Raw genomic sequence first — 56468 nt, 5'->3', positions numbered from 1 at the left:
GCGAAGGACGGACAGGCTGCAGTTTTCATTTTGGATCTCAACGGCATTGAATATAGGCATGACGGCGGCAGCCATGCTGTGGTGGAAATCCGTCAGTCACGACCCGTTTCGGATGATGTTCGGGATCACATTTTTCGGGGTTTCGGCCGTGAATTTGATGGCGATCGAATTTTTCGCATTGCTCAGCATCCGCAAGAAATCAATCGCTGGGGGACAAGCAGAAGGGGAATGAAGACTGGAAATGCATAGAAGAAACTCTGTTCGTTTTTACATATGGTTGGCCGCTTCCGTTATTTGGATGGCGGTTATTTTTATCAAATCGGCTGAGACGTATCAGCAGCAGAGCCTGCGGCCGCTTCTGACGGAATGGTTGGCGGGATCGGATGCGCTCAGCAATTTGCCTCATTGGGAGTTTACTTACGATCATGAGGTAGTGGGCTGGCAGGACCCGATCGGCTTGCTTGAATTTTTTATCAGAAAAGCAGGGCATATCACCGAATACGCGATCCTTGCCCTGCTCTGGTCGCTCACTTTGCTCTCTAAACCGATGAAAGCATCCATGGCGCTGCTCGCCTCCTTTATGATTTCAATCATTTATGCCGCATCGGACGAATGGCATCAAACTTTTGTGCCTCAAAGAACCGGTCATCCCATCGATGTGGCGGTTGATGCCATAGGCGTCTTGCTGGCTGTGCTGGCAGTCGGGCTCGGCGTCCTGATTAAACGAAGAAAAACAGGCTAATTATCATCATTATATGCAATTTTTTTGCAGGCTCTTTGATCGATCTCCACATCCATAGCTCCTTCGCTTCTTTTTCCAATTGCCGCTGCTGCCACTGCATCATTTTCTCCGACGAATACATCATGTTGGGTAACATGTCCATCACCTCCTTTCAATTCCTTGTAGCAACAGCATACAACTGGTATAAGGGGAAGAAAAAGAGTATAATTTACTTTATGAATTTCCCCTTTTGTAAGGGCATAAGGATAGGACGGATAAGATGCAGCTAATGACGCATTATTTGGAGCTTCGCGGATGTTTCGGGCATGTGGAGGAAGGGCAGCCGGTACGCGTCACGCTGGAGGAACTGGCCGAGGTGCTGTACTGCTCAACGCGCAATGTCAAGCTGCTGCTGAAAAAAATGTCGGAGCAAAGCTGGATCGCCTGGTCTCCGGGGCGGGGGAGAGGCAACGCTTCGGAGCTTGTTTTTTTGAGATCGATCGAAGAGATGGTCACCAAGCACATTATGGAATTAGCAGGCAAAGGAGATTACAAAGGAGCGATCGAGCTTATCCATCGGATGGAAAAAGGGGATGCGCTGCAGGACTCGTTCATCGATTGGATTTTCAGCTATTTCGGCTACCGGGAAAACGGGCCGGAAGAGCACTCGGCGGATACGCTGCGGTTCCCGATATTTAAGCCGATCGTCTCGCTCGATCCTGCGCATGCTTTTTTTGCTTTTGACTGCAATTTGCTTTATCAGATTTTTGATACGCTCGTCCGGTACGATCAGAAGAAGCCGGATATCGAACCCCATTTGGCGCACTATTGGGAGGTAAGCGAGGATCGATTGACGTGGACGTTTTATTTGCGCAAGGGCGTGATGTTTCATCATGGCAGAGAGATGACGGCGAGTGATGTGCGGTTTTCCCTGTTAAGAATTCAGCAACTCGGGGAGGCGTCAAGCCAAAGCTGGCTGACGGAAAACATCCATGCGATTGAAGTGATGAACCGAAGCACGGTTGTGATCCGTCTCAAACGGCCCAATGCGCTGTTCTTGAAGCAGCTTGCTTTTGTGTCCATGTCCGTCGTTCCGGAGGAAGTCTGTTTTGGCCACGAGGATTTGTTCGCGCGGGTGCCGATCGGAACGGGGCCTTTCCGGCTGGAGCGCAGCGACGAATACACATGGAGGCTTCGCGCATTCGATCGATATTTTGATGTAAGGCCGCATCTGGATCAGATTGAAATCTGGCTTTTGCCGAAGGATCTGTCGGACGCGGGCCCGAACGCTAATCTGATTCAGGTGCTGTGCGGCCACACGAACGGCAGACAGCCTATACATCTGGGGAAAAAAGGCCCGGAATGGCACAGCATCGATCAGATGATTCTTGGCTGCAGCCTGCTGACTTTTAATGTGAACAAGCCGGGACCGCAGCAGCATCTGAATTTTCGCAAGGCTATCGATTTGCTGCTCGATCGGGAACGGATGGCGCGTGAGCTGGAAGGGAACCGGGAAAAACCTGCGGTCAGCTTTATACCGGATGCCAAACCGTTAGCCGGAGTTCAACTGTATGACCTGGAAGAGGCGAAGCGGCTGCTGGAAGAAATGGGTTATGACGGCAGCGCGGTTTATATTTACGTGTATCAACCGCATCAGGAAGATGCGCAGTGGATCAGCGACCAATGCGCAGCGGCAGGTATAAAAATCGAAGTGATGATTCTTGACGAGACGGGAATGACGGAGCTGGAACATATCCGTAAGGCGGATATGATATTGTACCAGAACGTGATGGAGAGCGACTACGATTTGCACGTCATTGAAACGCTCCAGCAGAGCAACAGCTACGTCCGGGCCCATCTCAACGGCGGGCTGGCCCAGTCCGTGGACATTGAAATCGCCGCTCTGCTTGGCGAGGACGACCAGCGGGAGCGCATTCGCAAGCTCGATGAGATGGTCGAGGCGCTTCAACGGGAAAAGTCGTTTTTGTTCGTGCTGCACCGCTCTTTTCAAACGACATATCACGCTTCGCTCAAAGGAGTGGCGCTCAACGACTTGGGATGGATTGATTTTCGCAAACTGTGGTTCGCACCGAATATGCCGATCAATGAGTCCGGGGATGGAAATGCTCACGGACAATAAAGAGCGTGCTGCGGACAGACTCCTATGGCCGTTCTTCCGGGGCGGGCTCATATTTTCGTTCCATGGACTGCCAGCGGGTGCTTGCGACGAAAAATCCGGCCAGAGCAAAAACGATCAGGCGGACGGGAATCCAATTCCAGATGATTTCATGTGTGTACAATAATTCGATGATTTCGATGATGAACGTCAATCCCAGGCCCCACGGGAGCACGCCGTAATAAAGCAAATACTTGGATCTTCCGAGTTCTTTTCTTTTGATCCATAGGTTTGTCTGCGAATCGCTCATATGTAATCTCCTTTTCTTTTCATTATAGCATCACCCGATAAAAATCTCGAATAACTCATCCATTGCGCTTTTCAAACCGTTATGATAAAAAAGGAAGTACTGTAAATCGCGGGGAGATATGACGAATGACTCGTATTATGATCGTAGACGATGCGCCGCTTATGAGAACACTGCTTGCATCTATTTTGACTGAGCATGGTTTTGAAGTCATTCATCTGGCGGTCAACGGCAAGGAAGCTGTGGAAGCGTATCCGAAAGTCAGACCGGATGTGGTGATCATGGATGTTTCCATGCCGGAGATGAATGGTGTGGATGCGTTAAAGCTGATTTTGGGCGCCGATCCCGAGGCCAAAATCATTATGTGCTCGACCTTCGGGCAGCAGTCTTTTATTTTAAAGGCCATTGAGCTCGGCGCCAAAGATTTTATTGCCAAGCCTTTCAGCCCGTATCAGGTGATAGATGCCGTACGGCACGTAATGGGTCGCTGAGAGCTTCTGGGCACAGTCTCGGTTTCATAGCCGGAGGCTGTTTTTATTTGGGAATGACCGGAGCAAGGAAAATATGGTAATATAGTAAGTTGTATACGACTAGCGGTCGGTATTATTCGCACGGGAGGGTTATCGTTTTGAGTAAAATTTTTGCTTTCGGATTTTTGTGGTATTTGACCGGAAATCCTTTTATCGCTCTTCTTATTTTGCTCGCTATTTTGTACGTTCTGGACCGGAGATTCGTCGGGTTGACCCCGAATATTTTCAGACCTTTCCAACTCGGCCGCAAAGCTTCCCGATTAAGACAGGATCTGCATGCCAATCCGCACAACACGTCCGCCAAGCTGGAGCTTGCCCGCATTCTGATCGAACGGAAAAAGTACGGCGAAGCCGTGCCTTATTTGGAGCAGACGATTGCCGTCATGGAAGATTCGGCGGATGTGCACGCCGAGCTCGGCCTTTGCCGCCTGAAGCTGGGCGACTTGGCGGGGGGCGAGCAGCTCGTGCTCAGGGCGCTGGAGCTGAACCCGCGGGTCAAATACGGGGAACCGTATTTGCGGCTCGGCGAAGCGCTGGCCGGCGTTGCGCCGGAAAAAGCGGCCGCTTACATGGAGCGGTTCCGCGAGGTTCAGTCCTCCTCGGTGGAGGCGTACTACCGCCTCGGGCAGCTGTACGACAAGCTGGGCCGCACCGCGGATGCCAAGCGGTCTTTCCGCGAGGCGCTGGACATATACCGCGGCCTGCCGCGGTACAGCCGCAGACAACAGCGGCGCTGGGCTCTGCTGGCGCGTTTTAAATGAGAAAAAAGCAAAGATCCGCGTTCACGGATGCTTTGCTTTTTTTACGGCGCTTCGGCAGAGGTGGGTCAGCGCCCATGCCCCGAACAGCGCCAGCGGAACGGCCGCCGCGCTGTGCAGGTCGAAGAGCAGCAGCTGCGCTTTCGGCGGCGCAGCCCGGTCCCACAGCGTCAGCAGCATCGGATGGGCGAGATAGATGCCGAACGAGGCCGCCCCCAGGCCGGCGAGCAGGCGGGAGCGGGAAGGGGCGCAGCGGGACAGCATGCTTCGCCCCAGGCGCGTGAAATATAACGCCGCTGCCATGCAGTAAAGGAGGAGCGCCAGCTCGTACCAAGTGTTTTCAAAGGAACGTATGCCGTATTGATTCAGCAGCAGCATGCCGACAAACGCCGCCCCGCCTGCGATGAATGCTGCGGCGACGATGCCTTTATGGGCGTCGGCCCATTTCATTACGGCTGCATAATGGATGCCTGTAAATGCGCCGAAGGCGAACAGCGCGGAGTATCCGGCAAATAGAGAAGCATACTGGGGAAGTGGGTATACCCAGTGGTGAATACTATATATGGCGGCTTGAAAGCAAATGCCGAGCGGTATAAGATTTTTTTCGGCCCAACGGTATTTCCTCACAATCGCCAAGATCCAAGGAAACAGCACATAAAACTGCACGATGATGACCATATAATACAGATGATAGCTGGCGTTGCCGGAAATGAGCAGCTTTATGAAGTGAATGAGGTCGAATCCGATGCGCCCGTGATACATAAGCTGATTGAACAAATAATAGAATAGCGACCACAGCACGTAGGGAATCACGATTCTACGCAGTCTTTTTGTCCAAAATTGGAAGGCTGTTCCGCTGCCCGCACGGTCATAGTAGTTGTAGAAGAGCACGGCTCCGCTGATCCAAATAAATACAGGCACCGTGAACAAGGATGCGCGATTGATGATGTAAAATACGGACTGCGAAACTGTGCCTACGGGCAATTGGGTGGCGCTTGACGTTGCGTGAATAACGACTACGGCGAGTATGGCGATGGCGCGAACGATATCCATTTCGGGAATTTTAGGTCTTGGTTGCACGTTTCTGGGAGTCTCCTTTTTAATGCGGCAAAGCGATGATAGAATCGAAAGTAAAGACTTTCTCACTTTATCATGAACCGGGCCGTTTGAAAACAGGAACTGCGGCGGACGCGCAAGCTTGACGCTCCCAAACCATAACGATACACTGAAAGGTAGAATGTAACCCAGTGCTGATCAAGAAGGTGATTCTTTCGTGAGCTATGAGTATGTGATGCAGGCGGTTTTGCTGATCCTGCTGGTAATCGCTACGTTTGTTGCGATGGTGTTTTGGACGAAATGGAGAAAAAGAGGACGGAGATAAGCGGCATGTATTTTATTAATCAAGAGCAGATCGATGAAAGAATTCAATTTCTGAAAGTTTTGGCTGACGCTTGCGGGCAATTGTCCGATCGGCGGATCGAGGGAGAGGACAGCCTCCTACGGCATTTGTCGCAGGAACGAATCCTTCATTTGGCGATTGAAACGGTAACGGATGTGGGCAGCTTGCTCATCGACGCTTTCATATTGAGAGACGCGAGCAGCTACGAGGATATCGTCGATATTGTGCGCGGCGAAGGGGCTTATTCCGATTCGCTGGCCGAAACGCTGCTGGAGCTGGTCCGATTAAGAAAGCCGCTCGTTCAGGACTATACGGCCTGGAAGCGGGAAGGTGAAGGTCTGCATCCTCTTATCGGCAAGCTGCCGGCAGCGTTAGAAGAGTTTGCCACCAGCGTAAAAGCGTTCATCCAAAAGGAATTGGCATAACATACATACATGTTTCTTAATTTACTTATTCTATCGGATGCTGTAAAATGAGACTAAAATCACAGTTCCGGGAGTAGGTGAGCTTATGAATCATGACCTTGAGACATCCACGCGCAAAGTGATCCTTTCCATGCTGAAAACGCAAGGGCCTTTAAGTGTTCATGACATGTCCAAGCAGCTCGGAATTACCGAAATGGCTGTAAGACGGCACGTGAACACGTTGGACCGTGACGGCCTCCTGGAGACGAAGCTCGTCCGGCAGGCAATGGGCAGACCGACAAGCTTGTATTCGCTGGCCCCGCAGGCGGACGAATTATTTCCGAAGAAATATTTGCAGCTTACCCTTGATCTGCTCGGAGAGCTGGTTGAGGACGAAGGGCAGCAGTTGGTTGACCGGTTGTTTGAGCGCAGACAGGAAAAGATGGAGCAGCGGTATCATGCAAGAATGAAAGCGGACAGTCTGGAAGAGCGCGTTGCCGAACTGGCCCTCATTCAGGATGAGAATGGTTATATGGTGGAATGGTCGCAATCGGATCAGGACGAGTTCATTTTCAGCGAACACAACTGCCCGATTACCCAGGTGGCCAACCGGTTCCAGCAGGCCTGCCAATGCGAGCTGAAGCTGTTTCAAAATTTGCTGGATGCCGATGTGGAGAGGACCGAGTGCCTTGCAAAAGGCGGAACCAAGTGCGTATATAGGATCAGCGGGCGCAAATAGCCATCATCCTCCTTTTACGGAGTTGTGATGGCTATTTGTTTTTTTTCAGCCGGTCCGGGCGTGCCGGACGCCGTCTCAGCGTGAAGCAGCCAGAAGGCGCTCCGCTTTATCGGTGATCCAGGCATAATTGCCGGCTTCGATTTCTTTCAAATTAATCAAGGAGCCGCCGATACCGAGCCCATAACAGCCGATGTTCAAAAACTGCTTGATATTGTCTTCCGTTACGCCGCCAACGGCCATCAGCGGAATGCGGTCCAGCGGACCCATCAGTTCTTTGATGAAACCTATGCCAAGGCTTGCGCTTGGAAAAACTTTGACAGCCGTAGCTCCGGCTTTCCACGCCTTGACGATTTCCGTCGGAGTCATCGCTCCGGGGAAGATCGGAATGTCGTTCGCTTTGGCAAAGCGGATGACCTTTTTATCCACATTAGGCGTTACGAGGAAGGCGGCGCCGGCTTGAACCGCTTTTTGCGCATCCTCCAGATCCAGTATCGTTCCGGCTCCGATGTACATCTGCTCACCCAGTTTGCATTGCAGATCCGTAATCATCTGCAGCGCGCCCGGCGTGTTCAAAGTCACTTCCATGACAGTAACCCCGCCCCGGAAGAGCGCTTCCGCCACCGGTAAAATATGCGCTTCGCCGACTCCTCTGACAATCGCTACGATTCGCGTACGTTCGATTTCCGCAAGTCCTTGTTCCTTTTTCATGCAAATCCTCCTTGTAATGCTTCCCTGTTCAAAAGCGTGCTTGCTCCGTAAGCAAGCTCATGTACTGCTCCGCCGGAGCCGATCGCCGCATCGGCGAAGCCAGGGGCTTGATTCTTATTATGACAGGTTCCCGAACTTTTTCCACTGCGGTTGTGTCAAGACGAGCAGCTCTTACTTATACTGTATTAATTCATAGGCATTCGTCTAGAAACAGCCATCGCAAATGCCAAGGTAACAACTCTAAGCCGATGCTTACGAAGCCTGTTATGTCAAGGCATCATTCCCGGGAGGTGAACTCATGACATGGATGGAGATCAGCTGTGTCAGTGCGGCTGCTGCTTTCATCGTGCTTGTCGGTTATGCGGTTGTTGCGCTTATTGCCGCGAGGCTAGCCTTGCAGCAGATCAGCGATGCGGTGTCCGAGACGCGTCAGGCCGTGTTGTACACGGCTGAGCAATCGGACCGGCTGCTGCAGGAGGCGAGGGAGCTCACGGCAGACGTGCGCAGCGGGGCGCAGACGCTGCAGCAAAGCCTCGAGCATGTTCAACAGGCAGGGGCGGCTGTAGGAGAGGTGGTTTCGTCGCTTCGCTCCGCATCCAGGACAATGAGCCAAACGATCCTGAACGCGGAAAGGGCCGTTCAAGCCCATAAGGAGCGGCTGCAGGACGCCTTCGAATGGGCCGCGACGGGGGTTGAGCTTTGGCAGCGATGGCAGGCCAGCAGGCAAGCAAAAGCGGACTTAAACGAGTCCGCCGAAAAGACAAACAAAGGAGTGCATGAACATGTCTGATGTAAAAAAAGGAAAAAACTTCCTCATTGGTGCGGTAGTAGGCGGTGTTCTTGGAGCGGCGACGGCTCTGCTGTTTGCCCCGAAGTCAGGCCGTGAACTGCGAAGCGATATCGCGGAGCAAGCGCAAACGGTATCCGAAAAAACCGTGAAAATAGCCAGAACAGTAAGCTCCCAAACTTCGGAAATTTACAATAAAGCGAAAGATACCGCACTGACGGTAGTGGATAATGTCCGTTCCTGGAAGGGCTCGGGGAAGGAAGAAATGATGGAGGACGATTTCGAAACTTCGGAAGCCGCCGAAGATTTCGTAATTTTGGGAGACAACCGATAACTGCAAGCCTCATAACAAACACAGGGCGCTCTATCGAAGAGCGCCCTGTGTTTGTTACCATTTGGAAGGATCGATTTTTCGGATATCGAGCCCTTCCCAGACGTTTTTGATTTTGGCGTTCGCGGGATTGTCGAATACGAGCCAGGCGGTCGGCAAGTAGCGCTCGCCATACTCGCTGGATGGCTTGTTGACGATCGTATTATTGTGCACGAGCACGGTTGAAGCGCCTCCGTCCAGATTGGCCGCCGTCACGGCGCCGTGTTCTAGAAATATTTGCTGCACGTCGTAGAGCGTGGCCCCTATGCTGCTCTTCTGTCTTCCGTCGATAATGGCGAACAAAATCGAGCCGTCCTTCGTCTGCGCCATGCACGTTCTCGGAGCGACGCCCCAGCCATCGGCTTGACTCTTGATCTGCCCGACGCCGTTAACGATGAAGCGGGGGCTGAACGAAACAGCTTCCTGCACGCCCATCTGGAGCAGTTCCGAAACTTTATATTTGCCTGCAACCATCCGGCCGTCTTTGTCGATTCCAACGACTTGTACCGTGCCGTTCGTCCCTTTGTCATTGTAAAATATTTTTCCTCCGGAAATGACGATGCCCTCAGGCTGAAAGCCGTTGCCTTCCCAGTTCGGGTCGATAAAACCGCCGCCGTTGACGCCCAGGACCGCACCGGTCCGTTTGACCATCGAGGAAACTTTTTCGCCTTTTCCGGCTTTTTCGGGGACGGCGATTCTCAATTTTTTCGGATCTGAAACGGTGACCAGATAGCCTTTGAAATTCGTGCCGGAAATCGGCTCGATAGTGACGAGATCTTTTTTCGTCTCCTTTTGAGCACTGGTTTTGGTCTCAAGCTTGACTAGGCCCTTATCCTTTTCATCGCCCATTTCGTCGAATTTTTTCCAGTAAGCTTCCACCCGTTTTTGCAATTCATCGGAGCCGATTAAATATTTGGCCCAATCCCGATGCTGCGTCGTAATTAGCGTATCGGCCATCAAATAACGAACACTTGTTCCTGATGGAGTCAGAAAAAACCAGCATAGTCCTACAAGGGATAAGGAGGTAAAGCATGCTAGCAGGAACAGAAACATTCGAAGTCCGAAAGACTTTTTCTTGCGCTTTCCTTTGCCGACTCGCCGGGGAGGAAGCTGCAAAGCAGACTGCTGTGCCGCCATTCCTTTCCATTCCTTTCTATTGCTTTTATGTCATCTCTACATAGACGAAAAAAAGGAAACAAAAGTTTCAGATTTTTTCTGAGCTTCTTTCCTTTTTCACTTAAGAGCATATAAAGTTTTGTTTTCTTTAATCAGACTTTCGAACTTCTCGGCCGGCAGCGGCGTGCTGAAAATGTAGCCCTGAATCTCATTGCAGCCGCGCTCGCGCAGAAATTGCAGCTGTTCGGCGGTTTCGACGCCTTCGGCCAAAGATTTTATTTTGAGCTGCTGGGACATAGCGATCAGAGCCGTGACTATCGCAGCGTTGTCTTCATCGGTCGTAACATCGCGGATAAACGATTGATCGATTTTCAAGGTATGGACCCGGAAACGTTTGAGGTAGCTGAGAGAGGAATACCCGGTGCCAAAGTCGTCGATCGATATTTGAACGCCAAGCTTTCTCAGCTTGTCCATAGTTTCCATAATGAAAGATACGTTTTTCATTGCAACGCTCTCGGTAATTTCCAAACATAACAAATTCGCAGTGAGCCCTGTAGACGACAGCGTATCTTCGATAAACTGCACAAATCCGGCCTGCATGAATTGATTGACGGAAATGTTGACGGAGACGCAAAGCGGAGGCAGCCCCAGCGAATTCCAATGCTTGTTCTGGGCGCAGGCTTGCTTTAACACCCAATTGCCCAGCGGAATGATGAGTCCGGTTTCTTCTGCGAGCGGAATGAATTCGCCCGGCGAGACCATGCCCCATTCCGGGTGCTTCCAGCGGATCAAAGATTCCATGCCGATGATTTTGCCTGTCGTTAATTCGACAAGCGGCTGATAATAGATCATGAACTCTTCCCGTTCGATGGCTTTGCGCAGCTCAATTTCCAGGTTTAAGCGGTGCAGGGAGCGCATGTTCATATCGGGATGATAAATTTCGTAACAATTTCCGCCTTTTTCCTTGGCTTTATACATCGCTACATCGGCGTTTTTGATCAGGGATTCAACGCTGACGCCGTCTTGCGGATACACGCTGATTCCGATGCTGGCGGTAATATAAAGCTCCTGCTTATCGAAATAAAAAGCTTCCTTCATGCACTCGGGAATCCCTTCCGCAAGAGCGGTAATTTCGTCCAGATGGGTAATGCCGGTCATGAGAATGATGAATTCGTCCCCGCCGAATCGGGCTACCATATGCGATTGCCCGACATAATCAAGAAGCTTCCCTGCGACATGACGCAGCAGTTCGTCGCCGGCGTGGTGCCCCAAAGTATCGTTAATAATTTTGAACCGGTCGAGGTCGAAAAACAGCACGCCAAGCATGGAGCCGGAGCTTTCCGCCTGCGTCAAGGATTGTTTCAGATGCTCCTGAAACTTAAGCCGGTTCGGCAAATTGGTGAGCGAGTCGTGGTAAGCCATGTGAATGATTTTTTCTTCAGCTTGGCGTTTCGCATTCATTGCCCGGATCGTTGCGTAAGAACGGGAAAACTGGTTGTCCTCGTTAATGACAAAATCCAGAGGCTGCATGTCCTCCCGTTGACCGTAAATGGCGGATGCCTGTTCTTCAGGCTCAGCGGATGTTTGCAGAATGGACATAACGGTTTCGATATGTTCTTTATGAATGCGTGCCGCGGAGGCGATCTTCGTTTTCTTGGCGGTGGAGTCGTCGAAGTAAACGATGCCTTTGCGGGAATCGTACTCTTTGACCTGCTTCATGTTCACAATATTCGTGCTGTCGAGAAGCCGGAAGCCGTCTTCATAGAGCCACTCTTCAATGCTGTCGAGAGAAAAATCCAGATAATACTGATGATTTTTAGTATGAATGACATAATCGCGATTGCTGATCTTATCGATCTTGACTACTTTATGAGAATCGATAAGCAAAATATCGGATCCTTTTTTGCCATCACGGGTTACAGGTATTTTCTGGGACATTCGATCAGCTCCATGAGTAAAAAAGATACACCTATCCTTTTATTTTATTATACAAATGTTTACACGACAAGCGAACAATGTCGAATTATATCGAATATAATCACATGGGCTATTTAAAAGACGGTTTGAACAAATCTGCCGATGAATTGCGTTCAAAATTGTATTCAAGGCTCGTTCCCGAATTGCGGGCGACACAGCGCAAAAGCAGTTCATGATAATTTTTTTGGCGGATGGCTGCAATGACGACGTGCTTGCCGATGCCGAGCGGATCGAAGAAAAGCTTTCCTTCTTTTTCTACGTACTTTTGCACGTGGTGCAGGTTTACGAACAAGTCCGTATCCATTTTTTTGAAACCTTGTTCTTCCAGCTTGTCGAGAAAATCGCTAAAGTCGAGCAGTGAATTCACGCTCCGGTTGATTCTGTTTTGCTGGGTGTGGAACGTAATTTCTTTAGCGCTGACTTCGATAAAAAGAACTTCCTTGACAGATATGTCGACACCTGCGACAGGCCGATCCTCTTTCTCCAAATACCCTGCTTTTTCCATGAGTTCGGTATACGAAAAATTGTAAGCGTCGGAAAGCTTTTTCAAAGTGACTGGCGATGGTTTGATTTTTTCATTTGTCGAGCGATTGCGTTCCAGTTCAAGATCACGAATGTACGCATGCGAGAGACCGCTTTTGTGGGCCGCTTCACGGAGTGACATTTTGCCGCGCAAGGTTTCCAAAAATTTGCCGAATCCTTCTAATTGCTTCATTGTTCATCCCTCCATTTGTTTCATATTGTAAACGAATTTTATGCAAATGAAAATGCATCCCGCACACTTTGGCGATATTTACCTGAAGCCTGAAAATAGGCTTAAAACGGGCTTAAAATGGCCTGAAAACAAGCTGAAAAATTTCTTAAATCACACGGTCCGGCGGTTGGCCGAATCGCTTTTGCACAGATGCATATTCTACCTGCCGCTATGGAAAATTAACAGCAACATCCTTGGAAAGAGGCTGATGGTATGGCAAGAGATCTGCCCATTGGAAATGGGAACGTGCTCATCAATTTCGATGCTGCTTATAATATTCGCGACGTATACTTCCCTTTAGTAGGTCAGGAGAATCAATCCAGCGATCATCTTTCGCATTTTGGCGTCTGGTGTCAGGAAGGCTTCTTCTGGATCGACAATCCCGAAGTTTCCAGAAAAACCGCGTATGTCGAGGACTCGCTGGTTACGAATGCGGAATTCGGCCATGAGCGTTTCGGGCTCCGGATGCTGATCCGGGACGGCGTCGACGTGCAGCAAAATGTATTTTTGCGCAAAATAAAAGTAGAAAACACTTTTAACGCAGAGCGTAAAGTAAGGCTGTATTTTCATCTTGACCTGCAAATTTACGGCAACGGCATCGGCGATACGATCTACTTCGACCCGGAGCTGAATTCGCTTGTTTTTTACAAAGGCCACCGCTATTTGTCGTTGTCCTGTTTTTCGGCCGACGAGGTACAGGCGAAGCCGAGCGGTTACGCGACCGGTCAAAAAGGCATTAACGGCCTCGAAGGCACATGGCGCGATGCCGAGGACGGGCATCTGGAGGGCAATCCGATAGCGCAAGGCTCCGTGGACGGCGTTATCGAAGTGGAATTGACGCTGCCTCCGGCCGGTTCGAAGGAAGCCTGGTTCTGGATTTGCTTCGGCAAAAGCAAGCAGGAGATTGAGCAGATGGAACGTTTGCTGCGCACGGAGACTCCGCAGGCTGTGCTTCAGCGGACCCATGATCATTGGGTCGAATGGGTGAACCGCGATAAGCACGACCTGTCACTTCTGAAGCCCGAACTTGCGTCTTTTTACAAAAAAAGTCTGCTGATCGTCAGGACGAATCTCGATAATCGGGGAGCGATTGTCGCGGCCAACGACTCCGATATTTTAAAATTCGCCAAAGATTCGTACTCCTATATGTGGCCCCGCGACGGCGCGCTCGTATCCCATGCGCTGGACAGGGCGGGTTTTCACGAGCTGTCGAGAAAGTTTTTCGACTTCTGCCTTAAAGTGCTCACTCCGGAAGGGTATTTGATGCACAAATACAATCCGGACGGTTCGGTCGGATCAAGCTGGCATCCGTGGGTGAACAGCCAGGGCAGCAAGCAGCTCGCGATCCAGGAAGATGAAACGGCGCTTGTCGTCTACGCGCTGTGGCATCACCATAAGCTGGCCGGCACTTTGGACCAATCCTTCGAGGAATACGAGAAGTTTGTCATTCCGGCCGCCGATTTTCTGGTGCATTACCGGGACGCTTCCGGTCTTCCGCTCCCGTCTTACGATTTGTGGGAGGAACGCTATGGCGTGATGGCCTTTACCGTTTCCAGCGTATATGCCGGATTGATCGCCGCTTCGCGCTTCGCCGACTTTCATCGGGACAAAACGCGGGCCGTTTATTACGCCGATTCCGCCGAGCATGTCCGCAAAGCGGCCGAGGAACAGCTGTATTCGCATGAAAGAAAACGGTTTTTGCGCGCTTTGTACTGGAATTACGATAAAAGCACGTACGAACCTGATTACATCATGGATTCGAGCATGTACGCATTGTTCGATTTCGGCTTATTTGAAAAAACGGATCCGCGAATCGCGGCGACGATGCAGGCGATGAAAGACAAGCTTTGGGTGCACACCGACATAGGCGGCTTTGCCAGGTATGAGAACGACTACTACCATCAAGTTACCCAGGATGTGTTAAAAGTTCCGGGCAACCCTTGGTTCATTTGCACGCTTTGGTACGCCGAGTGGCTGATCGCATCCGCGAAGACAATGACCGATTTGACCGAAGCGGAAAATATGATGCGCTGGGCATGCGGGCATGCGCTGCCTTCCGGTGTCATGGCGGAGCAGGTCCATCCGTTCACGGGAGAGCCGATGTCCGTCTCGCCGCTCACTTGGTCTCATGCGTCGTTCATCAAAGTAACGCAGGAATATTTGACGAGGCTGAAGCAGCTGAACCAGCTCGGAACGACCCGGGAGACCGATGCAAGCGAAGACGAAGTGCTTGAGACTGCGAGCAGGTAGAAGGAGGGATGCGCCGGATGAAGGCGATTCGAGTCAAACAGCTTACCCAAGGTAATCCTTATATCGAGCTCGCGACAGTCGATAAACCGGCGATTGCGCACCCGCAAGAGGTGCTTGTCCGCGTCCTTGCCGTCGGTCTGGATGGAACGGACCGGGAAATTTTACAGGAAAAATACGGCACGCCGCCCGAAGGCGAAGACGAATTGACGACAGGCCACGAGTCGTTAGGCGTTGTTGTGGAAGCCGGCAAGGAATCCGGGTTCCAATCCGGCAACCTGGTCACCGCGATCGTCAGGCGGCCGTGCAGGGATCAAAACTGTGTGAACTGCCGCAACGGGCACTCCGATTTTTGCCAGACAGGCAAGTATGTAGAGCGCGGCATTAAGGGCGCGCACGGCTTTTTATCCGAATTTTATAAAGAAGAATCGCGCTATTTGGTGCAGGTGCCCGATTCTTTGCTTGATCATGGCATGCTCGCGGAGCCGCAAAGCATCGTGGAAAAAGTATGGGATCAGGTGCAGCGCATCCAGCAGCGCTTGATCTGGGAGCCGCGAACCGCGCTCGTTCTCGGCTCGGGACCACTGGGTCTGCTCGCGGCAATGACATGCCGGCTGCTTGGGTTGAACGTGTATGTATGGTCCTTGTCGCAGACGGACTCCTTGCAGGCACAGCTTGTCCGGGATTGCGGGGCTGTGTATCAGCAGGCCGGAGCCGCCGACGAAACAGGCCAGGCGTTGACACTGACGGCCTATGCCAAAACGGTCGGCAAGCCGATCGACATGATTCTGGAATGCACCGGCTACAGCCCGCTTGCATTCGAGGCGATGTCCGTGCTGGCGCCGAACGGCGTGCTGGCCCTGCTCGGTGTCACGCCGGCGGACCGAAAGCTGGAAATTCACTCCGATGCGCTGAACGAAAGCATGGTGCTCGAAAATAAATGCGTCATCGGTTCGGTGAACGCGTCGCGCAAAGATTTTGAGACAGCCATCTACCGCCTGCAGCTAATGGAAGAGCGGTACAAGGGCTGGCTCCAGCGCCTGATCACAAACAGGCTCACGCTGGACGATTTGCCGAAGCTGGACTTTAAGACGATTCCGCTTAAAGCGGTCGTCGATATCGTCCCCGCGGCTCAATGGAAAGATCTCGTCAAGCAAACCGGAGATGTAGCGTACAGTTTTTCCGTGTAAAAGGAACCGAAAGGTTCCTTTTACACGTTGAACAATGAATAACTTATGGTTCAATGCCCCATTGGAGGCTGCCGGACACGTATGCGGTCACTTTGTCCCAGTCTACGTAGCTGTTTGCCGACGGGTTGAACGAGTAATCTCCCGTTTGCGTGTAGTTGCTCCAGTCGTTTTTGGCGATGCGTCCTTGGACTTCAATGCTTTGGCCTGCCGCCAGGCTGCCTGCTTGGCTGGAGAATCCGATTTCAGTGTAATAGTCGGCGCCGGATACAGGCGCGTTCAATTTCACGAACGTGCCCGTGACATTGGAGCTTCCCGCGTGGGACCAGTCGCACCAGAAGCTTTGCCCTTTCTCGCCGTCAATAGTGTAGTAATAACGCAATTTGACATCGGCCAACGAGATGGCTGCCGTTCCCGTATTCACAAGCTTGAATCTTGTGTACAGGGTGTTGGACGTGCCGTTGGTGTTCGCGTTGAACATTTGTACTTTCAGGTTCCCGCCGGTTTGGCCCGTCGTGTCCGTAATGTTGACGGAAAGTACACGATCGGTGCCTGTGCTGAAGTCGAACGCCAGGTTTGCCGTGCCGACCGGCAGAGCGGCCAGATAGCTTTTCATGATCGTGACGGTGCTGCCGGAGACGGTGTAGTCTGTGCCCTCAACGAGCGCTGCCGCGCCGTTTTTGATGCCGTTTAAGGTGTTGCCGTTAAGCGTTAAAGTGATAGCGATATCGCTTTGCTTGTCCGCTTTTTTGTCAAAGGCTGCCGACGACGGCGAAATCGCCGAGTTGTTCTCGGCAGCGCCGGCAATGTCCCCGTATGCGATGCCGCGCCCGTTCGTTCCTACATAGACGCGTCCGTATACTTTGGGATCGCCTGTAATGGCGCTGTTGGTCACGCCGTACTGATGCTGGTCGTCGTTAACCCGGACCCAGGTTGCGCCGGCATTGTCGGAACGGAAAATGCCTCTTACGTTATCGATTTTGGCCGATACGTAAAGAGCCGTGTAGCTTTGTCCTGGCGCCGCTTTTCCGAAGCCGACCACATCGGCTTGCTGGACACCGGGCAATTTGACGAACGAAGCGCCGGAGTCGGTGGAATGCCACAAGCCGTAAGCGCCGTTTACGCTTCCGCCGGCCAGCCAGATATCGCCTTCGATGCCCGGTACGGCTTTAAAATTCAACACACCGTCGCTCGGCAGGCCGGTCGCCTCCGTTTGCGTAAACGAAGCGCCTCCGTTGGTGCTAATATAAAATTTGCCGCCTGAAACGGCATAAAATTTGTTTTTATTAACGCGGTCGGCTGCGACTTTCGCATTCGCCGGAACGCCGGTGCTGGCTGCCCAGGAGTTGCCGCTGGAGCCGGAATATTGCACGCCAACATCCGGAGTACTCCATACCAGGGAATTGCCGCCGGCGCTTACGGCTATCATGCCCCCGCCTTTAGTGCCGGAAGGTTCCGCGCTGTTGAACCAGTTGCTGCCGCCATCGTAGGAGAGCGCGATGGACTTGGCATTCGCATTGTTCTTATAGTCCCCGAATCCGACACGGGCCATAAAGTTCGGGCTCAGCTCGGCAAAATCGAGGCTGGACGTGCTGCTCGGATTGATCAGCATCTTGGCCGGAGCTTTCGTCAGGTCGTTATGGCGGAAGCCGGAGACATCGCCTACGGCGCTGATCAAAGGCGCGCCCGACGGCGGGCTGACCAGATCGTTGACAGCCATTTCTTCCAATCCTTTGGCGGCAACGGATATATGAATTTTACCGCCGTTGTCCCAATCAGTCAGATTGTCGGTGCCATAGATGGTGGCCCCCGTACCGTACATCATGCGGTTGGAGTTGAACGGGTCGATTTTCAGATCGCCGACCATCCAGCCAAGCTTCGGCGTAACTTCGGGAGGCTGCGGATTCGCTCCGAAATCGAGCCACGGAGCCGCCGAAATATCCTGCGTATAGCGCAGCTTGCGTCCCGGGTAACCGTCCCAGTCCCAGATTCGCGTCCACGTTTTGCCGGCGTCGTTGCTGCGGAAAATAATCGTATCCGGCCACCAGGCGTTCAAGGCCGATACCATAATCGTATCCGGGTGCTGCGCATCGGAGGTCAGTCCGCCGTAACCGAAGAAGTTGTCGCTGCTGCTGCTTGGAACCGGACTGATGTTCGTCCATTCGCCGGTCGTCGTATTAAGCTTCCAGACATCGCCCTTTTCGCCGTCGTACGGTCCGATGCCGTTGTTGTAGGTGATATACAAATTGCCGTTGGACAGCACGCCGTGATGCGGCAGGTAGCCGTTAGGCTGGCCGGGAACGGCGGACCAGGTCGCACCGCCGTCGGTACTGCGGTAGATGCTGTTGCCTTTGTCCGCTACGCCGACATAGATGGTTTGGGTTTCGCTGCCGGGAGCTCCGGTCGACTTGTCGAACGTGATCCAGGCCAGTCCCATAATATCGTTTTGATAGGAATTATCAGGATTTTGCACATAGGTGCCGACATTCGTAAAGCTTGTTACCTTGTTCCAGGTGACCCCATAGTCCGTGCTTTTCCAGAGACCGTTGCCGCTTCGCGCTCCGAAGTAGAGGACGCTGTTTTTGTTCGGGTCGATCGTCAGGCGCTCACCCATGGACCGTCCCGGCATATTTCCGCCGACTTTGAACGGAAGCTGGGTAGCTTGCCATGTATCGCCTTTATCGATGCTGCGCAGGATGTACCCGTTGTTCGGATCCCAGTCGTTCGTATACATGCCCGCTGCGACGTATAAACGGTTTGGTTCGACCGGGTCGGTAGCGAGGGCGTCTGCGCCGTTTTTCCCCCAGTCTTCCCATCCGACCGTATCCAGCAGCGGAATCCAGCTGTTGTCGGCCGGGTTCCAGCGGTACACGCCTCCGATATCAGTACGGGCATAGATCAAATCGGGCTGCTTCTCATTGAAAATAATGCCCGGCACGTACCCGCCTCCGGCGCCCGTAACGACATTCCGCCAGTTGTAAGTCTGGCTTCCGGCCGCCTCGGCTTTAGGAGGCAAGCCGATCCAAGATGTGCCTACAACCGTTGTTGTTAGAAGAACTACTCCAATTCTGCCAAGCCACTTTTTCATCAATACATCTCCTCACAGGTTTAAATTAAAGCGATTTCGTTTTTATAAATCGCTTTGAAGCGGAAACTGGCGTATACCCCCTCTTTTGAGAAAATATGATTTTGCAGTAAACTGACGCCCGGAATAATCTATGAAACTCGACAAATTATACCATTTTTAAGGCTTAATAGTAAATTAAACATGAATTTGGATTGATTTCAATAGTCTAAAAGTCCCCCGTCCGATCCTGCAATCATCCCGGCGAATCAAATTTTTCGTTAGGAGTGCCGCCAGGGGCGAATAAATAAAAAAACGCCCTTTGGCCGCGAGGCTAAAGGACGTTCTTCGTCTCTCTTAGTATACTACTATTTCAGTTACATTCCAAGCGAAAAATTAATTGCCAGGGAGTCGTCCGGCGGAGTACCTTCTACGGACTTCATCAGAGCATGCTTCTAGAAGCAGGAATGATTAAAGTTTACGTTCTCGCGGCCAAACACTACATGATGTAATAGACTTCTTTTACAAATTTACCTATAATGAGGGAGAAAGGGAGGACGAGACCACATGGTTCTGAATAAATGGTTGAAAGACAACGGTATGCACGTCTCATGGTTTATCGCGCTGGTGGCGACGCTGGGGAGCTTGTATTTTTCCGAAATTATGCATTTCCTGCCGTGCAAATTGTGCTGGTATCAACGCATACTGATGTATCCGCTGGTCATTCTGCTTGGCATCGCTTCGGTCCGCAAAGATCATAAGCTCACGATCTACGTGCTGCCGATGACGATTGTAGGGGCCTGCATTTCGATCTATCACGTGCTGCTGCAATCGGGCGTATTCCACGAGTCCGCCACAGGGTGCGGACCTGTTCCGTGCGATGTGGACTACTTGTACTGGTTCGGGTTTATTACGATTCCGATGCTGGCGGGGACTGCTTTTATCCTGATTACAATCGTTCAATTTCTTACATATCGGGCTGCCAAATAAATGCGGTCTGGCGAAAATGGGGCTGTCCCGCAAAGTAGCTTTTTGGCTGCTTGAGGGGCAGCCCTTCTATTTTCGGCTGCCGAAGAGAATGGAGCGCAGGCGTGCAGCCCGGAAACATATACGCTAGAGTCGATCGCACAACGGTTGCGTGAAGAAAACCTGCAAAAGTACAGTTTTTTCTCGGTTGATGCGCTGGCCACGAAAAATTCCTGCAATTGTGCAGGCTTTTCACTACGAATATGGGCTCTGGTTCAAATTTATCGAAAATTCCTGAACAATCGCAGGCTTTTCGCCAAAATGAACTACTTTACGGAAAAAGCCTGCACTTTTGCAGGCTTTCTCTCTTCTGAGCGGATAGTGTGCCTCCTTACTTCAGCGCCGCAACCTGTGCGGAAGAGGCACCGGCGCATCAATCGTTACGGTGGGTGGGTTGGGGAAGAGTACTGCACCCCCTACCTGTTGCAGGCATTCTTCGCACAGCCTTGCAGAAGGGTTGCTGCCTCTAGCGTGGCGTTTTTTTCAGTAGTCAGACTTTTGCAGGCTTTCCTCGCGCTGCCGTGCAAAAGGGCTGCCGCCTCAGAACTTTTGCCAGGCTTGCGTGCTGTCGGTTCATTTTTGTAGAAAAATGCCGAGAAATGGCAGGTAATTCGGCTGGGGCCGTCGAAATGAATACGCGAAAATGTATTCATGAATGAGGTGCCAGGATGATCAGACATACGAAAAGCGCAGCTTTGCTGCTGACACTCGGCGCAGCGCTTGTGGGCTGCACCAATGACAAAGGGGCCACTCCGCCGCTGTCCGCTGCAAATGCAAGCGCGGCACCGCCGTCTGCGACACCGACGGCTCCCGCCGTTTCGCGGACGCCGTCGCCTGCAGCCACTCCCGCCACGCCGGCAAAAAGCCCGAGCCCGACTCCGGCTCCAACCGCGCCGCCGACCGAGGCTCCGAAGCAGACGGCTGCGCCCACCGCCAAAAGCTCAGCGGCTCCCGACCAGGGCTCTGCCAAAGCGGCAGCCGGTGACCGCACGCCTTTTTCATGGTACTACATGAAAAAGAAAACGGGACAAGTCCCCGACTTCCCGAAGGAGACGAAATCTTTTACAGCCGATCAGAAAGCGGTATGGGTAGGCACGGGCAAAAAGGTGTACCTGACCATCGATGCCGGCGGGCCGCTGATCGATGTGGACTTGATGCTCAAGTCGCTGAAGGACAACGATGTGAAAGCGAACTTTTTCATCTCGGGAAACAATATTAAGAAAAATCCGGACTATTTGAAAAAGCTGTTAGCCGACGGCCATTTCATAGCGAATCATACGATGACGCACAAAGATTTCAACGAATTGACCGACGATCAAATCAAAAAGGAAATAACCGATTTTGAAACGATGTACAAAGAAATTACCGGCAAGGAAGTGGAAAAATATTTCCGTTTTCCGTACGGGCGCTACAATATGCATAACCTGAGCCTCGTCTCGGGGATGGGCTATACGTCGGTGTTTTGGTCGACGGCCATGAGAGATTGGGAGCCGCGCAAAAACGGGGCCGAAGATCCGTACAACGATATTATGAATAATTTGCATGACGGCAACGTGATTTTGATGCATCAAGGGTCCAAGGAAAATATGGAGGCGCTGGACCGGATTTGCAAGGAAATTAAGAAAAAGGGTTATGAATTCGGGCTGGTGAACGAGCTGAAGCCGTCCGCGAATTAAGCATTTGTGCCGGATTACGATCACAAACGCACAGGTACCTTTGAAGCTGCGAAATCATATTCTATCCATGTAGACTGAAAGCGGGCTTTATAAGCAGGCCCGCTTTCGGCGCAGCTAAGGGCATACAAAAACCGGCAAAGGATGCGTATACTGTGCAGCAATCGATTGCCATTCTGGACTCCGGAGTCGGAGGATTGACGGTAGTAAAAGAAGTCATGCGCCAGCTTCCGCAAGAAAAAATCATTTATTTCGGAGATACGGCCAGAAGCCCGTACGGACCCAGGTCTGCGGATGAAGTCCGGACGTTTACCAAGCAAATCGTCGATTATTTGAGACAATTCGATCCCAAAATGATTGTGATAGCATGCAATACGGCAACAGCCGTAGCGATTGAAGATATACGCGAAAGGGTATCGATTCCGGTGCTTGGCGTTATTTCGCCCGGAGCGAGAGCTGCGATTAAATCGACCCGCCGCGGCGTCGTCGGCGTGATCGGTACGGACGGAACGATCCGCAGCAACGCCTACGTGCAGGAGCTGACCTCGATTTCACCGGGCATTCGAGTATACAGCGCGGCTTGCCCGCTGCTGGCGCCGTTCGTCGAAAAAGGGCTGTTCGATGCGGACGAAGCCTACGCGGTCGTGGAACAGTCGCTGCGGCCTTTGACCGGGAAGCCGCTGGACTGCCTGATTCTGGGCTGCACGCACTACCCTTTTCTGATGGATGCGATTTCGCGCGTGATGGGGCCGAAAGTGACGCTCATCTCGTCGGCGGACGAAACGGCCCGGGAAATCAGCACGATTCTGTATCACCGCGGGCTATTGTCGGCAGCGGCGGACGTGCCTGTACATCAGTTTTTTTGCAGCGGCGACACAGAGCTGTTCAAAACGATCGCCCAGTCCTGGCTGAAAGAGCAGATTTCCTTAGCGCCTGTCGTTTGGCAGGTGCCCAACATTATGTAAAAGAGCGCCGGAGCGGGAACGACAAAGCCGCGACGGCGCTTTTTTGCATGAATGAAATCGCGGCGGCATAAGCATATACGGCATCGACAAAGCTATGTCGCATGGCGGCGGCAAGCTTGTTCCGGAGGTGGCTTCATGCAACAATACGGCTACTTAAAGCTGTGCGAAGAGATTGCGAGACTTGGGGAGACGTATCCGTTTCTACGTTGTTCTTCGATCGGGTGTTCGGTGCTGGGCCGCAGCATACCGGCCGTAGCGATCGGCACAGGCGCCGGATCCATTCATTACAACGCTTCCATCCACGCGAATGAATGGATTACGACGCCGATTCTTATGCGGTTCTTGGAGGAGGCCGCGGCAGCGTATGCCTCGGGAACGCCATGGCGAGGGCGCAGTGCAAGGCGGATTTTTGCGGATATAACGCTCTGGCTTGTCCCGATGGTAAATCCCGACGGGGTCGAGCTGGTTTTGCACGGCGTTTCATCCGCGCCGTTCCCGTGTGCGGACGCGCTGATCGCCATGAATTGCGGCTCGGGCGACTTCAGGGGCTGGAAGGCCAACGCGCGAGGGGTCGATCTGAACGATCAATTTCCGGCGCATTGGGAGGAGGAGCGGGCCCGCAGAGGACAGCTGTGCCCGGGCGAGCGGGATTACACAGGCGAGGCGCCGCTGACCGAGCCGGAGGCCGCGGCTATTGCGGCTTTTACGGTGGAGCGCAATTTTGAAATGGTGATGGCTCTGCATACTCAAGGGCGGGAAATTTATTGGAACTACAGGGATTACGAGCCTCCTCAGGCGGCAGCGTATGCCGAACGGCTGGCCCGGGCAAGCGGATACAAAGCGGTTAAGCTGACCGGCAGCGACGCGGGTTACAAGGATTGGTTCATCGAAAAGTTTCGCCGTCCGGGCTTTACGATCGAAGTCGGGTATGGGGTAAATCCGCTGCCGGCGGAGACGTTCCCGGCCTTGTACGAAGAAGCCGTGCCCATTTTGCTGGAGGGACTGGAGCTGTTGGGACAAGACCAAGGCAAGTAAAAATACGCCGCGAAAGAAGGCCATGCCCGGCAAGAACCGTTCCCCCGGCTCCTCATATACTGATGACAAGAGCGGTTGCTGAAGAGGAAGCTTGGGAGGGATCGGCATGGCCCCTAAAGGAAAAGCAGGTAAAGCAAGCAAGAAAAAGGAAGTTTCATCCAGGCCTCAATATACGATGAAAATTGTCGAATCGTCGACATGCGCGGTTTGCAAGCAGCAGTGTGCCCGGGGATTGCGGTATTTGGCCGCGATGTCGGAGCCTGGCGCAGTAGGCAAAGGAGTTCCGTGTATCCTGACCAGAAAACGGATTAACTGACGAAAGGGCCGAGAAGGAGACGCTGTCATCGATGCGGAGGTGAAGGATTGCCAGGGCAACCCCCCACGCGCAGGCTTCCTTCTCTTTGCCGTTTTTGCCTGTTTTCTACATATTCCTCTTTTTTGTGGGAGATATTAGGTTTGTTGAAATGACAAACCATCCGGAAAGAGGCGAATCCTAATGAAGGGCACGGCACGCATGATCGTACTTAACATAATTCTGCTCATTATTCTTGTTGGGGGAGCGGCGATAGGCTACTACTTTTACAACCAGTCCATCAACTACTTATCGACGAACAATGCACAAATCACGGGCGATCAAATAGTGATCAGCGCATCCGCATCCGGAAAATTGACGGATTGGTACGGAGAAACGGGCAAAAAAATGTCCCAGGGAGACCGGATCGGAGCAGTCGCGGCAGCGTCGGGCGCCGTAGATATTTTAACGCCCAAACAAGGAACGATCGTTCAGCAGAGCGCAATCACCGGATCGCTCGTATCGGCAGGGGTGCCGCTGGCGTATCTCTACGATTTGGATCGGCTCTGGGTGACGGCGAACGTAAAGGAAACGGAAATCAATGACGTGAAACTGGGACAAGCCGTCGACGTTTACGTGGATGCGTTTCCGGGAACGACGTTAAGCGGCAGGGTGGACAGGATAGGGCTGGCGACAGCCGGAACTTTTTCGCTGATGCCGGCCTCGAACACAACCGGCAACTATACGAAGGTGGCCCAGGTCATCCCTGTTACGATCTCGCTGGAGGGCAACCGCGGGCTCGGCCTCATACCGGGAATGAGCGTCACCGCGCGCATTCATAAGTAAGGGAGCGGACATATGAATGCGTATGCGATAGGCTATGCCGTATTCAGTCTTGTTGTCATTGCGGCGGTGAACCGGTTTGCCGTCAAAAGATGGAGGCGCAAAGCCGAGGGAGCGAGCGGGCATTACACGCCGGTACCCGAGCCGTCCGATCTGCTGGTCGAAATGTCGGAGGAGCTGAACGGCAGCCGGAGGTCCGCTGCAAGAAAATCCGCTTCCCCGCGAACGGCGGAAGTCAAAGTGGGCCAACTGCTTGCGGTGCTCATGCTGGGGGCTTTCGTCGCCATTTTGAACCAGACGCTTATCAATGTTGCTATTCCTCATATTATGACCGATTTCAACGTAGCGGCCAACGTCGTGCAGTGGCTGACGACGGGTTACATGCTGGTAAACGGCGTCATGATTCCGATAACCGCCTTTTTAATAGAACGGTTCGGCTCCCGGGTGATGTTTTTAACCGCGATGATTTTGTTTACCGCAGGGGCTCTGATTTGCGCGGTCGCGCCCAACTTCGCGCTGCTGATGACGGGGAGGGTCGTGCAGGCCTCGGGAGCGGGCATCATTATGCCGCTGATGATGACTGTATTTTTAACGGTTTTTCCGCCTGAAAAAAGAGGGAGCGCCATGGGAACGATGGGCATCGCGATGATTTTCGCCCCGGCGATCGGCCCGACGCTTTCGGGATGGCTCGTTCAGACGTATACGTGGCGGCTGCTGTTTTATATCGTACTGCCGATCGGTCTGGTCGACATTTTGCTGGCCATTGCGCTGATGGGCAACGTGACCAAAATATCCAAAGTAAAATTCGACTTTTGGGGATTTTTCTTTTCAACGGTCGGCTTCGGCGGCCTGCTGTTCGCTTTCAGCGAAGCGGGCACAGCCGGTTGGCAGAGCACGGAAGTGCTCGGAACGTTGACGACAGGGATACTGAGCCTGATCGGTTTTGTGTGGCGGGAGCTGACCGCCGAGGAACCGATGCTCGATCTGCGGGTGTTCACCTACAACATTTTCACATTGACGACTATCGTCAGTTCCATCATCAATATGGCGATGTTCGCAGCGATGATTTTGCTGCCGATCTACTTGCAGAACATTCGCGGATTCACCCCGCTCGCTTCGGGTTTGCTGCTGCTTCCGGGCGCGATACTGATGGGCATTATGCAGCCGATCGCAGGCATGGTGTTCGACCGGATCGGGGTCAGACTGCTGGCCGTCACCGGCCTCGTCATTACGACCGTTACGACCTGGGAGTTCAGCAAGCTGACGGCGGATACGTCCTACAGCCACATTTTGCTGCTGTACTGCCTGCGGATGTTCGGCATGTCTTTCATGATGATGACTATTATGACCGAAGGGATGAACCAACTGCCCAGACATTTGCATAGCCACGGAACGGCGATGTCCAATACGCTGCGGCAGGTGGCGGGCTCATTGGGAACGGCGCTGCTGGTGACCGTCATGAGCAGCAGGACGGATTTCCATATGGGGAACACCGGCAACACGTTTACCGCGACGAATCCGATTATTACGGCGGAATTGGCCCGCCTGGGGCACGGAGTTGCCGAGATGGCGCATATCCCCGTTGCGGCAGGCAGCAAGCTCGTAACTACGCTGATTTATGGAACCGCGATGAAAGAATCGACGATCAGCGGCATTAACGACGCGTTTGTGATCGCCACAATCATAACGGCCGTTGCTCTGGTGCTTTCGTTTTTTATAAACAGGGTGAAGCGGGTATCGTGAGCCTTGCAAACGCGAAAAAGCCCATCCGGCCTGAACATGAGGCTGAATGGGCTGCATTTTTTGCGCTTAATGACGGATGGAGCATTTATTCTCAATGAATCGGATCTGATTTTCGATCCGGTTCAGCAGTTCCTGAGACTCCCGGTCAGGAGTTCCTTGCGCTTTAAGTTGATCCAGCTCTTCTTTCAGACTGTGCAGGTCGGCGCCGGCATTGGCGCAGTCGTAGTTGCTTTCCAATTGTTCCATCATGCTTGCCGCCTCCCGGGAAATGTTCGGTTGATTTTCATTTTCTGCCTTTGCTGCTGCTCTTGTCCGAAGTCCGGTTCGTCGTGTTCTGGCTGCCGTGGCCTTGCTGTTTGTTGTCAGACATGTTCATCACTCCCTGGTCGAATAGAATGGTCGATGCGCTTTTAGTATGAGCGAATCGGTACGCCATTAACCGCCAGGCCGTGAAAATGAAAAAGGCCCTGCGCCCCGATGAGCGTATCATCGAAACGCAAGGCTGTATGCAATTAGTGGTTCGAATGGAGCAGTTTATCTTCGAGAGATTGTTTCAGCTTTTTAATGGCATCTGTTTCAAGCTTGTGATTTTGCGGGAATTTGGCACCGGACAATGCGAGCGCTTCCTTGACGGTCATTTCCACACGAATAACTTCTTCGCCCTGAGGGATGTGCAGTGAGTTATTGTTCATCATAATCACTCCTATATCAACTTTTTGAAGTGAAAACCTTGATTTAACGCACTTTTAATATAACACACCATGTCAGGTATATCAAGAGGGAAAAAGACCCAACTCTTGAGAAAAGCTGCCCGGCGAATGTCGGCCGTTGGACCAGGAACCGCCATAAAAGCGGAGCTTTTGCGCCCAGCCGGGCAATTGGCGGCGTCCGCCCGCTTAATTGTAACAGCGCACTTCTACAATTTCCGCTCGTGAAGCTCCGTTCGCTGCCTCGACGGTAACACGGATGCGGTCCGTACGGACGGCTTGGGCCAGCTTGTGGACGTGTTTGCGGGTGTAGTTGCCGCGCACTTCGGCCAAAGTGAGCCAATCGCCATGCGCAAACGCCTGCAGCGTATAATCTTTGACCAGCTCCGGAATGGCTTCAAACGGCGTCAGGTGATGATGAAGATTGATCAAATCTTCATTCACATCGTCGTTGAAGGTCAGATGGACGTTGCTGATTTCAACTTCATCCGGCCAGCTGAGCTCCAGCCATTCGGGCGATTCGGGCTGTACGGTGTCCGAGGACCACATATGCGGGCCGGCGTAAGGCCGGGTGCAGCCGTCCACGGCTTTGTCCGGTGAAAAAGCGGAAGTCGCCGAAGCCAGACGGAAACAAATCGGCTTGCGCACAAATACCTGCATGCTCCACTCCGCTACGGGCTGGGTGTGTACGGTATCTCCTGTAAGACTCGGATCGCTGCCATGGAGGAAAGAAAGCACGCCGGTATGCGGGCGATCCGATACGTGTACGGACAAATCCGGATTGCTGCGTATGACGATGAAGGCGTTCCGGGCGGTTCCCGGATGCCAGGAGAGATCGGTCCGCACCCACTGCCGCGAGCCTTTCGTTACGCCGGTGCGCGACGTGGCGATAAGCGTGTGCGGGACATAGTTTTGCGCTTTGCCGGTGCTCCAAAGCTCCACAGTCAGCTCGCTGTCCCGGCCGGCGTCGAGCAGCAGCTCCAGCCCGGACAGGTGCGGATCGACGGGCAGCAGCAGGCCGAGATCGGCGGTCAAATGAACCGTTGCCGCGGAGTCGGCAACTTCCAGCTTGGTTAACACGCTGGAAGCCGATGTCATGGCGAGGCGCGCCAAATCCGCCTCGTCGCCGTTCTTCAGGCCGAGCACGGCGGCGTCCTGACGCAGCAGCGTCTGCTGCAGCGCCTCCAGATGGCGCTCCCGCAGCTCGCGCGGCGTGACGCCTTTCTGCACGCAGAGCGCGGCTCCCGTGCCCGCGGCTTCGCCGATAACCGCGCACGTCGCCATGACCCGCGTCGTGCCGAAGGCGACGTGCGAGGCGCTGATGTTGCGGCCGGCCATAAGCATATTGCGCACGTTGACGGAGTACAGCGAGCCGAACGGGATATGGTAGTTGCCGTCCATATGCCAGTGCTTTGAGCCGTTCTCCGCGGCATACATGCCTTGCGGCGGATGCAGATCGATGGACCATCCGCCGAAGGCGACGCGGTCGGCGAACTCCTTTTGCTCAAGCAGATCGTTCTGGTTCAATACGTAGTCCCCGACGAAACGACGATACTCCCGCTTCCCGGGTAGCGAGCCGATCCATTCAAGCGTCAGATGGCTGCTGTCGAATTTGCCGGAGTTTTTAATGTAATCCCAGATGCCGTAAATGACGGCGCTCAGCTCATCGCGAATCCGTTCGTTATCGTGCACCGTGTCGAGCTCGCCGCCCCACTCGATCCACCAGTAAGCGCAGCCGTTATCGCCGCTGCGGATCATGCGTCGGATCGGGATCGACGTTTGCGTAATGTCTTTGGCAAAGGCGGGAGGCGTGTATTTGACGGGTTTTCCCGCATTTTTGGTATAAAAAAGCAGCGTGCTGCCCAGCGTAATATCGTCCGGGATCAAAGGCGCCCAGTCTTCGCCGTATTCTTCTCTCGCCTCTCGCCCGATGCGGTGCCGGGCCCCGGCCAGAAAGCCGACGAGGCCGTCTCCCGTACAGTCGAGATAGATCGGGCTCTCAAAGCGGATCCGCCGCTCCGAGCCCATCATCCAGCCCGTTACCGAGCGGATCGTCCGGTCGTCTTCCGAGCCGTCCGCTTCGACTTCATGCACATCGGTGTTCAGGAAAAGGGTGATGTTGGGCTCAGCCTTCACCTTCTCCAGCACGACCAAATCCCAAATATACGGATTCCCGTCCATATTGCGGTACTGGTTCTCGACGAACAGCTCACCCATAATACCGGTCTCACGGGCATACCTGTGAACGCCGTGCGCCGTTGCGCCGCACACCCATACGCGCACTTCGCTGCTGGAGTTGCCGCCAAGCACCGGCCGGTTTTGCACGAGCGCCACGGTTCGGCCTAACCGGGCTGCGGCGACGGCCGCGCAGACGCCCGCCAATCCGCCGCCTACGACGGTAATGTCGCTTGCGAAAGTTTCGTTTTTCATCCTGATCGCTCCCTGCTCAAAAGGAAATATATATCTTGTATTTCATTGTAAAATACGATATGTTCATTGAACATGCAATCCGTTGCATATCGCATATACTTTATTTCATCGATATCATTGAGGGGGAGAAGGATGGTTCGGGTCCCGTCCGCGCGGTTGATATCTCATGTATACTGGCATCGGAAACGGCAGTTTATGTTGGACAAAGACCGGTACTCCTGCTGGACGATGTTTGCGGTCGAGGCAGGGCGGTTCCAATATCAAATTGGTGAGGAGAGCGGAGAAGCAGGGTTCAAAGAGCTCGTCGTCTGTCCGCCTCACGAGTGGTTTCACCGCAGGACAGCGGAGCCGCTGTCGTTTCATTTTTTGCAATTCGCCTGGATTCCGCCGTTTCAGCCGGAGGAAGAATCCGAGTGGTGCGGCAAGCTGGCCGTCCGGGATGCGGAGCGGCTGCTGTCGGATTACGAATACTTAAGGAAGCTTCCCGATTGGGACGAGGAGAGCGCAGCGCATAAGGAGCATATGTTGAATGATCTGCTCAGGCTGGTACGGATGGAAAAGGGGAGGATCGAAGTCCCGGAGCCGGTTGCGGACCGGAAAATGGAGCTTGCCCGGAACATGTTGACCGAGCGGGCCGACGAAGCGTTCAGCATGTCGGAGGTGGCTGAGCGACTGGGGCTTACGCCCGTGCAGCTGACGCGGCGGTTCCGCAAGGCGTTCGGCCTGAATCCGTCGGAGTATGTGCAGGACGTCCGCTTGGCGAAAGCGCGCCGGCTCCTGGCGGAGACGACGCTGACGCTGGAAGAAATCGCCGGAGCTTGCGGCTACGAGAACGGCTTTTATTTCAGCCGCGTGTTCAAAAAGAAAACCGGACTCGCCCCATCGGATTACCGTCATATGCACAGAGTGTGAGCCGAAAAGCGTAGTTGCCGCCGTCAAGCGGCGCCCCACCGCACGCTGGGGAGTTGCGCCCGGTGGGCCGTTCCTTTTGCTGCGCGGTGAGGTGGGCTGCTCCTTTTGCTGTGCGCACGACGGGCCACGCCTGCAGCGTACCACTTCTTTAGCTGCACCGTACGGCGGGCCACTTCTTTAGCTGCGCCGCCCGACGCTCCACTTCTTTTACTTCGCCGCCCGGCGGGGTATTAGGGGGCTTGGCAGGGCGGTCTGTGGAGAAAGTCTGTGAAAGTGCAGCCATAATGAACTTGAGCAATTTTGTAGCGGTGAAAAGCCTGCACAATTCAGGCTGTTGAAAAGCCTCCACGTTAGGGGGGATAGCCTGGCCGCACGAAGAAAACCTGCAAAAATACATGAATTTGCGCCCTTGATCGCTGGGCACGAACAATTCCTGCAAAAGTACAGGCTTTTCACCGAGCAGATGGACTCCGACTCGCTTTCAGCGAAAATTCCTGCACTTTTGCAGGTTTTTCGCCAAAATCAGCCGATTTCACAGGGAAAACCTGCACTTTTGCAGGTTTTCTCTCTACCAAGCTGCCTCTCTGCCCAGTTGTGCAGTTCCACGACCTATACCGGGAGGGGCGCGCATTAGCCACTGGTTCCCCCAACCCTCACAGAGTATCGCTACTTTCTCGGGCAGCCTGCACAATCTCCAATTGCAGGAAGGGTTCGTGGCAGGGGGCTAAACAGTCAGCGAGCCCCGAAGCTGCATGTTTGCAGGCTTTCTCAGCGCAGCGCAGAAGCCTCGGCAGATTGTTCATCCAGCTCTAACGCATACGTTTCCGACAAAGCAGTTTGTGCAGGCGGTCTCCGCCGCGGCATGGCAATAGCCGCCCTTTTAACCCCTTGCATGGGGAAAAGGGCGGCTATCATTTTCGCGTTTAAGATCCGCCATAGGGGCTGCGGTTGTCCGAATATTCGTCCTGCGGCTTGCTGATCCATTGTTGCAAATATCCCTGGTCGTACAGCGCCTTGATCAAAATGATCAGCACCGGGGACATGATGACGCCGGCGACGCCGAACAGGGACAGCGAGACGATCATGAAAGCGAGTGTCGTAAAAGCCGATACGCCGAGCGATTCGCCCGTAATTTTGGGCTCCATAAACTGCCTGACGAGGATTACAACCACAAGTACGATGGTCAGCCAAATGGCCAAAGTCGTATTGCCGACGATAAACAGGTAAATGATCCAAGGAATGAACAAGGTCGAAACGCCGAGCAGCGGCAGCACATCGAAAATCGCCGACAGCAGCGCAACGGAGAACGCGTTGTTGACGTTCAAAACGAGCAGCGCGGCAAAAATGACGACAAATGTCAGCGAAATCAGCTTCAGCTGCGCCTTGATGTAGGAAACGATGCCTTTGATCACGTTTTCTTTAAGAAAGTAGTAGGCCGTTTTAAACGTCCGAGGGGTTTTGTCGCTCGCAAACTTGTTCCACGATTCGATCTCGATGCTCAAGAAGTACGCCAGAATGATGCCGACGATAAAATTAAACATGAACGTGGAAAACGACGTCAGCGAGTTGACGAGCCCCGATAAAAAGCTGACCAGCAGCTTGGACGCTTTTTCCGCGAATTGAGCGGCGTAGCTTTGCGCTTTCGCTACGACGTCGTCGGGCAGGTTCCGTATCGAGCCTTGCAGCTGGCTGACTTTTTCCACGATCTGCGATTGGAACACGGCTTTGTATGTATCGATTTTTTCCGCCAGACTCATGATCTGGTTCGTGAAAATCAGGGCCGCACCTGCAAGTGCGCCTAAAATAATAAGCACGAACACCAGGGTGGAAATCGCGGAAGCGATGGACTTCGGCATCCCTTTGCGGTGCAGAAAGCGAGCCAGAGGCTCGATTATCGCATAGATAATCAGAGCCAGAAAAATAGGCGTCGCGATGCGGTACAAATAGCTGAAAAGAAGCATGAACAAATAGACGGTAAGCACGATGAGCGCTATATCAAAAGCCGTCCTCCAATATTTCCTGTAAAAAGAAATCACCTGGGTTCCTCCGTAACCAAAGCTGCTATGATTGGTCGGTCAAAATGATCGGTCCGCTGCTTGTGATCGCTATCGTATGCTCGTATTGGGCCGAGAGGCTGCCGTCGACGGTACGGGCTGTCCATCCGTCCAGATCTATTTTGGTAAAGTATTTGCCTACATTGAGCATCGGCTCGATCGTGAACACCATGCCTTCTTTAATGCGCGGGCCTTTGCCGGCCGGGCCGTAGTGCGGCACTTGCGGCTCTTCATGCATCTCGGAACCGATGCCGTGTCCGATGAAGTCCCTGACGACGGAAAAACCTTGGGATTCGGCGTACACCTGAATCGCATGCGATACGTCGCCGATCCGGTTGCCCGGGACCGCTTTTTCAATGCCTTTGTACAGCGATTCCTTGGTCACTTCCAGCAGCTTTTCCGCTTCGGGGGAGATGCTGCCGACCGCGTACGACCAGGCCGAGTCCGCCAGCCAGCCGTCCAAATTAACGACCATATCGATCGTGACGATGTCGCCGTTCTTCAACGGCTCTTTGCCCGGAAAGCCGTGGCAAATGACATCGTTTACGGAAGCGCAGGTGGCGTAGGGGTAGCCGCGGTATCCTTTTTGCTCGGGAGTCGCGCCGTGTCTGGCAAGGAAGCCTTCGACGAATTGGTCGATCTCCCATGAGGTGATGCCCGGGCGGATCATTTTGGCAATTTCTTTATGGCAGTCCGCGAGAATGCGCCCGGCCTTGCCCATTTTTTCAATCTGTTCTTTTGACTTGATTATGATCATCCAGTAAACACTCCTCAGTTGTAGTAAGCAGCCATGCAGAAATTGGCTCTCTTAAACGAAGCTTTGTCCTTAATGGACCATTATGTCCATTTTGCCGACCATAACTTCATTTCTTTCAATATTTGATGCAAATCCTGGCCTTTAGGTGTCAACGTGTATTCGACGGTTACGGGAACTGTCGGATAAGCGGTCCGCTCCAAAACGCCGTGATCCTCCAGATGCCGCAGCGTATCGGTGAGCGATTTGGGGCTGATGCCGGCGATTTGGCGCTGCAGTTCTCCGAAGCGGCGTGTCCCGCAGAACAACTCGCGAAGTACGAGGAAGGCCCATTTTCCTCCGATCACTTCCAGCGTTCTTTCTATTGAGCAGTCAATCACCTTCGGCTCTTTGGGGATGTAGTTGCTGAGCGGAGCGACTTTCTCATTCTCTAGCGTAGACATGGGAACGCATCCTTTCCGGTTCAATACTAACGTTAAGGTAAGTAAGTTTCCAAGTTGAATTTAGTGGAGAATCGATTTACTACTAACCATTTTATAGAGCTGGGGCGAAATTGGCAATACGAAACCAAAGTTGATTTCGTCCCTCTGATTATTTACAATAAGATTAAAATTTGTTTCAGGAGATGTGTACAAGATGAAAGTCAAAATTTCACGCAACGCTGCCAAAGTACTTCAGATGGAACTGGACAAAGAAGAAAACAAAGGATTGACCGTACGCGTTCAAGTGACTCACAAGCATGGCGATCATGCGCACTATGGACTCGGACTGGACGATAAATCGGAGAACGATGTCGTAGTTACAACCGATAAAGGGATTGATGTCCTGCTTGACAAAAACGAGCCGCTTCTTGACGGCATCCGCATCGATTATTTTTATACGCCTGAAGAAGGGTTCATGATTACGAACCCGAGCAAAGGGAACCACGGAGATCACTAATGCCTAATGACATACGCATTTGTGACAAATGCAAACATATGAAAGTAAAGACCGCCGTGTCGAAGCTGAACCGCATCGCGCCGGACGACGACGTCAAGGTGGGCTGTAAATCTTATTGCGGTCCCTGCTCTCGTTTTGCTTTTATTTTTATTAACGGGCGTTACATAACCGGGGCGACGGAAGACGAAGCTATCGAAAAGGCGAAGAAGTATGTAAAATAACGCCCGGTTTAATAGAAAAAGCATCCCTTCACAGTGTGAGAGGATGCTTTTTTGCTTTCGTTTGCGGGCTTGCTTCAGGCGTGTACGGCGGACTGTTCCAAAAGCTTGCGGATTTGATCGTCGATTTTCCGCGGCGCCGTCGTGGGAGAGAACCGTCTGACCACCTGTCCCTGCCGGTCGACGAGAAATTTCGTGAAGTTCCACTTGATGCCGGAACCGAACAATCCGGATGCCGATTGCTTCAAATGGCGGTAGAGCGGGTGTGTGTCCGGGCCGTTCACATCGATTTTGGAGAACAGAGGGAAGTTGACGCCAAAATTAAGCTGGCACGCCTGTTCAACCTGCGCGTCGTCGCCGGGCTCTTGCTCTTTAAATTGGTTGCAAGGAAAGCCGAGCACGGCAAAGCCCTGATCTTTATATGTGTCATAAAGCTCCTGAAGTCCGGCAAACTGCGGGGCAAACCCGCATTTGGTCGCCGTGTTGACGATCAGCAGCACTTGGCCGCGATAGTCGGCAAGCGGCTTTTCTTCGCCGCGGATCGTCCGGGCGCTATAATCGTAAACGCTCATGAAAATCACCTTCTTTTGAATTTTTGACAATTTAATTGTACACAATTATTAATCGAATGGGAAGTGGCAATTTTCATTTACAATTTCTTTGCATTTCGTTAACACAGCGTAAATAAATGCAAAGTATGCTTCTGTAAGATAGTGGAATTACACTTTGGAGGGGATCAAATGAAAAAGATCAATGGAAAAAAACAATTGCTGGTCGTGCTGGGAGCGGCATTAGTCGTATCCGGCGCACAAGTCGTTTCTGCAGGACAAGCTGCAATCGAAGCGATTGCAGTGAAATTCCCGATTGTGTCCGGGGGAAAAGAACTGAAGCTTGACAAAGATCCGGTTGTCATCGACGGAAGCACCTATGTGCCGCTTCGCACCATTGGTGAAGCGCTCGGCAAGCAAATCGACTGGAACGATTGGAACCAGAGCGTGACGTTGAAAGAAATTCCAAAGTTGGGCGACAAGTTTGAATGGAAGAATGCGCCTTCTCTCGGCAAAGGCATTCAGGAAGGCGGATTCTCCGGGCTTATTCATTTGCAGAAAGACCCCGCAGACACTTTCTACACGATAGCGGACCGCGGGCCTAATGGGGAAGTTGGCAAGGAGAAGCTGCGTACGTTCCCGATCGATACTTACAACCCGCGCATTTACAAGATTAAAGTGGCGGGCGGCAGCATCGAAGTTTTGGAAACGATCAAACTGCAGCTTCCCGACGGCAAAAAGGACAAAGTGACGAACAGTTCTTATATTACAGGGCTTCCGAATCTGGAAGGGCCGGACGAGGTTCCTTATGACGAGAAAGGAGCAACCAAGCTTTCCTATGATCCGGACGGTCTGGATCTGGAAGGAATTGCTTACAATCCGGCAGACGACACGTTCTGGTTGTCGGAAGAGTACCGTCCGTCCATCTTGCAGGTTAAGCGGGACGGCACAATTTTGGGCCGCTACGTGCCGAAAGGGATGAAGGAGAAGCTGGTTGCTGCCGGTGCGCAGACAGCGATCTATGATATTTTGCCCGAAGTATACGGCAAGAGAATCTCGAATCGCGGTTTCGAAGGCGTTACGATTTCGCCTGACGGCAAATCGCTCTATACGTCGATTCAAAGTCCGATGGCGAACCCGGACAAAAAGACCGGCGAGGCTTCCCGCAACCTGCGCATTTTGAAGCTGGATCTGGCTTCCAAGCAGGTAACCGGAGAGTACGTCTATGTGGCCGAGCAGGCCGGGATGTTCACGAACGTGAAGCAAAAAGATGTGGTGATCAGCGATCTTTCCGCTTTGTCCGAAAATGTTCTGCTTGTCGACGAGCGCGACAAAAACTCCGGAGCGGAAGTGCAGTTGAAGCGCATCTATAAATCGGATTTCTCCAAAGCGACGAATTTGCTCGGTACGGATGAGAGCAAAAATCTGGAGAGCTTGAGCGTACAGCAATTGAAGGATAAGGGCATTCAGCCGGTCGGCAAAGAGCTTGTCGTCGACATCGCCAAGCTCGGCTATCCGTACGAAAAAATCGAAGGCTTAACGGTCGTTGATGCCAATACGATCGCCATCGTCAACGATAACGACTTTGGCATCAGCTACGATGATAAGGGCAGCCTGACGATGACAGGTGTGCCGACACAGCTGCAGCTTATTAAAGTATCGGACAACTTGCTGGCAAAATAATAACGTAAAGCAGGCAGCCGGGCATCGCCGGGCTGCCTGTTTTTTTCATGAAGCCGGCTGCCGATGGAATCAACCCCGCCCGGCAACGTCTGCCAGCGCCTCGTCGATCGTCGGATAAGTGAAGACGAATCCGTGTTCAAGCAGCGCCCGCGGCAGCACCTTCTGCCCTTTCAGCAAAAGCTCCGACAGTTCGCCGAATAGCAGCTTTAAAGCGAAAGCGGGCAGAGGAACAAAGTTCGGCCGGTGCATCGACCGCGCCAGTACGCGTCCGAATTGTTCGTTCGTCACCGGATTCGGAGCCGTAGCATTGACAGGGCCGCTGATCTCCTCGTGCCGGATGCAGAAGTCGATCAGCCTGATCATATCTTCGATATGAATCCAGGATATCCACTGCCTGCCGCTTCCGATTTTGCCGCCCACGCCGAACTTGTAGGGGAGCGCCATTGGCGGCAAAGCGCCTTCTTTGCGGTCCAGGACGAGCCCTACCCGGATTTTCACGAGCCGCATTCCTTGAATTTGATCCGCCGCCCCTTCCCATTGCTCCACGACGTTCGAGAGATAATCGACAAGACGATGCGGGCTCCGCTCGTCGTAAGTATCGCTTTCGGATGTGCCGTAGATGGCTACGCTGGAAGCGTTGACGACGACCTTGGGCTTCACGCTCATGCTTGCGACCCAGTCGGCGACTTGCGCCGCCGCCTTCAGCCGCGACTCGACAATCGTGTGCTTGGCCGCGGCGGTCCAGCGCTGGTTGATCGAAGCGCCGGCGAGGTTGACGATGGCGTCGAAGCCGCCCAAATCGCCCGGCCGGCTCCGCAGCTGCTCCCAGGTAACTGTTTGAACCTGCTGCCCGGAAGCAGGGGAATCCGCATGAGAACCCGCAGAACGGGATATGTTGAGCACTTCGTGGCCTTGCTGCTGCCAATGACGAATCAAGCGGCCTCCGATAAAACCGGTTCCGCCGGTAACGGCTATTTTCATACGATTCCTCCCTCAAGTTTGCTGCGGAAGAGCCTATGCAGCAGGCTGTTTCTTATATTATAGGCAACCTATGAATCGTTTTCCAATTGATATTGTCGGCGTTGTTATCCAGCTAACAATTATGTGTTATATTGGTAACAGGGAGGGATGCCAGTGTTTCGATTTTTATTTGGAAAATCCGGAAAAAAAGCGCCGTCGTACAAACGCAGCCGGCCCGCCAAAAAGCGCTTCGACGCTTCGGAGCTGCCTCAGCAATTAGGACTATTAAGCGGCGTTCCCTTGCAGAACGCGGTAAGAAGGCTGGAGAGCTCGCTTACGTTCGATTTTACGGAACGGATCAAATATCGGGTACAATCCGAATATCCGCAAATGAGCGATGATGAATTTGCCTGCAAATGGTTTGAGTTGAAACGATTTTTTTTGATGAATTTAATTTTGCAGCGAACGCCGATGTTCAGCAGTGAAATTGATGACATATGGCACGAAATGCTGATGTTTACAAGAGAGTACCAACGGTTCGGCGAGCAGTTCGCCGGCGGGGTCATCCATCATTCCCCCGAGCGGGAGCCGAGGGAAATGCCGGGAGAACGAGCCTGGTTCGACTGGGTGTACGCGCATTTGTTCGAATTTGCTCCGAGCAGTGCGGCATGCTGGAACGGCTTTTTCCGGTATCCGCTGGACCGGGAACGGACGGACCTGCTGCGTTCCCGCAGCGAGGAAGAGATCGCTGCGCTTTGGTTCGATACCGGCAAAGCGGACCAGGACCCGGAAATCGCGGACGCGATCCGCTTCCTGGTCAAGCAGGCTGTCGCCGAGGCGGAACGCTCCGCCGACAGCCGTTCCTTCGAAGATACGGGCTGGTCCCGATCTTCGGCGGTTTCAGGCAGCATGCTGCATGTCGCGGCGGCGATGGTTTTTTTCTCCATAGCCGATGCGGCGAATTACAGCAGCGGCATGAACGCCGTGCTGCCCGCGGAAGAGGAGTCCGCCCGCCGGCAAAGCAACTGCTCGGCCTCCGGCTGCGGCGGTTCGACAAGCTGCTCCAGTGATAGCGGCAGCGGCTCAAGCGGCTGCAGCTCCAGCAGCTGCAGTTCATCCGGCTGTTCGTCGGGCTCCAGCTGCGGTTCAGGTTGCGGTTCGAGTTGAAGCCGGCATCGGCCGGGACTGTCCGGTGACGACAAAGCCTCTTGCGAAGCTGGAGAGACTGCCGTAAAACTAGCCTGATTAGGCAGTGCATCCGACAGCCGACGCGGAGAAAATGTGCAAAAGTCAGGCTAATGAGAAAAACGTACATTGGAGAGGCGCATCCCTATTAGCGCGTAGAAAACGTGAACGCGTGGAAACCTGCAATAGTCGGATTGTCGATAAAGTGATGGGTTAGGGGGAACCGAGGGGAGCATTTGGTCGACGGACCGCCGACATGCAGCGCAACACCTCGCGCTGGGAGCTGCGCGAGGTGCGACAGCCGCTCTTCCCCAACCCACGCCTCTTCTGCAAGGGGGAGCGCTACTGAATTGGGGGGGAGGCGGCTTGCCAGGGAGAAAACCTGCGAAAGTGCAGGTTTTTTCTATGCAACGGGTTCATTTTGGCGAAAAGCCTGCGATTGTGCAGGAATTTTCGACGAAAATGAATCTGAGCCCATGTTCACGGCGAAAAGCCTGCACATTTGCAGGAATATTTCGCGGTCAGCGTATCAACCGGGCAAAAGATGTACTTTTGCAGGTTTTCTTCGCGCACCCGGGCGAGATTATGCGACGGACTCCGGTGTGCGGGTTTCTGGGCAGCCGCAGATACGCTTGCAGCGAAACATCCCTGCAAAAGCCCCTCCATGACGCTGGGCGGCGGAACCTATGAAGATGAAAATAGTGCAACGCTAGTTAGTCGGGAGTTACTTTGGTGCATCTGCATATGCGGGACCGTCCGGTTTTCGGCGGCGTAAGTACACTTTTCCTATGAAAATGGGGAAGGTTTTTTTCATATAAAAGAGATGCACGATTGCTAATTTTGTGTATAATAGGATTTTAGGGTTTGTTGACCTGTGGTTAATAATTGTGAGAACAGGAGTCATCTTCCATGAATCGGCTGCGAAGTTTCTTTGCATCTTATCATCCTATTGTACATACTTTGATTCTTGGAACCGTCATGGCCCGGGCGGCGTCTTCGATGAGCCTGCCGTTTTTGGCGATATATTTGGCCAAGCATACTTCCATGAGCGAGGTGGCGATCGGCGTCGTCATCGGCATGGGTTCACTGGCGGGGACGGCGGGGGGGTTCATCGGAGGCGCGCTTTCCGACAGATTCGGGCGCAGAGTGATTATGCTTGCGGCGCTTTTGGGCTGGGCCGTCGTCTTTACGGGCTTTGCCTTCGTCAAGCTGCCGCTGCTGTTCATGCTGCTGAACATGGTCAACGGCTTATGCCGCTCCTTTTATGAGCCCGTATCGCAGGCTTTAATGGCCGACCTCACGGAACCGGACAAAAGGTTCAAAGTTTTTTCCATGCGCTACATGGCGATTAACGTCGGCGTAGCCGTGGGTCCTTTGCTGGGGGCGTATTTCGCGACGCTGGACGGTTCGCTGCCTTTTCTTCTTACGGGCATCGTTTATTTTATTTACCTGGTGACTTTGTGCGTGCTGCTGTCGGTTTTCGGCATCAAGCAAATTGAAGGGGAGAAGAAAGCCCCGGTGACTTTCGCCTCGGCCTGGACCGTTATCCGCAGCGACATTTCTTTCAGATACTACACGATCGGCGGGATTATCGGAGCAATCGGCTATTCGCAGGTGATGGTGACGCTGTCCCAGTATATGCAAAAAAGCTTCGCCGACGGCGTGCAAATGTTCGCGCTGCTCATGAGCGTGAACGCGATAGCGGTGATCGCGATGCAGATTCCGCTGACCCGCTGGGCGGAAAAATACAGCCCGCTTATGGCGGTAACGGTTGGCAACGTCATGTTCGCGCTCGGAGATGTCGGCTTTGCCTTGTCGCATACGACTTTTCTTCTGGTCGTCTCCATGGTCGTTTTTACGATGGGGGAAATTTTGAACTATCCCGCCGCCAGCCTGCTAATCGATAAGCTGGCTCCCGAGCATATGAAAGGAACGTATTTCGGCGCGCAGACGTTTACGAATTTGGGCCATTTTATAGGGCCGTGGGTGGGCGGATTGCTGCTGGTTTATTACGGAGGGCACGTATTGTTCCTCGTTATGGCTGTCGTGACAATAGGCGGAAATTTGTTTTATACGCGCGGATCTCAGCGCTTTCACCGGGTCGGGAATGTGTCTAAAAAAGAACAACTTTGAAAAATGGTTCTAATTACCTAATATAATATTGTAAAATAGGTATAACAGAGTATTCGAATTCGCCAAAACATACCTTATCCTTGATAGTAGTAAAAAGCGATGATTTGACAGCTTTCGATATGGCTCGATAATGGCAAACCTGGCGAAAGCCAGCGACGCAAAGCTACAGGGGCTTCCTTGTTCGTCAGGGGACACGATGCCAGCCAGCAGCCGAAAGTCAGGGCGACGATAACAGTTCCCCCCTCCTTTTCAGACGTAGGTGGGGTTTTGCTTATGAAACAATAAAACAAAGGGAGGATCCAGCAGCATGCAGCCTGAATGGATGCAAAATGAAGAAGAAGTAATTACTTCGCTGTGTGGTAACCATGTTGCCCGTCTGGTACCATCCTCGGATGGACCGAAGTTGATGATTAACCGTGAAGAATACGCGCTGAAAGAAACTTGCTGGGATATAGAAATGTTTCACGGCCGGAGCAGCAGCATTTTGATCTTTTACTGGAAGGGCGAAGTAAAGCTTTCCGTAAAATTTCCGCCGTTATCTCAAGTGGAAGCGTTCCTTTCCAGACTATTCCAATGTCTAACATTCAAAATGAGGACGGTTCAGCCTGTTTAGGCTTACCGTTCTTTTCTTTTGCCTGCGGGGCATTCTAAAGATTTGTTGGATTTGTCAAAAATCGTTGTCACTTGTTGACAGTGACGCTATAATAGATGGAAAATAAAGTAGTTCTGCAGGACTAATTGGAGGATACATAACATGAGGTTGATCACTCGTTCGGATTTTGACGGGCTTGTTTGCGCGATGCTGTTCAAAAAATTGAACATGGTAGACGAAATGAAATTCGTACATCCCAAAGATGTGCAGGACGGCCTGATCGAAGTGACGTCTAACGATATTTTGGCGAACGTTCCTTATGTGCCGGGTTGCGGCCTTTGGTTCGATCATCATTCCAGCGAGTTGGAGCGGATGGGGAAGAGGGTCGAGTTCGAGGGAGAGACGCGGATCGCGCCGAGCGCGGCCAGAGTCGTATACGACTACTACGGGGGCAAAGCCGTTTTCGGCAATATCGACGATATTATGAAAGGCGTGGACAAAGCGGATTCCGCCCAGTTCAGCCAAGAGGATATTTTGAAGCCGCAGGGCTGGGATCTTCTTTCGTTCATTATGGATGCCCGCACCGGGCTCGGACGCTACCGCGATTACCGGATCAGCAACTACCAGTTGATGGAGGACCTCGTGGAGCACTGCGCAACGATGTCTGTCCATGAAATCATGGAACTGCCTGATGTCAAAGAGCGGGTTAACCGTTATTTTGAGCTTGATGCTTTATACCGCGAAATGCTCGGCAAGTACACGCGTACGGAGGGCAATGTCATCGTAACGGATCTCAGAGACGTGGAAACGATTTATCCAGGCAACCGCTTCATGGTCTATGCGCTCTATCCGGAGCAAAATATTTCAATCTGGGTCGTCGACGGGCGCAACAAACAAAACTGCGTAATCGCCTGCGGGCACAGCATCGTCAACCGCACTTCGCAAACGAATATAGGCACGCTCATGCTCAAAAACGGCGGTGGCGGGCATCATGTGGCGGGGACGTGCCAAGTTCCTTACGAAAACGCGAACGAGGTGCTGGAGCAAATTATCGCCACGATGAGAAATGACGGTTAAGAATTAACTTGCAGCCGCAGGAAGGGGAAATCCCGGAGAGCGGCTTTTTTCAGTGATGTTATTGCGCAGGTGAATGCGCTGACGTTATGATAATAGGAGATAGGTGTAGATAAATAGAGAAAACGGAGGGATAGGACGTGAATTTGCAGCGAATTCATCATGTAGCGGTCATTTGCTCGAATTATGAAACATCGAAACGTTTTTATGTCGAGCTGCTTGGGCTCAAGATCATTCACGAATCTTATCGTGAGGAGAGAAAGTCTTACAAGCTCGATTTGCAGATCGGTGATGACGGGCAGATCGAACTGTTTTCTTTTCCCGATCCGCCGGAACGCGTCAACCGCCCGGAAGCGCGCGGACTCAGACATCTTGCATTCGCCGTAGCCGACATGGCCCAGAGCGTCGAAGAGCTTGAAAGCAAAGGCATTTCAGTAGAACCGGTCCGCATCGATCCGATTACGGGAAACAAATTCACGTTCTTTGCAGATCCGGATGGCCTGCCGTTGGAGCTCGTCGAATATGCCGAATAATCCGAATCGGGAAACGGAGCACAAATCCAAGCTGAGCTTTGCCAAAGGCTGCTTGTGGAGCGTGCTGCTGTCGGCGCTGGTGTGGGGTTTGCTGATTTGGTGGTGGCTAAAATAAAAAATCCCCGTCGATTTGCGCCAAAAGCTGCCGCATGCAGCTTCCTGGACAGGTCGTCGCGGGATTTTTTTGCAGACTCGCGGGAGCGGGGCGGAACGTGAGGCATCCCCGTGGACAAGAGGATGAAAATCGATGCATCGGAGCTAAAAAGGAAGACTCGGCTGTCAGAGTTCGAGCATCATTGGCAATGTGCGGAGAAAACCTGCAAAAGTGCATCTTTTTGCTGCTAAATATGCTGCCCACGTGTAATTCCTGCAAATCTGCAGTTTTTTCCGCCACCGTTGCGGGTTGAGCCCTCTCAGAGCGGATAATTCCTGCACATTTGCAGGTTTTTCTCCAAAACTGGCGGTTTTCGCCGAAAAAACCTGCACATTTGCAGTTTTTACAGCAGCAACTCCAGTTAACGAACGGCTGGAATGTGAACCATCGTGCACCGGTCCGGCGAGTTCTGCTCTGCGCTCATTCGGACGGCGAAAAATCGCGCAGGTGTAGAAAGAAAATAAAGTATTAGACTGAAAAATAAAGTTGTAGACTAAGAAAATAAAGATGTAGACCAGGAAAATAAAGTCTTAGACTAACGATGCATCATTAACCGAGGGACGGGCAGATTTGTTTAAAACCAGCGAGACTGAGCAATTTCCAGAGATCGCTCTTTTGGCGAACCGAAGAGTGTGGCTGATCAGGAAACTATCTGCGCTTGGAAAGTAATGTTAGCTGTTGAGTAAAGTGAAATTCCGCAAAAAATATCAAAACAGAGCGTTCCATCTGTCGTAAAGTGAGTATATCGATATGGAGGCATTAAAGTGAATTACAAGGATTTGGTAATCAAGGCCATTACCTATATTGAGGATCATCTGACCGATGAGAGATTAAGCACCAAGGTTATGGAGGCTGCGGGCTATTCGCCGTACCATTTTCACCGGATCTTCCTATCGGTTACGAGAAACTCCGTCTCGGAGTACATACGCAAGCGGAGATTGACACAAGCAGCATACGATTTATTTTATACCAACCAAAGGATCATAGATATTGCCATCCTGTACCGGTTCGAGTCTCAGGAATCCTTCGCCCGAGCCTTTGGGAAAATGTTCTCCATCTCGCCCGGACAATTTCGAAAGCAAAGGGACATGAAGGACACGCTGTTCCGGGCAATGGAGAAGCTTCCTTTGGATGAAGTGGGGCTACAGCATTTGAATGAGAGCGTCTCCCTCGTGCCAGCTATTGTCTGCCTGAATAAGCTGCATCTGGTCGGCATGTCGATACCGGGTGTCAATTCGGACGAAGTCGGAAAGCTATGGCGGAGCTTTAGGCAGCGTTTGTTTGAAATTGAGCGAAAGCCGGATACGGAAGACATATTTTATGCGGTCATTGAACTTACAGGTAGGCAATGGGAAGTCACGTATATCGCTTGTGTCGAGGTGGCTAGCGAGGAGAGTGTAGTTCCCTTGGGAATGGTCGCTAAGCTGCTCCCAGCTGTAACTTATGCGGTTTTTACTCATAAGGGGACATTATCGAGACTCAACGATACGTTCCAGTACATTTATGAAACCTGGTTACCCCATTCAGGCAGCGTTCGTACGAATTACCCGGAGTTTGTGCGTTACGACCATCGATATCTAGGACCGATGAACGAGGATTCGGTATTAGACATCTATATTCCCGTAGGCTCGCCATATTAGGAGTATGTAGCTCAAGGAGAGGAAGAAATCAAGATGAACAAAATAGAAGACATTGTTGAAGGATATGCAGGTTGCTGTGAGGTACAAATTACCGACAACGCATTGAAGGTGACCGTTCCCATGATCGTGATGTATCCGACAGATGCACCGGAACAGACTGATAGGTTAGGGCCGTACTCGTTGGAGGTGGCCAGAGACGCAGCGCCGCTGGAGGGAAAGTTTAGACTAGTCCTCATTTCACACGGTACAGGCGGTTCACCGCTTGTGTACCGGTCGCTCGCTCGGCATTTGGCGCGCAGCGGCTTTATCGTTGGCCTTCTCGAACATCCATTTAATAACCGCAATGATAATAGTTTGGAAGGTACTGTCCAAAACCTCACCTATCGCCCCCGGCACCTTCGCATGGCAGCCGACTGGTTTTTTGAAGATGAGAGGTTTAAGGGTCTTCTACAGCCGGGAGGCTATTCGGTCATCGGGCATTCCATGGGGGGCTACACCGCGCTTGCAGCAGCTGGCGGTATCCCGACCTCCTTCCCTACTGAGAGCCCGGATGGGAAGCCGCAGCAGATCGATATCCCTCATGATTCACGCATCCGGTCCCTGATTTTGCTAGCCCCGGCGTCCGTTTGGTTCCGTAATGAGGGAGCATTAAACAACGTTCGGCTCCCCATTCTCATGTTGGATGCCGAGCGAGACCCTTACGCACTTCCTTTTCACGCGCAGATCATCATGAATGGTGTTGCTGAACCGCAAATGATTCGCTATCGGACGGTGGAGAATGCCGGACATTATTCCTTCCTGACTCCTTTCCCAGCTGAGATGATTTCACCAGCCTTTCCCCCCTCGCAAGACCCTCCCGGCTTTGATCGCGTGCAATTTCACGAAACGCTGAAGGCTGAAGTAGTAGAGTTTCTGTTGACTTAACATTAGGAACAATCACTTTCCGTCGAAATCAAATGTTAACTGAGAGTTCGATTAACTAATCGTTACGCAAACTGGGGAATGTTAGTTCAATATCAGGCTGAAACAGCAGCGGCAGTCTAAGACTTTATTTTCACGTCTTAGTCCGCCGCTGCTTACTTTATTGGAACAGTCTAAAACTTATTTTGCGAAGGCTGCCAAATTAATAATTGAAAAACCACATTAGATCAACAACTCCAGTCTAGAACTTTATTTTCAACGAACAGCAGGAGCTGCATTTCGGCTGAGAAAAGCCTGCGTACGCTGCCGGCAAGCCAGCGGCCCGATTGTGCTTGCGGTGCAGCAGCACGGGTGCGGATTGCCGGGAAAGCGAAGCTGGGCATATCCGCTGGAAAGACGCCCCATCGCCGCAGACTTGGTGGTCGGCCGACCGCCGTCATGCAGCGCAAATCTGAGCGCTAGGAACTGCGTGCGCGGTTGCGCTTTGGAAGCGTCTTTTTGCATGCGCTGGCTGCGCCAAGCCCGGCGGCGGTTACAACGAGCCGGCGGGGTTGCGCGGCGGCAGCGGCCCCAGATACTGGAACAGGTTGCACTCGATCCGGCCGTTGAACAGCTTGCGCTTTTTGTCGGCGCGGCGGCTCATGTAGTGCTCGAGCTGCTGGCTCGGGCTCAGCACGAACACGCTCCACGTGGGCAGCTGCCCCGTGATCGAGCCGAGCTGGCGCAGCGCCAGCTCGACTTCTTTCGGATCACCAAGCCTCTCCCCGTAGGGAGGGTTGGTGATCACGCAGCCATAGTCGCCGCGCGGGCGGGCTTTGGCCACAGGCTCCACGCGCAAGCGGAGCTCCTTGGCCAGCCCGGCCGCCTTGGCGGCGGCCAGGGCGACATCGATGGCTGCGCCGTCGATGTCGCTGCCGACGATGTCCAGCGGGACATCGTCGCGGACAGCGTCGTAGGCCTCGTCGCGGGCCTGCTCCCACAGCTCGGGCGGGACGATGTCCCACGCCTCGCTGGGAAAGCTGCGCCTGAGGCCCGGCGCAATGTTCCACCCGATCATCGCAGCCTCGATCGGGATCGTACCCGACCCGCAGAACGGGTCGTAGAGCGGCCGCTCAGGCCGCCAGCGGCTCAGCAGCACCATCGCTGCAGCCATCGTCTCCTTGAGCGGCGCCTCGGTCACAAGCTTGCGGTAGCCGCGCTTGTGGAGGCTTGGGCCGGTCGTGTCGATAGTCAGCGTCGCCAAGTCGTTCAGCAGCGCGACCTCGATTACGTAGCGCGCGCCGGTTTCGGCAAACCATTCGGTGCCGTAGCGCTGCTTCATTTTTTCCACGACCGCTTTTTTCGCGATTCCTTGGCAGGCGGGCACACTGGAAAGCTGGGATTTATGCGAGCGGCCTTCGACCGGAAACTCTGCGTCGCCGGGGATGAAATCCGGCCAAGGCAGCGCTTTGGTGCCTTCGAACAGCTCGTCAAAGGTGAGCGCGGGAAATTGGCCCATCAGCACGAGAATGCGGTCGGCGGTGCGCAGCCACAGATTGGCCCGGCAAATCGCGAGCGCGTCTCCCTTGAACAGCACGCGGCCGTTTTCGACCGTCACCTCGTTATAGCCGAGATCACGGACTTCCCGTGCGACAATGGCTTCAAGCCCCATCGGGCAAGTGGCAATAAGTTGTAGTTGTGACATGCGGTTATTCCTTTCTATTCTTGAATGCCGGCCTCATGTCTGCCGTGCGGAGCTGCAAACGGACAGATTCGGGGGGCAAGTTGTATATCGGCTGAAAAACTCATACAATTATCAAGTATAGGGCAAACGGTACATACTTACAAACGCAAAAAATGCATGTACGGCGGGAAGTGAGACTCGCTGCTTGCAAAAAGGAGGACCACCCAATGGAAACGAATGCAGCCGAACATTACATGGAGGCTTTGTACGAAGAAGATGCGCAGCTGGAGCGGGTAAAGGAGGGGATCCGTTCGCACAATATGCCTGAAATCTCGATCGCTCCGGGTTACGGAAGACTGCTTACCATGCTGGTCAAAATTACCGGTGCAAAGCGCGTGCTGGAAATCGGGGCGCTGGGAGGATACAGCGGCATTTGCTTGGCCAGAGGCTTGGGAGCTGACGGAAAGCTCGTTTCTTTGGAGCTGAAGCAGGAGTTTGCGGATGTGGCGAAGCGGCATGTCGAAGAGGCGGGTTTTGGCGGGCAGGTGGAATATCGGATCGGCGAGGCGCTGCACCATTTGGCGCAGCTGCGCGAGGAAGGCTCGCGGTTTGATTTTTTCTTTATCGATGCGGATAAGGTCAATTATCCGAACTATTTGGAGCAGGCGATTGCGCTTGCGAACCCGGGGGCGATTATTGCCGGCGACAATACGCTGATGCGCGGCAAAGTGGTCAATCCGAACGAGAACAAAACTTCCGTTCAGGCGATGCGCGAATTCAACCGGCTGATCGCTTCGGACCAGCGTTTGGAGAGTACGATTTTGCCTGCTTACGACGGCCTGGCTTTGGCAATGGTTAAATGAGATAAGCTTTCATCGAAATTTATCGAACAAAAAAAGCACCTTTTGGCAGCTATGGAATTTCAACTGCAAGAGGCGCTTTTTTTCATTTTAAGACGCTTGTTTCATTTCTGTATCGGTTTGGTCGTCCGGACTCCATGGTTCGATTTTTGTAAAATTGGGTGCGGGTTGCCGAGTTGCGACGGGTTTGACAGACGGCAGCTTTTTCGTCTGAACCCCGCCGAGGCTGTTCCAGTAAACCATCAGCAGTTCCGCGAAAAGTACAATAAATACGATTTTTCGCCAGTTCAGCTTCATTGACGGCTTCCTTTCTAAAATATACAGTCAATTCATTTTACCATAATGTGGAATCAAAGGCTATCGTTTTTTAAGCCTTTTTGCGTACTGTAGAGCGTTTTATACACCCACAAAGCATTCAGGAACAGCACGATTGCCGAAGCGATGAAAATTTCGCGGATATTCAGCAGCCCGGAGAGCGCGCCGCCTATCACCGGACCCGTCATATTGCCGAGGCTTAAGGCGCTTGTATTGAAGCTGTAGGAGCGGCTTTCCATGCCGTCGGGCGTGTACTTGCGGATAAGCGCATTGACGGTCGGGAGCAGGCCGCCCATGAAAATGCCGAGCCCGAACCGTGCGGCAAACAGCTGCCATACATTGTGCACGATCGCTTGCGGTACGAAGAGAACGGCTGCTCCGACAAGGCATATGGCCAAAATGCGTTCCGGACCGATCCGGTCCGACAGCTTGCCGAGCACCGGCGAGGCGACCATATTGGAAAAGCCGGTGATGGAGCTGACCAATCCGGCGAAGAAGGCCAGCCCTTCCGTTTGTCCGTGCAGCTCTGCAACGAATAAAGGCATAAGCGGCATCGTGCTGAGCATGGCGAATTGAATGACGAAGGTGACGGCGTAAAGGGCGGGCAGCTGTTTGATATGTTTGAGCTGTCCGAAGCCTTGGATAACGGAAACTTTCGGCTTGGCGGAAGCGCTCTTGACGTCGAATTTTTCTTTCACCAGCCAGGATGTCAACAGCGAAGCGGCAAAAAGCAAAATCCCGGTTATATAAAAAATGTATCTGTAGCCGATCCACTCCGCCAGCAGCCCGCCAATGAACGGTCCCAGAATCGTTCCTGCGACGGCCCCGGATTGCAAAGTTCCCATGGCGAAGCCCATTTTATCTTTGGGCGTATTGGTGGACATCAGCGCGACGGCGGCCGGCGCATACCCGGAGATCGTTCCGTTCAGCATCCGCAAAATCAACAGCTGCCAGGCGCTGGTGGCAAAGCCCATCAAAGTCATGACGACGGCCATGCCGAAGCCGGAACGGAGCAGCATGACCTTGCGGCCGTAACGGTCCGCCAAACCGCCCCAAATCGGTTGGAACAGGAACGAGGTGACAAAATTGCCTGCGAAAATAATGCCGGCCCAAGTCGCCACCTGGTGCGGGTCCTGCATCCCCATTTCTTGCAAATACAGAGGGAGGAACGGCATAATCATCGTCATTCCGCCCATAACCAAAAATTGACCTAGCCAAAGCACGGTTAAATTGACTTGCCAGCGAACCATAAAAATCCCTCTTTTCAAGCTGTAATTGTGACTGAGCATGTATATAATTTCCAAATTGTGGGGAAGTTACGGTTGGCGATTATTCGTCCCTTAGAAACTACCCCAACTCAAAGGAGAAATCAAATTATGCCGTTCGGTGCGCATGAAGCTGTTGAAGTTCATGAAATTTTGTGTGAAAAAATCAATACGATCAATCATTTCTCGCTGTATGCGGAGCAGGCTCAGCATCCGCAGGTCCGCAATCTGATCCAGAACCATTTGCAATCGGAGATCCAGCACTACGATCAATTGGTCGCCTATACACACGACTACAGTGCGGCTAATCGCCAGGGCGGCGCAGCGCAGGGCATGCAGGCTTTCGGCGGCGCCACGCCCCAGCAGATCCAGTACGGGCTGCATCAACCGGCGCAGACGGCTCCCGGCATGCAGGGGCGGTTGAACGATCAGCAGATTTTGAGCGCGGTGCTCGTCTGCCATAAAAACTGCGCCAAAAACGGCATGCAGGCATCGCTCGAATGCGCCGACCCGAACGTGCGGCAAATGCTGCTGAATGGGGCGATTGCAGCGAATCAGCACGCATACGACACGTTCCTGCTGATGAATCAGCAGGGTCAGTACCAGGTGCCGACGATGAACGACCATACGGCCAAAACGCTGCTGCATACGTTTCAGCCTGTCCAGCAGCAGGCGGGCTACATGTAGACTGCTTTTGCATAAAGCATAAAACCCATCAGACTCCTGCCGGCAGCGGAAGTCCGATGGGTTATTTCATTTGTCGACGTCCTTATGAACCAAGGCTGTGGAGAGCTCAAGCTCGTATCTCCGCACGCCCGGCATCTCCGCCGCATAGGCTAGCCGCACAGCACGTTCGATATCGTAGGGTACTCTTATAAACTGTATGGAAAATCCGGCGGCGCTGCCCGTTTGCTCGTCCGATCCGCTTCCCTGGCCTTCTACGACCGCATAGCTGGCCTGCGGTATGCCGTCATAGGGGCATCCCACGCTGCCGATATTGAACAGCAGCAGCCCATCATCCGTCCGTCCGGCGGATTGTTCCTCGGAAGGGTTTTTCATCGTCAGCAAATACGGTACGTGGATATCTCCGTAACCGACGATGTCCGGCGTTCTGGAACCGGACGGAGCTCCGGTCGCTTCCGTATTTTGAAACATGGCCAGACGCTCTTCCTTGGACGATTTCCGCTTTACTCTGTGAAAGATGTTCTTCGAGGAAGCGTGGAACAGACGCAGCAGCTTGCCGCTTAACGGCAGGTCAACGGAAAAAGGCAGCTGCTCCAAATATGCGAGCCGCTGAGCGCCCAGTTGGCGCTGCTGCCACAGCCCGATTTCCGAATCCTGCGTATACGTGATGCCGAGGTCCCAATTCCCCTGAATGACTGTCTCACATGTTTCCCGGATGCGGTCAACCACGTCCGCCGAGTCCGGTCCCTTGCCTACAAGATCCCCGAGACAAATGATTCTGTTGATGCCGCGCTTTTCGATATCGCTCAGTACGGCTTCCAGTGCAGGCATATTTCCGTGAATATCCGATACGATCGCAATTTTTTCCAAGTGTCCTGTTTCCTTTCCGCTTATCCGTTCTGATCGATTCCACTCTTTCTGTTATAACATATCGGAGCGCCGATGTGGTAGTGCAAGCTGTTGTCGGTACCCAGAGCGGGTTTGTTCTGATATAATTTGTAATGGGAAAGGAGAATGCTCATTTGATACCCAGATCTGAACGTCACCGTAAACAAAAGCAGCGGCCGTCGGAACGCAAACCGATACCGATGAAAATGATCGCCGGATTAACGCTCGCAGCTGTGGCTTGTTTGGCTGTCGGCGTAGGTGCGGCCTACATCACCTCGCGAACGTCTCACGAGCAGCAATTGGAAGCGGCTTCTACGCCTGTGAGTACGGCTGCGCCACGAACTGCTGCCGATACGGCGGCAAGCGCAGCGCCGAAAGCGCAGCCTGCGCAGAAGGCCGATGTCGCATCTCCGCCTCCTGCGGCTTCCGCTGCTCCTTCTGCCGCCGCCTCCGCCAAGCCGGACGATTCTTCGGCAGGCTCGGTTGTAAAGCTCGCCTTCGTCGGCGATGTGATGATGGCCGGCAATGTGGAAGAGATTTTAAAGCAAAATGGCTATAATTATCCATATACGAACGTAAAGGACTATTTGAGCAAAGCCGATTATACGATTGCCAATCTGGAAACGCCCGTTACGACCCGAGGCACCGCTCAGTCCAAAGATTTCGTATACCGGTCGTCTCCGGACGCGCTCCCTGCGCTTAAGGATTCGGGCGTCGACCTCGTCAACTTGGCGAACAACCACGTCATGGATTACGGGCAAGAAGGCTTGCTCGACACACTGGATGCGTTGGACCAGACAGGCTTGAAGCGCGTCGGAGCGGGCAAAAACGCAGAGGAAGCATACGCGCCGGTCATTGTCGAAAAGCAGGGAATGAAAATCGCATTTCTCGGTTTTAGCCGTGTCGTTCCGGAGGCTTCATGGAAAGCCGGGCCCGATCATGCGGGCGTCGCTGAAACCTACAGCTACACGCTGCCTGTGGAAGCCATTCAGAAGGCCAAGGAACAGGCGGATCTGGTCGTCGTCGTCGCGCATTGGGGCGTAGAACGGGCGGACAACCCGGACAAAAATCAAAAGGATCTGGCCCATCGCTACATCGATGCCGGGGCCGATCTGGTCGTCGGCAGCCACCCGCACGTTATGCAGGGCTTTGAGAATTACAATGGCAAGTGGATCGCTTACAGCTTGGGCAATTTTGTTTTTACGACCAACGATATTTCAAAAACGTGGGAAACCGCGATTCTTGAAGCGTCTTGCTCCAAAGACAAGCAGTGTGACGTCCATTTGGTGCCGGTGCTTACGAAAGGCGCGCTGCCCACTCCGATGAATGCCATGGACGGGGCCAAGCTGTTCGAGCGGCTTACGCAAATATCGAAGACGCTGCGAATCAAAGTTGACGAGCAGGGCAATGTGATCCAAAAATAGAAAGAGGAGCATGCAAGATGAAAAATACGGTCCGCAATGTATACTGTGTCGGGCGCAATTATGTAGCGCACGCAGCTGAGCTGGGCAACGACATTCCCGATCAGCCGATGATTTTTACGAAGCCGACGCATGCTTTGGTCGAACTGTCCGCAGGCGAAGTTCAGCTTCCGGGCAATCAAGGGGAAATTCATTACGAGGCGGAATTGGTCATACATATCGGCAAGTCGTACGTGCAGGGGATCACCGTGGACGAGCTTGTGGACGGTTACGCTTTGGGCATCGATTTTACACTTCGAGACGTACAGAGCGTGATCAAGAAAAAAGGAGCCCCATGGCTGCCTGCAAAAGGGTTCCTCGGATCTGCGCCGATCAGCGAATTCAGACCGTTTCCGGGAGTCGGCGCGTTGCGGGAAACGAATTTCCAGCTTCGGATCAACGGCAGCACCGTGCAAAACGGCAATATAAACAGAATGATTTTCGATCTGCAGACGATCGTCGATTTCATCGCCCGGAACTTCGGGCTCGGAGAGGGCGACATTATTTACACAGGCACGCCGGAGGGCGTCGGCCCCGTACATAACGGCGACCGCCTGGAGCTGCTGTGGGGAGAAGAATCGTTCGGCGCCATTACAGTAACGACAGAGGAATAGAGTCCGATTGCAATTTGGCGGAAGGGCTTGGGCTCGGGGACGCGGGTGCAGCGGCATTTTGGAGACTTTCGAATCACTCAGAGCGGCAAAACGGCAAAATTTTCGCGATTCGACAATCGACGGTCTCAATACCACCGCTTCAGTCTGTCCATCGATCCGGACCACCACCGGCTGGGGCTCCACATCGTTGATAACGTTTAGAAAGCCTGCTGGGGTTCCACATCATTGATAACGTTTAGAAAGCCTGCTGGGGCTCCCACATCGTTGATAACGTTTAGAAAGCCTGTTGGGGCTCCCACATCGCTGATAACGTTTAGAAAGTCTGCTGTGCCCCCACATTTCTGATAACGTTTAGAAAGCCTGTTGGGGCTCCCACATCACTAATAATGTTCAAAAAGCCTGCAAAAGTGCAGGCTTTTTCGGCGATATCGCTTCGTTTTAGGGTAAAGCCTGCAAAAGTGCAGGAATTTTCCACCATAGGGCGGCTAAACCCTAAGTGTTGGCTGAAAACCTGCAGATTTGCAGGAATTTCCCGAATGCGGGGCATCAAGCGGCAAAAAGATGTATTTTTGCAGGTTTTTTCGCGCGTTGACGCGCATACACCGGCTCCGCCAGGCGGCGGGCGGCTTTTTCAACACGCTGACTTTTGCAGTCTTTTCTGCGACGCACCGCGCGTAGCGCCCAGCGCGTAGTACTGCACTGCGTGAATGCAGCTGTTCCACGATGCCAAGTAGAAGCAGATTCGTCAGCTCTCGGCGACCGAGTTGTTTTTCGCGCGTTTCCGGGCTGCCAGGTGCTGCCAAGCCGCATACGTGTGCGCACGGGACCTGACTTGGCGCGCCGCCACCGCGATTAATCCGATCCGTTAACCGGATTGGTGTCCGAATAAAGAGCGCGGATATGCAAAATGGAAGGCAGCTGCTCGAATAAAACGTCTACGAGCCGCGGATCGAAATGTTTGCCGCGCTCCTCTTTAAACAGGTTTAAAATCTGCTCCAAATCCCACGCTTTTTTGTAGACCCTTTCGCTCCCCAAAGCGTCGAAGACGTCCGCAACCGCGGTAATTCTGCCGTAGATGTGAATGTCCTCGCCCTTCAACCCTTGCGGATAACCGGCTCCGTTCCATTTTTCGTGATGCTCGTAAGCGACGATCGCAGCCGTTTGCAAAATAGGCCGCTTGGAGTTTCTCAGCAGGTTATAGCCGATGTTAGTGTGCGATTGCATGATCTTGAACTCTTCGTCCGTCAGCTTGCCCGGTTTTTTGAGCACCTCGTCCGGGATGGCCACTTTGCCGATGTCGTGCATCGGGGATGCCATTTTCAGCAGCTCGGCTTCAAGCGTGCTCATTCCGAGCCCCTGCGCGAGAATATAGGAATATTCCGCGACCCGCTTGACATGGTTGCCCGTTTCTTTGGAACGGCTTTCGCCGATTTCGCCCATCGTGAAAATGATTTCCTTTTGCGTCTCCTCGATTTCGTGCGCAAGCAGCGCAGATTCCAGGGATTTGCCGGCGTACGAGGCGGCGAGCGTCAAATATTCCATGTCTTTATCGGAAAATTGCTCGCTGGGCGTCAGCTTGTTGATCGCCTGGTAAGCGCCCATAATCTCGCCATCGTTATTCCGGAAAGGGATAACCATAAGCGCTTTGGTCCGGTACCCCGTTTGTTTGTCCGTACGCAGGGCGCCGTTCACAAGAAATTGTTTGTATTCTTCGTTCGTATAAGCATCGTCGATGAATACCGCTTTGCCGTATGTAACCGCGTAGCCGACGAGTCCCGCCGTTCCGGGAACGCGAATTTCGTCGACGCCGTGGGCGACTTTGGACCACAGCTCATCTTTATTTTTATCGAGAAGCCATACCGTACAGCGGTCGGAGACGATCATCTCACGGCCCATATCCGCCATCAGCATCAGCATATTGTCCAGGCTTCTTTCGTTCGCTATTTTGGCCGCATAATCAAAAATAACGCGGAGCATCTCCTGCGGCTCCAAATCTCTTTTCAAACGGCTTCCCGAATCGAATCGTTCGTGTTCCATGGTGACCTCCTTGCCATCCCCTTCGTCGTCTAACATATATTCCTCATAGGGCAGCGAACTTCCTGCCGTCGTTTCAATAAGTTTGGAAAGATTTTGTCGAATAAAAGGTTGCGCTCTCTTGGCATGCAGAATGATGAGCGCGTATGCTACAATGTGTGTAAATGAATTAATGGATATTGAAAATAAAGGAGATTCGCACATGATTGTGGAGTGGGCGTTGGGGCTTGCCGGCAGCTTTGTTATAGCGGGGGCGGCTTACTGGAAGCGTTCCTTGTCCGCCTCCGGCTTCCTGGCTGCGGTTGCGCTCGGAACCGTAATGTATGCGCTCGGGAACGCGGCGTGGTTTGGGACGCTGATCGCATTTTTCCTCTCTTCCACGCTGCTGTCCAAGCTGAAGCGGGCCCGCAAAGCAGCGGCAGAGAGCGGCTATGCCAAAAGCGGCCGCAGAGACGCCGGGCAGGTTGCGGCCAACGGAGGGCTGGGC

At 53.0% G+C, this 56468-nt stretch carries 57 protein-coding genes and 1 riboswitch (2 of these 58 only partly in view); of the genes, 36 read left to right on the top strand and 21 right to left on the bottom strand.

The window, feature by feature from the left end; genetic code table 11:
- Positions 1 to 232: the 3' portion of a hypothetical protein gene (locus AC0LWT_RS01935; protein WP_474679519.1), read on the top strand. It extends 77 nt beyond the left edge of the window; 232 of the gene's 309 nt are visible here — the last part of the coding sequence; its start codon lies beyond the left edge, outside the window; it ends in the stop codon at positions 230 to 232.
- A 9-nt stretch (positions 233 to 241) separates the two neighbouring features.
- Positions 242 to 742 carry a VanZ family protein gene (locus tag AC0LWT_RS01930; protein WP_474679518.1) on the top strand — a complete coding sequence of 167 codons (501 nt, stop codon included), beginning with the start codon at positions 242 to 244 and terminating at the stop codon, positions 740 to 742.
- On the opposite strand, the gene AC0LWT_RS01925 is transcribed toward AC0LWT_RS01930, so the two are convergent.
- Positions 720 to 878 carry a hypothetical protein gene (locus AC0LWT_RS01925; RefSeq protein WP_474679517.1) on the bottom strand — a complete coding sequence of 53 codons (159 nt, stop codon included), beginning with the start codon at positions 876 to 878 and terminating at the stop codon, positions 720 to 722. The two genes, AC0LWT_RS01930 and AC0LWT_RS01925, sit on opposite strands and share 23 nt — an antisense overlap.
- 123 nt (positions 879 to 1001) lie before the next feature.
- Here AC0LWT_RS01925 and AC0LWT_RS01920 point away from each other — a divergent pair, with 123 nt between their 5' ends.
- Positions 1002 to 2861 carry an ABC transporter substrate-binding protein gene (locus tag AC0LWT_RS01920; protein ID WP_474679516.1) on the top strand — a complete coding sequence of 620 codons (1860 nt, stop codon included), beginning with the start codon at positions 1002 to 1004 and terminating at the stop codon, positions 2859 to 2861.
- Between the two features lie 22 nt (positions 2862 to 2883).
- On the opposite strand, the gene AC0LWT_RS01915 is transcribed toward AC0LWT_RS01920, so the two are convergent.
- Positions 2884 to 3147 (bottom strand): hypothetical protein, encoded by a 264-nt coding sequence (locus AC0LWT_RS01915; RefSeq protein WP_474679515.1) that lies wholly within the window; start codon positions 3145 to 3147, stop codon positions 2884 to 2886.
- A gap of 125 nt (positions 3148 to 3272) precedes the next feature.
- On the opposite strand from AC0LWT_RS01915, the gene AC0LWT_RS01910 reads away from it, so the two are divergent.
- Positions 3273 to 3635 carry a response regulator gene (locus tag AC0LWT_RS01910; protein WP_474679514.1) on the top strand — a complete coding sequence of 121 codons (363 nt, stop codon included), beginning with the start codon at positions 3273 to 3275 and terminating at the stop codon, positions 3633 to 3635.
- Positions 3636 to 3772: 137 nt separating this feature from the next.
- Positions 3773 to 4435 carry a tetratricopeptide repeat protein gene (locus tag AC0LWT_RS01905; RefSeq protein ID WP_474679513.1) on the top strand — a complete coding sequence of 221 codons (663 nt, stop codon included), beginning with the start codon at positions 3773 to 3775 and terminating at the stop codon, positions 4433 to 4435.
- 21 nt (positions 4436 to 4456) lie between these two features.
- Here AC0LWT_RS01905 and AC0LWT_RS01900 read toward each other — a convergent pair whose 3' ends face one another.
- On the bottom strand, positions 4457 to 5512 hold the full coding sequence (locus tag AC0LWT_RS01900; RefSeq protein ID WP_474679512.1) for an acyltransferase: 1056 nt from the start codon (positions 5510 to 5512) through the stop codon (positions 4457 to 4459).
- A gap of 306 nt (positions 5513 to 5818) precedes the next feature.
- Between AC0LWT_RS01900 and AC0LWT_RS01895 the strand changes: the two genes are divergently transcribed.
- On the top strand, positions 5819 to 6256 hold the full coding sequence (locus tag AC0LWT_RS01895) for a DUF86 domain-containing protein (RefSeq protein ID WP_474679511.1): 438 nt from the start codon (positions 5819 to 5821) through the stop codon (positions 6254 to 6256).
- A gap of 85 nt (positions 6257 to 6341) precedes the next feature.
- Positions 6342 to 6974, top strand: coding sequence for a helix-turn-helix transcriptional regulator (locus AC0LWT_RS01890; RefSeq protein WP_474679510.1), 633 nt, complete (start codon positions 6342 to 6344; stop codon positions 6972 to 6974).
- A gap of 75 nt (positions 6975 to 7049) precedes the next feature.
- On the opposite strand, the gene AC0LWT_RS01885 is transcribed toward AC0LWT_RS01890, so the two are convergent.
- Positions 7050 to 7682, bottom strand: coding sequence for a bifunctional 4-hydroxy-2-oxoglutarate aldolase/2-dehydro-3-deoxy-phosphogluconate aldolase (locus AC0LWT_RS01885; protein WP_474679509.1), 633 nt, complete (start codon positions 7680 to 7682; stop codon positions 7050 to 7052).
- A gap of 298 nt (positions 7683 to 7980) precedes the next feature.
- Between AC0LWT_RS01885 and AC0LWT_RS01880 the strand changes: the two genes are divergently transcribed.
- Complete coding sequence (locus tag AC0LWT_RS01880; RefSeq protein ID WP_474679508.1) at positions 7981 to 8472, top strand: DUF948 domain-containing protein; 492 nt, start codon at positions 7981 to 7983, stop codon at positions 8470 to 8472.
- Positions 8465 to 8803, top strand: coding sequence for a YtxH domain-containing protein (locus AC0LWT_RS01875; protein WP_474679507.1), 339 nt, complete (start codon positions 8465 to 8467; stop codon positions 8801 to 8803). The genes AC0LWT_RS01880 and AC0LWT_RS01875 overlap by 8 nt, the downstream gene beginning before the upstream one ends.
- A gap of 54 nt (positions 8804 to 8857) precedes the next feature.
- On the opposite strand, the gene AC0LWT_RS01870 is transcribed toward AC0LWT_RS01875, so the two are convergent.
- From AC0LWT_RS01870 to AC0LWT_RS01860, 3 genes are all read right to left on the bottom strand, one after another.
- Entirely contained in the window at positions 8858 to 9976 is a 1119-nt protein-coding gene (locus tag AC0LWT_RS01870; protein ID WP_474679506.1) for a phosphodiester glycosidase family protein, read from the bottom strand.
- Positions 9977 to 10072: 96 nt separating this feature from the next.
- On the bottom strand, positions 10073 to 11893 hold the full coding sequence (locus AC0LWT_RS01865) for a putative bifunctional diguanylate cyclase/phosphodiesterase (protein ID WP_474679505.1): 1821 nt from the start codon (positions 11891 to 11893) through the stop codon (positions 10073 to 10075).
- Positions 11894 to 12002: 109 nt separating this feature from the next.
- Positions 12003 to 12647 (bottom strand): helix-turn-helix domain-containing protein, encoded by a 645-nt coding sequence (locus AC0LWT_RS01860; protein ID WP_474679504.1) that lies wholly within the window; start codon positions 12645 to 12647, stop codon positions 12003 to 12005.
- Positions 12648 to 12899: 252 nt separating this feature from the next.
- Between AC0LWT_RS01860 and AC0LWT_RS01855 the strand changes: the two genes are divergently transcribed.
- Both AC0LWT_RS01855 and AC0LWT_RS01850 read left to right on the top strand, forming a co-directional pair.
- Positions 12900 to 14936: a glycoside hydrolase family 15 protein gene (locus tag AC0LWT_RS01855; protein ID WP_474679503.1), complete on the top strand. Its 2037-nt coding sequence runs from the start codon at positions 12900 to 12902 to the stop codon at positions 14934 to 14936.
- A 17-nt stretch (positions 14937 to 14953) separates the two neighbouring features.
- Positions 14954 to 16123, top strand: a complete 1170-nt coding sequence (locus AC0LWT_RS01850) for a glucose 1-dehydrogenase (protein WP_474679502.1) — start codon at positions 14954 to 14956, stop codon at positions 16121 to 16123.
- A gap of 43 nt (positions 16124 to 16166) precedes the next feature.
- On the opposite strand, the gene AC0LWT_RS01845 is transcribed toward AC0LWT_RS01850, so the two are convergent.
- Complete coding sequence (locus AC0LWT_RS01845; protein ID WP_474679501.1) at positions 16167 to 19208, bottom strand: cellulose binding domain-containing protein; 3042 nt, start codon at positions 19206 to 19208, stop codon at positions 16167 to 16169.
- A gap of 543 nt (positions 19209 to 19751) precedes the next feature.
- Here AC0LWT_RS01845 and AC0LWT_RS01840 point away from each other — a divergent pair.
- The 8 genes from AC0LWT_RS01840 (at position 19752) to AC0LWT_RS01805 (ending at position 26761) form a co-directional block, all read left to right on the top strand.
- Positions 19752 to 20174: a disulfide oxidoreductase gene (locus AC0LWT_RS01840; RefSeq protein ID WP_474679500.1), complete on the top strand. Its 423-nt coding sequence runs from the start codon at positions 19752 to 19754 to the stop codon at positions 20172 to 20174.
- 144 nt (positions 20175 to 20318) lie between these two features.
- Positions 20319 to 20795 carry a hypothetical protein gene (locus AC0LWT_RS01835; RefSeq protein ID WP_474679499.1) on the top strand — a complete coding sequence of 159 codons (477 nt, stop codon included), beginning with the start codon at positions 20319 to 20321 and terminating at the stop codon, positions 20793 to 20795.
- Between the two features lie 83 nt (positions 20796 to 20878).
- Positions 20879 to 21886 carry a polysaccharide deacetylase family protein gene (locus AC0LWT_RS01830; protein WP_474679498.1) on the top strand — a complete coding sequence of 336 codons (1008 nt, stop codon included), beginning with the start codon at positions 20879 to 20881 and terminating at the stop codon, positions 21884 to 21886.
- 152 nt (positions 21887 to 22038) lie between these two features.
- On the top strand, positions 22039 to 22848 hold the full coding sequence (racE, locus tag AC0LWT_RS01825; protein WP_474679497.1) for a glutamate racemase: 810 nt from the start codon (positions 22039 to 22041) through the stop codon (positions 22846 to 22848).
- A 135-nt stretch (positions 22849 to 22983) separates the two neighbouring features.
- Entirely contained in the window at positions 22984 to 23883 is a 900-nt protein-coding gene (locus tag AC0LWT_RS01820; RefSeq protein ID WP_474679496.1) for a M14 family metallopeptidase, read from the top strand.
- 106 nt (positions 23884 to 23989) lie between these two features.
- Positions 23990 to 24199, top strand: a complete 210-nt coding sequence (locus AC0LWT_RS01815) for a hypothetical protein (RefSeq protein ID WP_474679495.1) — start codon at positions 23990 to 23992, stop codon at positions 24197 to 24199.
- Between the two features lie 180 nt (positions 24200 to 24379).
- Positions 24380 to 25021 carry an HlyD family secretion protein gene (locus AC0LWT_RS01810; protein ID WP_474679494.1) on the top strand — a complete coding sequence of 214 codons (642 nt, stop codon included), beginning with the start codon at positions 24380 to 24382 and terminating at the stop codon, positions 25019 to 25021.
- Positions 25022 to 25033: 12 nt separating this feature from the next.
- Positions 25034 to 26761, top strand: coding sequence for a DHA2 family efflux MFS transporter permease subunit (locus AC0LWT_RS01805; RefSeq protein ID WP_474679493.1), 1728 nt, complete (start codon positions 25034 to 25036; stop codon positions 26759 to 26761).
- Positions 26762 to 26827: 66 nt separating this feature from the next.
- Here AC0LWT_RS01805 and AC0LWT_RS01800 read toward each other — a convergent pair whose 3' ends face one another.
- From AC0LWT_RS01800 to AC0LWT_RS01790, 3 genes are all read right to left on the bottom strand, one after another.
- Positions 26828 to 27010, bottom strand: a complete 183-nt coding sequence (locus tag AC0LWT_RS01800) for a DUF2524 domain-containing protein (protein ID WP_474679492.1) — start codon at positions 27008 to 27010, stop codon at positions 26828 to 26830.
- Positions 27011 to 27273: 263 nt separating this feature from the next.
- Complete coding sequence (locus AC0LWT_RS01795; protein ID WP_474679491.1) at positions 27274 to 27456, bottom strand: hypothetical protein; 183 nt, start codon at positions 27454 to 27456, stop codon at positions 27274 to 27276.
- A 201-nt stretch (positions 27457 to 27657) separates the two neighbouring features.
- Entirely contained in the window at positions 27658 to 29898 is a 2241-nt protein-coding gene (locus tag AC0LWT_RS01790; protein ID WP_474679490.1) for an FAD-dependent oxidoreductase, read from the bottom strand.
- 132 nt (positions 29899 to 30030) lie between these two features.
- On the opposite strand from AC0LWT_RS01790, the gene AC0LWT_RS01785 reads away from it, so the two are divergent.
- Positions 30031 to 30810, top strand: a complete 780-nt coding sequence (locus AC0LWT_RS01785) for a helix-turn-helix domain-containing protein (protein WP_474679489.1) — start codon at positions 30031 to 30033, stop codon at positions 30808 to 30810.
- A 923-nt stretch (positions 30811 to 31733) separates the two neighbouring features.
- Here the strand turns inward: AC0LWT_RS01785 and ytvI are convergent.
- The 3 genes from ytvI to AC0LWT_RS01770 all read right to left on the bottom strand — a co-directional run bounded on the left by ytvI (position 31734) and on the right by AC0LWT_RS01770 (position 34061).
- On the bottom strand, positions 31734 to 32846 hold the full coding sequence (gene ytvI / locus AC0LWT_RS01780; protein ID WP_474679488.1) for a sporulation integral membrane protein YtvI: 1113 nt from the start codon (positions 32844 to 32846) through the stop codon (positions 31734 to 31736).
- A gap of 25 nt (positions 32847 to 32871) precedes the next feature.
- Positions 32872 to 33621 carry a type I methionyl aminopeptidase gene (gene map, locus AC0LWT_RS01775; protein ID WP_474679487.1) on the bottom strand — a complete coding sequence of 250 codons (750 nt, stop codon included), beginning with the start codon at positions 33619 to 33621 and terminating at the stop codon, positions 32872 to 32874.
- Between the two features lie 80 nt (positions 33622 to 33701).
- On the bottom strand, positions 33702 to 34061 hold the full coding sequence (locus tag AC0LWT_RS01770; protein WP_474679486.1) for a winged helix-turn-helix transcriptional regulator: 360 nt from the start codon (positions 34059 to 34061) through the stop codon (positions 33702 to 33704).
- Positions 34062 to 34254: 193 nt separating this feature from the next.
- Between AC0LWT_RS01770 and AC0LWT_RS01765 the strand changes: the two genes are divergently transcribed.
- The gene (locus AC0LWT_RS01765) at positions 34255 to 34557 is read left to right on the top strand and encodes an iron-sulfur cluster assembly accessory protein (RefSeq protein WP_474679485.1); all 303 of its coding nucleotides are present in this window, start codon (positions 34255 to 34257) and stop codon (positions 34555 to 34557) included.
- Positions 34557 to 34778 (top strand): YuzB family protein, encoded by a 222-nt coding sequence (locus AC0LWT_RS01760; protein ID WP_474679484.1) that lies wholly within the window; start codon positions 34557 to 34559, stop codon positions 34776 to 34778. Before AC0LWT_RS01765 ends, AC0LWT_RS01760 begins: the two co-directional genes overlap by 1 nt.
- Before the next feature lie 74 nt (positions 34779 to 34852).
- On the opposite strand, the gene AC0LWT_RS01755 is transcribed toward AC0LWT_RS01760, so the two are convergent.
- Positions 34853 to 35347 (bottom strand): glutathione peroxidase, encoded by a 495-nt coding sequence (locus AC0LWT_RS01755; RefSeq protein WP_474679483.1) that lies wholly within the window; start codon positions 35345 to 35347, stop codon positions 34853 to 34855.
- Positions 35348 to 35515: 168 nt separating this feature from the next.
- Between AC0LWT_RS01755 and AC0LWT_RS01750 the strand changes: the two genes are divergently transcribed.
- Positions 35516 to 37006, top strand: coding sequence for an esterase-like activity of phytase family protein (locus tag AC0LWT_RS01750; RefSeq protein WP_474679482.1), 1491 nt, complete (start codon positions 35516 to 35518; stop codon positions 37004 to 37006).
- A 69-nt stretch (positions 37007 to 37075) separates the two neighbouring features.
- On the opposite strand, the gene AC0LWT_RS01745 is transcribed toward AC0LWT_RS01750, so the two are convergent.
- Positions 37076 to 37987 (bottom strand): TIGR01777 family oxidoreductase, encoded by a 912-nt coding sequence (locus tag AC0LWT_RS01745; protein ID WP_474679481.1) that lies wholly within the window; start codon positions 37985 to 37987, stop codon positions 37076 to 37078.
- A 153-nt stretch (positions 37988 to 38140) separates the two neighbouring features.
- On the opposite strand from AC0LWT_RS01745, the gene AC0LWT_RS01740 reads away from it, so the two are divergent.
- The 8 genes from AC0LWT_RS01740 (at position 38141) to AC0LWT_RS01705 (ending at position 46201) form a co-directional block, all read left to right on the top strand.
- Positions 38141 to 39133: a glycine-rich domain-containing protein gene (locus AC0LWT_RS01740; RefSeq protein ID WP_474679480.1), complete on the top strand. Its 993-nt coding sequence runs from the start codon at positions 38141 to 38143 to the stop codon at positions 39131 to 39133.
- Positions 39134 to 40060: 927 nt separating this feature from the next.
- On the top strand, positions 40061 to 41284 hold the full coding sequence (locus AC0LWT_RS01735; RefSeq protein ID WP_474679479.1) for an MDR family MFS transporter: 1224 nt from the start codon (positions 40061 to 40063) through the stop codon (positions 41282 to 41284).
- Positions 41285 to 41406: 122 nt separating this feature from the next.
- Positions 41407 to 41499, top strand: a riboswitch (cyclic di-GMP riboswitch).
- Between the two features lie 92 nt (positions 41500 to 41591).
- A complete protein-coding gene (locus tag AC0LWT_RS01730; RefSeq protein ID WP_474679478.1) occupies positions 41592 to 41897 on the top strand; it encodes a hypothetical protein in 306 nt (101 codons plus the stop codon).
- Between the two features lie 141 nt (positions 41898 to 42038).
- Positions 42039 to 42953, top strand: a complete 915-nt coding sequence (locus AC0LWT_RS01725; RefSeq protein ID WP_474679477.1) for a DHH family phosphoesterase — start codon at positions 42039 to 42041, stop codon at positions 42951 to 42953.
- 137 nt (positions 42954 to 43090) lie between these two features.
- Complete coding sequence (gene gloA2, locus AC0LWT_RS01720; protein ID WP_474679476.1) at positions 43091 to 43483, top strand: SMU1112c/YaeR family gloxylase I-like metalloprotein; 393 nt, start codon at positions 43091 to 43093, stop codon at positions 43481 to 43483.
- Positions 43473 to 43598, top strand: a complete 126-nt coding sequence (locus tag AC0LWT_RS01715; protein ID WP_474679475.1) for a hypothetical protein — start codon at positions 43473 to 43475, stop codon at positions 43596 to 43598. Before gloA2 ends, AC0LWT_RS01715 begins: the two co-directional genes overlap by 11 nt.
- 803 nt (positions 43599 to 44401) lie before the next feature.
- Entirely contained in the window at positions 44402 to 45277 is an 876-nt protein-coding gene (locus AC0LWT_RS01710) for a GyrI-like domain-containing protein (RefSeq protein WP_474679474.1), read from the top strand.
- Between the two features lie 33 nt (positions 45278 to 45310).
- Entirely contained in the window at positions 45311 to 46201 is an 891-nt protein-coding gene (locus AC0LWT_RS01705) for an alpha/beta hydrolase family protein (RefSeq protein ID WP_474679473.1), read from the top strand.
- Positions 46202 to 46730: 529 nt separating this feature from the next.
- Here AC0LWT_RS01705 and AC0LWT_RS01700 read toward each other — a convergent pair.
- Entirely contained in the window at positions 46731 to 47882 is a 1152-nt protein-coding gene (locus AC0LWT_RS01700) for a THUMP domain-containing class I SAM-dependent RNA methyltransferase (RefSeq protein ID WP_474679472.1), read from the bottom strand.
- Between the two features lie 206 nt (positions 47883 to 48088).
- Between AC0LWT_RS01700 and AC0LWT_RS01695 the strand changes: the two genes are divergently transcribed.
- Positions 48089 to 48724, top strand: a complete 636-nt coding sequence (locus tag AC0LWT_RS01695; RefSeq protein ID WP_474679471.1) for an O-methyltransferase — start codon at positions 48089 to 48091, stop codon at positions 48722 to 48724.
- 87 nt (positions 48725 to 48811) lie between these two features.
- Here the strand turns inward: AC0LWT_RS01695 and AC0LWT_RS01690 are convergent, their stop codons facing one another.
- Together AC0LWT_RS01690 and AC0LWT_RS01685 are read right to left on the bottom strand one after the other, a co-directional pair.
- Positions 48812 to 49018: a hypothetical protein gene (locus tag AC0LWT_RS01690; protein WP_474679470.1), complete on the bottom strand. Its 207-nt coding sequence runs from the start codon at positions 49016 to 49018 to the stop codon at positions 48812 to 48814.
- 53 nt (positions 49019 to 49071) lie between these two features.
- A complete protein-coding gene (locus AC0LWT_RS01685) occupies positions 49072 to 50286 on the bottom strand; it encodes an MFS transporter (protein WP_474679469.1) in 1215 nt (404 codons plus the stop codon).
- Between the two features lie 126 nt (positions 50287 to 50412).
- Between AC0LWT_RS01685 and AC0LWT_RS01680 the strand changes: the two genes are divergently transcribed.
- Positions 50413 to 50988 (top strand): spore coat protein, encoded by a 576-nt coding sequence (locus AC0LWT_RS01680; protein ID WP_474679468.1) that lies wholly within the window; start codon positions 50413 to 50415, stop codon positions 50986 to 50988.
- Between the two features lie 66 nt (positions 50989 to 51054).
- Here the strand turns inward: AC0LWT_RS01680 and AC0LWT_RS01675 are convergent, their stop codons facing one another.
- Positions 51055 to 51855 carry a metallophosphoesterase family protein gene (locus AC0LWT_RS01675; protein WP_474679467.1) on the bottom strand — a complete coding sequence of 267 codons (801 nt, stop codon included), beginning with the start codon at positions 51853 to 51855 and terminating at the stop codon, positions 51055 to 51057.
- Positions 51856 to 52007: 152 nt separating this feature from the next.
- On the opposite strand from AC0LWT_RS01675, the gene AC0LWT_RS01670 reads away from it, so the two are divergent.
- Together AC0LWT_RS01670 and AC0LWT_RS01665 are read left to right on the top strand one after the other, a co-directional pair.
- Positions 52008 to 53297 carry a CapA family protein gene (locus AC0LWT_RS01670; protein ID WP_474679466.1) on the top strand — a complete coding sequence of 430 codons (1290 nt, stop codon included), beginning with the start codon at positions 52008 to 52010 and terminating at the stop codon, positions 53295 to 53297.
- A 17-nt stretch (positions 53298 to 53314) separates the two neighbouring features.
- Positions 53315 to 53947 (top strand): fumarylacetoacetate hydrolase family protein, encoded by a 633-nt coding sequence (locus AC0LWT_RS01665; protein WP_474679465.1) that lies wholly within the window; start codon positions 53315 to 53317, stop codon positions 53945 to 53947.
- Between the two features lie 852 nt (positions 53948 to 54799).
- Here the strand turns inward: AC0LWT_RS01665 and AC0LWT_RS01660 are convergent.
- Positions 54800 to 55984: an HD domain-containing phosphohydrolase gene (locus AC0LWT_RS01660; RefSeq protein ID WP_474679464.1), complete on the bottom strand. Its 1185-nt coding sequence runs from the start codon at positions 55982 to 55984 to the stop codon at positions 54800 to 54802.
- A 199-nt stretch (positions 55985 to 56183) separates the two neighbouring features.
- Between AC0LWT_RS01660 and AC0LWT_RS01655 the strand changes: the two genes are divergently transcribed.
- Positions 56184 to 56468: the 5' end (the start) of a DUF92 domain-containing protein gene (locus AC0LWT_RS01655; RefSeq protein WP_474679463.1), read on the top strand. The gene runs 555 nt beyond the window's last position; the window shows 285 of its 840 coding nt (coding positions 1-285); the start codon lies at positions 56184 to 56186; the stop codon falls past the right edge of the window.

Source organism: Paenibacillus sp. sgz302164, from assembly GCF_056120505.1.
The sequence above is the reverse complement of the archived record's forward strand: the minus strand, read 5'-3'. Positions and strand labels throughout refer to the sequence as shown.

Bases quoted from the DNA above. Each gene is read 5' to 3' on its own strand.
- AC0LWT_RS01930 (WP_474679518.1), top strand. From the start codon at position 242: ATGCATAGAAGAAACTCTGTTCGTTTTTACATATGGTTGGCCGCTTCC.
- AC0LWT_RS01925 (WP_474679517.1), bottom strand. From the start codon at position 878: ATGTTACCCAACATGATGTATTCGTCGGAGAAAATGATGCAGTGGCAG.
- AC0LWT_RS01920 (WP_474679516.1), top strand. From the start codon at position 1,002: ATGCAGCTAATGACGCATTATTTGGAGCTTCGCGGATGTTTCGGGCAT.
- AC0LWT_RS01915 (WP_474679515.1), bottom strand. From the start codon at position 3,147: ATGAGCGATTCGCAGACAAACCTATGGATCAAAAGAAAAGAACTCGGA.
- AC0LWT_RS01910 (WP_474679514.1), top strand. From the start codon at position 3,273: ATGACTCGTATTATGATCGTAGACGATGCGCCGCTTATGAGAACACTG.
- AC0LWT_RS01895 (WP_474679511.1), top strand. From the start codon at position 5,819: ATGTATTTTATTAATCAAGAGCAGATCGATGAAAGAATTCAATTTCTG.
- AC0LWT_RS01890 (WP_474679510.1), top strand. From the start codon at position 6,342: ATGAATCATGACCTTGAGACATCCACGCGCAAAGTGATCCTTTCCATG.
- AC0LWT_RS01885 (WP_474679509.1), bottom strand. From the start codon at position 7,682: ATGAAAAAGGAACAAGGACTTGCGGAAATCGAACGTACGCGAATCGTA.
- AC0LWT_RS01880 (WP_474679508.1), top strand. From the start codon at position 7,981: ATGACATGGATGGAGATCAGCTGTGTCAGTGCGGCTGCTGCTTTCATC.
- AC0LWT_RS01875 (WP_474679507.1), top strand. From the start codon at position 8,465: ATGTCTGATGTAAAAAAAGGAAAAAACTTCCTCATTGGTGCGGTAGTA.
- AC0LWT_RS01870 (WP_474679506.1), bottom strand. From the start codon at position 9,976: ATGGCGGCACAGCAGTCTGCTTTGCAGCTTCCTCCCCGGCGAGTCGGC.
- AC0LWT_RS01865 (WP_474679505.1), bottom strand. From the start codon at position 11,893: ATGTCCCAGAAAATACCTGTAACCCGTGATGGCAAAAAAGGATCCGAT.
- AC0LWT_RS01860 (WP_474679504.1), bottom strand. From the start codon at position 12,647: ATGAAGCAATTAGAAGGATTCGGCAAATTTTTGGAAACCTTGCGCGGC.
- AC0LWT_RS01855 (WP_474679503.1), top strand. From the start codon at position 12,900: ATGGCAAGAGATCTGCCCATTGGAAATGGGAACGTGCTCATCAATTTC.
- AC0LWT_RS01850 (WP_474679502.1), top strand. From the start codon at position 14,954: ATGAAGGCGATTCGAGTCAAACAGCTTACCCAAGGTAATCCTTATATC.
- AC0LWT_RS01845 (WP_474679501.1), bottom strand. From the start codon at position 19,208: ATGAAAAAGTGGCTTGGCAGAATTGGAGTAGTTCTTCTAACAACAACG.
- AC0LWT_RS01840 (WP_474679500.1), top strand. From the start codon at position 19,752: ATGGTTCTGAATAAATGGTTGAAAGACAACGGTATGCACGTCTCATGG.
- AC0LWT_RS01830 (WP_474679498.1), top strand. From the start codon at position 20,879: ATGATCAGACATACGAAAAGCGCAGCTTTGCTGCTGACACTCGGCGCA.
- AC0LWT_RS01820 (WP_474679496.1), top strand. From the start codon at position 22,984: ATGCAACAATACGGCTACTTAAAGCTGTGCGAAGAGATTGCGAGACTT.
- AC0LWT_RS01815 (WP_474679495.1), top strand. From the start codon at position 23,990: ATGGCCCCTAAAGGAAAAGCAGGTAAAGCAAGCAAGAAAAAGGAAGTT.
- AC0LWT_RS01810 (WP_474679494.1), top strand. From the start codon at position 24,380: ATGAAGGGCACGGCACGCATGATCGTACTTAACATAATTCTGCTCATT.
- AC0LWT_RS01805 (WP_474679493.1), top strand. From the start codon at position 25,034: ATGAATGCGTATGCGATAGGCTATGCCGTATTCAGTCTTGTTGTCATT.
- AC0LWT_RS01800 (WP_474679492.1), bottom strand. From the start codon at position 27,010: ATGATGGAACAATTGGAAAGCAACTACGACTGCGCCAATGCCGGCGCC.
- AC0LWT_RS01795 (WP_474679491.1), bottom strand. From the start codon at position 27,456: ATGATGAACAATAACTCACTGCACATCCCTCAGGGCGAAGAAGTTATT.
- AC0LWT_RS01790 (WP_474679490.1), bottom strand. From the start codon at position 29,898: ATGAAAAACGAAACTTTCGCAAGCGACATTACCGTCGTAGGCGGCGGA.
- AC0LWT_RS01785 (WP_474679489.1), top strand. From the start codon at position 30,031: ATGGTTCGGGTCCCGTCCGCGCGGTTGATATCTCATGTATACTGGCAT.
- map (WP_474679487.1), bottom strand. From the start codon at position 33,621: ATGATCATAATCAAGTCAAAAGAACAGATTGAAAAAATGGGCAAGGCC.
- AC0LWT_RS01770 (WP_474679486.1), bottom strand. From the start codon at position 34,061: ATGTCTACGCTAGAGAATGAGAAAGTCGCTCCGCTCAGCAACTACATC.
- AC0LWT_RS01765 (WP_474679485.1), top strand. From the start codon at position 34,255: ATGAAAGTCAAAATTTCACGCAACGCTGCCAAAGTACTTCAGATGGAA.
- AC0LWT_RS01760 (WP_474679484.1), top strand. From the start codon at position 34,557: ATGCCTAATGACATACGCATTTGTGACAAATGCAAACATATGAAAGTA.
- AC0LWT_RS01755 (WP_474679483.1), bottom strand. From the start codon at position 35,347: ATGAGCGTTTACGATTATAGCGCCCGGACGATCCGCGGCGAAGAAAAG.
- AC0LWT_RS01750 (WP_474679482.1), top strand. From the start codon at position 35,516: ATGAAAAAGATCAATGGAAAAAAACAATTGCTGGTCGTGCTGGGAGCG.
- AC0LWT_RS01745 (WP_474679481.1), bottom strand. From the start codon at position 37,987: ATGAAAATAGCCGTTACCGGCGGAACCGGTTTTATCGGAGGCCGCTTG.
- AC0LWT_RS01735 (WP_474679479.1), top strand. From the start codon at position 40,061: ATGAATCGGCTGCGAAGTTTCTTTGCATCTTATCATCCTATTGTACAT.
- AC0LWT_RS01730 (WP_474679478.1), top strand. From the start codon at position 41,592: ATGCAGCCTGAATGGATGCAAAATGAAGAAGAAGTAATTACTTCGCTG.
- AC0LWT_RS01725 (WP_474679477.1), top strand. From the start codon at position 42,039: ATGAGGTTGATCACTCGTTCGGATTTTGACGGGCTTGTTTGCGCGATG.
- AC0LWT_RS01715 (WP_474679475.1), top strand. From the start codon at position 43,473: ATGCCGAATAATCCGAATCGGGAAACGGAGCACAAATCCAAGCTGAGC.
- AC0LWT_RS01705 (WP_474679473.1), top strand. From the start codon at position 45,311: ATGAACAAAATAGAAGACATTGTTGAAGGATATGCAGGTTGCTGTGAG.
- AC0LWT_RS01700 (WP_474679472.1), bottom strand. From the start codon at position 47,882: ATGTCACAACTACAACTTATTGCCACTTGCCCGATGGGGCTTGAAGCC.
- AC0LWT_RS01695 (WP_474679471.1), top strand. From the start codon at position 48,089: ATGGAAACGAATGCAGCCGAACATTACATGGAGGCTTTGTACGAAGAA.
- AC0LWT_RS01690 (WP_474679470.1), bottom strand. From the start codon at position 49,018: ATGAAGCTGAACTGGCGAAAAATCGTATTTATTGTACTTTTCGCGGAA.
- AC0LWT_RS01685 (WP_474679469.1), bottom strand. From the start codon at position 50,286: ATGGTTCGCTGGCAAGTCAATTTAACCGTGCTTTGGCTAGGTCAATTT.
- AC0LWT_RS01680 (WP_474679468.1), top strand. From the start codon at position 50,413: ATGCCGTTCGGTGCGCATGAAGCTGTTGAAGTTCATGAAATTTTGTGT.
- AC0LWT_RS01665 (WP_474679465.1), top strand. From the start codon at position 53,315: ATGAAAAATACGGTCCGCAATGTATACTGTGTCGGGCGCAATTATGTA.
- AC0LWT_RS01660 (WP_474679464.1), bottom strand. From the start codon at position 55,984: ATGGAACACGAACGATTCGATTCGGGAAGCCGTTTGAAAAGAGATTTG.